This is a genomic window from uncultured Holdemanella sp. (assembly GCF_958348295.1).
Lineage (GTDB): Bacteria > Bacillota_I > Bacilli_A > Erysipelotrichales > Erysipelotrichaceae > Holdemanella.
Map to the genome: position 1 here is coordinate 1 of NZ_CATVYQ010000013.1, position 41321 is coordinate 41321.

Annotated in this window: 45 protein-coding genes; 32 read left to right on the forward strand and 13 right to left on the reverse strand. The window is 33.6% G+C overall.

What is annotated here, in order from left to right; genetic code table 11:
* Nucleotides 1–75 precede the first annotated feature (75 nt).
* Nucleotides 76–552, reverse strand: coding sequence for a small multi-drug export protein (locus Q3907_RS03725; protein ID WP_301897294.1), 477 nt, complete (start codon nt 550–552; stop codon nt 76–78).
* Nucleotides 553–701: 149 nt separating this feature from the next.
* On the opposite strand from Q3907_RS03725, the gene Q3907_RS03730 reads away from it, so the two are divergent.
* Nucleotides 702–1286 (forward strand): HdeD family acid-resistance protein, encoded by a 585-nt coding sequence (locus tag Q3907_RS03730; RefSeq protein WP_295560939.1) that lies wholly within the window; start codon nt 702–704, stop codon nt 1284–1286.
* A gap of 10 nt (nt 1287–1296) precedes the next feature.
* Nucleotides 1297–2487, forward strand: coding sequence for an iron-containing alcohol dehydrogenase (locus Q3907_RS03735; protein WP_301897298.1), 1191 nt, complete (start codon nt 1297–1299; stop codon nt 2485–2487).
* 12 nt (nt 2488–2499) lie between these two features.
* Here Q3907_RS03735 and Q3907_RS03740 read toward each other — a convergent pair whose 3' ends face one another.
* Nucleotides 2500–3432, reverse strand: coding sequence for a DUF1002 domain-containing protein (locus tag Q3907_RS03740; RefSeq protein WP_295642466.1), 933 nt, complete (start codon nt 3430–3432; stop codon nt 2500–2502).
* Nucleotides 3433–3564: 132 nt separating this feature from the next.
* Between Q3907_RS03740 and Q3907_RS03745 the strand changes: the two genes are divergently transcribed.
* Nucleotides 3565–3963, forward strand: coding sequence for a metal-dependent transcriptional regulator (locus Q3907_RS03745; RefSeq protein WP_301897299.1), 399 nt, complete (start codon nt 3565–3567; stop codon nt 3961–3963).
* Between the two features lie 23 nt (nt 3964–3986).
* Here Q3907_RS03745 and Q3907_RS03750 read toward each other — a convergent pair whose 3' ends face one another.
* Complete coding sequence (locus Q3907_RS03750; RefSeq protein WP_301897301.1) at nt 3987–4685, reverse strand: TIGR00266 family protein; 699 nt, start codon at nt 4683–4685, stop codon at nt 3987–3989.
* A gap of 319 nt (nt 4686–5004) precedes the next feature.
* Here Q3907_RS03750 and nrdD point away from each other — a divergent pair, with 319 nt between their 5' ends.
* From nrdD to Q3907_RS03775, 5 genes are all read left to right on the forward strand, one after another.
* Nucleotides 5005–7179, forward strand: coding sequence for an anaerobic ribonucleoside-triphosphate reductase (gene nrdD / locus Q3907_RS03755; protein WP_301897303.1), 2175 nt, complete (start codon nt 5005–5007; stop codon nt 7177–7179).
* Between the two features lie 39 nt (nt 7180–7218).
* Nucleotides 7219–7740, forward strand: a complete 522-nt coding sequence (gene nrdG, locus Q3907_RS03760) for an anaerobic ribonucleoside-triphosphate reductase activating protein (protein WP_301897304.1) — start codon at nt 7219–7221, stop codon at nt 7738–7740.
* A gap of 49 nt (nt 7741–7789) precedes the next feature.
* On the forward strand, nt 7790–8437 hold the full coding sequence (gene ispD / locus Q3907_RS03765; RefSeq protein ID WP_295642479.1) for a 2-C-methyl-D-erythritol 4-phosphate cytidylyltransferase: 648 nt from the start codon (nt 7790–7792) through the stop codon (nt 8435–8437).
* Nucleotides 8438–8445: 8 nt separating this feature from the next.
* Complete coding sequence (locus Q3907_RS03770) at nt 8446–8913, forward strand: hypothetical protein (protein ID WP_295642482.1); 468 nt, start codon at nt 8446–8448, stop codon at nt 8911–8913.
* Nucleotides 8914–8985: 72 nt separating this feature from the next.
* A complete protein-coding gene (locus tag Q3907_RS03775; RefSeq protein WP_301897305.1) occupies nt 8986–11178 on the forward strand; it encodes an HAD-IC family P-type ATPase in 2193 nt (730 codons plus the stop codon).
* 146 nt (nt 11179–11324) lie between these two features.
* On the opposite strand, the gene Q3907_RS03780 is transcribed toward Q3907_RS03775, so the two are convergent.
* The 6 genes from Q3907_RS03780 to Q3907_RS03805 all read right to left on the reverse strand — a co-directional run bounded on the left by Q3907_RS03780 (nt 11325) and on the right by Q3907_RS03805 (nt 16932).
* Complete coding sequence (locus Q3907_RS03780) at nt 11325–12284, reverse strand: 5-methyltetrahydropteroyltriglutamate--homocysteine S-methyltransferase (protein ID WP_301897306.1); 960 nt, start codon at nt 12282–12284, stop codon at nt 11325–11327.
* Between the two features lie 115 nt (nt 12285–12399).
* Complete coding sequence (locus tag Q3907_RS03785) at nt 12400–13515, reverse strand: 5-methyltetrahydropteroyltriglutamate--homocysteine S-methyltransferase (RefSeq protein WP_301897307.1); 1116 nt, start codon at nt 13513–13515, stop codon at nt 12400–12402.
* 112 nt (nt 13516–13627) lie between these two features.
* Nucleotides 13628–14530, reverse strand: a complete 903-nt coding sequence (locus Q3907_RS03790) for a LysR family transcriptional regulator (protein WP_295642492.1) — start codon at nt 14528–14530, stop codon at nt 13628–13630.
* Nucleotides 14530–15015: a peptidylprolyl isomerase gene (locus Q3907_RS03795; RefSeq protein WP_295562353.1), complete on the reverse strand. Its 486-nt coding sequence runs from the start codon at nt 15013–15015 to the stop codon at nt 14530–14532. Before Q3907_RS03795 ends, Q3907_RS03790 begins: the two co-directional genes overlap by 1 nt.
* 3 nt (nt 15016–15018) lie before the next feature.
* On the reverse strand, nt 15019–15864 hold the full coding sequence (locus Q3907_RS03800; protein WP_301897331.1) for a DegV family protein: 846 nt from the start codon (nt 15862–15864) through the stop codon (nt 15019–15021).
* A 9-nt stretch (nt 15865–15873) separates the two neighbouring features.
* Nucleotides 15874–16932 (reverse strand): M42 family metallopeptidase, encoded by a 1059-nt coding sequence (locus Q3907_RS03805; protein ID WP_301897309.1) that lies wholly within the window; start codon nt 16930–16932, stop codon nt 15874–15876.
* A gap of 136 nt (nt 16933–17068) precedes the next feature.
* Here Q3907_RS03805 and Q3907_RS03810 point away from each other — a divergent pair, with 136 nt between their 5' ends.
* Genes Q3907_RS03810 through Q3907_RS03820 form a run of 3 tightly spaced genes read left to right on the forward strand, consistent with a single transcriptional unit; the run spans nt 17069 to nt 20574 of the window.
* Nucleotides 17069–17824: a hypothetical protein gene (locus Q3907_RS03810; protein WP_301897311.1), complete on the forward strand. Its 756-nt coding sequence runs from the start codon at nt 17069–17071 to the stop codon at nt 17822–17824.
* The gene (recG, locus tag Q3907_RS03815) at nt 17814–19787 is read left to right on the forward strand and encodes an ATP-dependent DNA helicase RecG (protein WP_301897312.1); all 1974 of its coding nucleotides are present in this window, start codon (nt 17814–17816) and stop codon (nt 19785–19787) included. The genes Q3907_RS03810 and recG overlap by 11 nt, the downstream gene beginning before the upstream one ends.
* 10 nt (nt 19788–19797) lie before the next feature.
* A complete protein-coding gene (locus Q3907_RS03820; protein ID WP_301897313.1) occupies nt 19798–20574 on the forward strand; it encodes a hypothetical protein in 777 nt (258 codons plus the stop codon).
* Nucleotides 20575–20591: 17 nt separating this feature from the next.
* On the opposite strand, the gene Q3907_RS03825 is transcribed toward Q3907_RS03820, so the two are convergent.
* On the reverse strand, nt 20592–20984 hold the full coding sequence (locus Q3907_RS03825; RefSeq protein WP_295642510.1) for an HIT family protein: 393 nt from the start codon (nt 20982–20984) through the stop codon (nt 20592–20594).
* A gap of 385 nt (nt 20985–21369) precedes the next feature.
* Here Q3907_RS03825 and murF point away from each other — a divergent pair, with 385 nt between their 5' ends.
* From murF to Q3907_RS03915, 18 genes are all read left to right on the forward strand, one after another.
* A complete protein-coding gene (gene murF / locus Q3907_RS03830) occupies nt 21370–22728 on the forward strand; it encodes a UDP-N-acetylmuramoyl-tripeptide--D-alanyl-D-alanine ligase (RefSeq protein ID WP_301897314.1) in 1359 nt (452 codons plus the stop codon).
* Complete coding sequence (locus Q3907_RS03835; RefSeq protein WP_301897315.1) at nt 22721–23776, forward strand: D-alanine--D-alanine ligase family protein; 1056 nt, start codon at nt 22721–22723, stop codon at nt 23774–23776. Before murF ends, Q3907_RS03835 begins: the two co-directional genes overlap by 8 nt.
* Nucleotides 23770–24921, forward strand: coding sequence for an alanine racemase (gene alr / locus Q3907_RS03840; RefSeq protein ID WP_295562336.1), 1152 nt, complete (start codon nt 23770–23772; stop codon nt 24919–24921). The genes Q3907_RS03835 and alr overlap by 7 nt, the downstream gene beginning before the upstream one ends.
* Nucleotides 24918–25931: an acyltransferase gene (locus Q3907_RS03845; protein ID WP_301897317.1), complete on the forward strand. Its 1014-nt coding sequence runs from the start codon at nt 24918–24920 to the stop codon at nt 25929–25931. Before alr ends, Q3907_RS03845 begins: the two co-directional genes overlap by 4 nt.
* 4 nt (nt 25932–25935) lie before the next feature.
* A complete protein-coding gene (locus tag Q3907_RS03850; RefSeq protein ID WP_301897318.1) occupies nt 25936–27507 on the forward strand; it encodes an NAD(P)/FAD-dependent oxidoreductase in 1572 nt (523 codons plus the stop codon).
* A complete protein-coding gene (locus tag Q3907_RS03855) occupies nt 27507–28031 on the forward strand; it encodes a YqeG family HAD IIIA-type phosphatase (RefSeq protein ID WP_301897319.1) in 525 nt (174 codons plus the stop codon). The genes Q3907_RS03850 and Q3907_RS03855 overlap by 1 nt, the downstream gene beginning before the upstream one ends.
* On the forward strand, nt 28024–29103 hold the full coding sequence (locus tag Q3907_RS03860; RefSeq protein ID WP_295562055.1) for a GTPase: 1080 nt from the start codon (nt 28024–28026) through the stop codon (nt 29101–29103). The genes Q3907_RS03855 and Q3907_RS03860 overlap by 8 nt, the downstream gene beginning before the upstream one ends.
* Nucleotides 29103–29393: a YhbY family RNA-binding protein gene (locus Q3907_RS03865; RefSeq protein ID WP_003864424.1), complete on the forward strand. Its 291-nt coding sequence runs from the start codon at nt 29103–29105 to the stop codon at nt 29391–29393. Before Q3907_RS03860 ends, Q3907_RS03865 begins: the two co-directional genes overlap by 1 nt.
* Nucleotides 29390–30406, forward strand: coding sequence for a nicotinate-nucleotide adenylyltransferase (locus tag Q3907_RS03870; RefSeq protein WP_301897320.1), 1017 nt, complete (start codon nt 29390–29392; stop codon nt 30404–30406). The genes Q3907_RS03865 and Q3907_RS03870 overlap by 4 nt, the downstream gene beginning before the upstream one ends.
* 2 nt (nt 30407–30408) lie before the next feature.
* Nucleotides 30409–30747: a ribosome silencing factor gene (gene rsfS / locus Q3907_RS03875; RefSeq protein WP_301897321.1), complete on the forward strand. Its 339-nt coding sequence runs from the start codon at nt 30409–30411 to the stop codon at nt 30745–30747.
* Complete coding sequence (locus tag Q3907_RS03880) at nt 30737–31447, forward strand: class I SAM-dependent methyltransferase (protein WP_301897322.1); 711 nt, start codon at nt 30737–30739, stop codon at nt 31445–31447. Before rsfS ends, Q3907_RS03880 begins: the two co-directional genes overlap by 11 nt.
* Nucleotides 31444–32124 (forward strand): 5'-methylthioadenosine/adenosylhomocysteine nucleosidase, encoded by a 681-nt coding sequence (locus Q3907_RS03885; protein ID WP_295562283.1) that lies wholly within the window; start codon nt 31444–31446, stop codon nt 32122–32124. Before Q3907_RS03880 ends, Q3907_RS03885 begins: the two co-directional genes overlap by 4 nt.
* Before the next feature lie 19 nt (nt 32125–32143).
* Nucleotides 32144–32611: a hypothetical protein gene (locus tag Q3907_RS03890; protein WP_295562282.1), complete on the forward strand. Its 468-nt coding sequence runs from the start codon at nt 32144–32146 to the stop codon at nt 32609–32611.
* Nucleotides 32611–33150 carry a DnaD domain-containing protein gene (locus Q3907_RS03895; protein ID WP_301897324.1) on the forward strand — a complete coding sequence of 180 codons (540 nt, stop codon included), beginning with the start codon at nt 32611–32613 and terminating at the stop codon, nt 33148–33150. The genes Q3907_RS03890 and Q3907_RS03895 overlap by 1 nt, the downstream gene beginning before the upstream one ends.
* Nucleotides 33147–33773, forward strand: coding sequence for an endonuclease III (gene nth, locus Q3907_RS03900; RefSeq protein WP_003864417.1), 627 nt, complete (start codon nt 33147–33149; stop codon nt 33771–33773). The genes Q3907_RS03895 and nth overlap by 4 nt, the downstream gene beginning before the upstream one ends.
* Before the next feature lie 45 nt (nt 33774–33818).
* Nucleotides 33819–34274, forward strand: coding sequence for a hypothetical protein (locus Q3907_RS03905; protein ID WP_301897325.1), 456 nt, complete (start codon nt 33819–33821; stop codon nt 34272–34274).
* Nucleotides 34275–34315: 41 nt separating this feature from the next.
* Complete coding sequence (locus Q3907_RS03910) at nt 34316–34774, forward strand: GNAT family N-acetyltransferase (protein ID WP_301897326.1); 459 nt, start codon at nt 34316–34318, stop codon at nt 34772–34774.
* Nucleotides 34775–34848: 74 nt separating this feature from the next.
* Nucleotides 34849–35199 carry a helix-turn-helix domain-containing protein gene (locus Q3907_RS03915; protein ID WP_217797700.1) on the forward strand — a complete coding sequence of 117 codons (351 nt, stop codon included), beginning with the start codon at nt 34849–34851 and terminating at the stop codon, nt 35197–35199.
* On the opposite strand, the gene Q3907_RS03920 is transcribed toward Q3907_RS03915, so the two are convergent.
* Nucleotides 35192–36067 carry a LysR family transcriptional regulator gene (locus tag Q3907_RS03920; protein WP_301897327.1) on the reverse strand — a complete coding sequence of 292 codons (876 nt, stop codon included), beginning with the start codon at nt 36065–36067 and terminating at the stop codon, nt 35192–35194. The genes Q3907_RS03915 and Q3907_RS03920 overlap by 8 nt on opposite strands.
* Nucleotides 36068–36169: 102 nt before the next feature.
* On the opposite strand from Q3907_RS03920, the gene Q3907_RS03925 reads away from it, so the two are divergent.
* Together Q3907_RS03925 and Q3907_RS03930 are read left to right on the forward strand one after the other, a co-directional pair.
* A complete protein-coding gene (locus Q3907_RS03925; RefSeq protein ID WP_301897328.1) occupies nt 36170–37195 on the forward strand; it encodes a YeiH family protein in 1026 nt (341 codons plus the stop codon).
* 192 nt (nt 37196–37387) lie between these two features.
* Nucleotides 37388–37927 carry an RNA 2'-phosphotransferase gene (locus tag Q3907_RS03930; RefSeq protein WP_301897329.1) on the forward strand — a complete coding sequence of 180 codons (540 nt, stop codon included), beginning with the start codon at nt 37388–37390 and terminating at the stop codon, nt 37925–37927.
* 26 nt (nt 37928–37953) lie between these two features.
* Here the strand turns inward: Q3907_RS03930 and Q3907_RS03935 are convergent, their stop codons facing one another.
* Nucleotides 37954–38754 (reverse strand): LysR family transcriptional regulator, encoded by an 801-nt coding sequence (locus tag Q3907_RS03935; protein ID WP_367881493.1) that lies wholly within the window; start codon nt 38752–38754, stop codon nt 37954–37956.
* 272 nt (nt 38755–39026) lie between these two features.
* Between Q3907_RS03935 and Q3907_RS03940 the strand changes: the two genes are divergently transcribed.
* Entirely contained in the window at nt 39027–39776 is a 750-nt protein-coding gene (locus tag Q3907_RS03940) for a DUF4866 family protein (protein ID WP_295642560.1), read from the forward strand.
* Between the two features lie 11 nt (nt 39777–39787).
* On the opposite strand, the gene Q3907_RS03945 is transcribed toward Q3907_RS03940, so the two are convergent.
* Nucleotides 39788–41098 carry a threonine/serine exporter ThrE family protein gene (locus tag Q3907_RS03945; protein ID WP_301897330.1) on the reverse strand — a complete coding sequence of 437 codons (1311 nt, stop codon included), beginning with the start codon at nt 41096–41098 and terminating at the stop codon, nt 39788–39790.
* Nucleotides 41099–41321: the final 223 nt, after the last annotated feature.

Sequence of the window (41321 nt, forward strand, 5' to 3'; positions counted from 1 at the left end):
GTTGTATGAGTGTTGATTTTAGCTTTATATCCTAATTTATTAAATGTGTCTTTAAATAAAAGAAAAAAGCACTATTTAAAACAGTGCTCCAAGTGCGCCAAATAAGCCCATACTCGCTAAAGCCATAATGATACCTGCAAGAATGACACCTAACATAACGGCTAATATGCTTGATTTGAAATCCATGTCTAAGATACTAGCGGCAAGAGTTCCAGTCCATGCACCTGTGCCTGGTAATGGAATACCTACAAATAATAGTAGGGCAACGAATAATCCTTTACCTGTCGTAGCTTGTAATTTTTTTCCGCCTTTTTCACCTTTTTCTAAACACCAAGTAAAAAAGTTTCCAATAACAGGTTTGCCTGCTCCCCAAATTAATATTTTTCTGGCAAAGAAATAGATAAATGGAACAGGAATCATATTCCCGATAATCGCAATAATATAATATTGTACAAATGGTAATCCCATTCCAGCGGCAATTGGAATAGCTCCACGAAGTTCAATGAGTGGTACCATTGATACAAAAAACACAATCAAGTATTTTTTTAGCATATAAGTCTCCTTTTTTTCGACAAATAAAAGTGTATCATTGATACATTGAATTTACAATATTAGACAGATATCGAAATATGTCTAGCACTATTGTGTTGAAAGTGCTAAAAGTGGTGTTATACTGAAATCAGTTAAAGGAGATGTTTTAAATGAAATGGTTTGATTCAGATTATAATTATATTGATGAATTTACAACACAATGGAATGAAAGGTATAAAAAAGTAAAAAGAACGAGTATAATATTGAGTATAGTATTGATTCTTATTGGCATTCTATGTTTTGCGTTTCCAGAAAAAGTGTTCACTACCATTCAGATGATTGCTGCTATTGGCCTGATAATATGGGGAGCTTATGAAATCTATTCATATATTACTACCACTTTCTTTTTTAAAGACGCTATGTGGTTAGTCAGTGGAATCTTAAACATCTTATTAGGCTGTTTGTTGTATACAATGCCAGTGACCATTACGGTGAGTACTTTAACATTCTTGTTTGCGTTTGTTTTATTGGTGAACGGAATTCAAAAAATGACTTGGGGATCAAAGTTAAGCTTTTTTAGAGTGATAAATACCAATTATTTGAGCTTTACAGGTTTGGTTAATTTGTTGTTGGGTATTATTTTTATGGTAATGCCATTCCAAAGTGCTTTAGTTGTCAACTATGTTATTGCAGCCTATTTGATTGTAGCTGGTATAAGCTTATTGATTGAAGCAATTTCAATGAAAAAGATTTAAAGGAGTATTTATGGAAAATTTTAAGTATTATGCACCAACAAAAGTTTATTTTGGAAAAGATGAGGAAAAAAAGGTTGGAAAGATTTTAAAGGAATTTCATCCGACAAAAGTGCTGATTCATTATGGAGGTCAAAGTGCCATTAAGTCTGGTCTGTTGGATCGTGTAAAAAAGGCATTGAATGAAGAAAATATTGCTTATTGTTTGTGTGGTGGTGTTGTAGCGAATCCTTTACTTTCTAAGGTAAATGAAGGTATTCAAGTTTGTAAAGAAGAAGGTGTTGATTTTATTTTAGCTGTCGGCGGTGGTAGTGTACTCGATTCAAGCAAGGGTATTGCTTATGGTGTCTATAATGAAGGCAATGTTTGGGATTATTATGCCAAAAAGAAAAAAATAAAAGGAGCTTTACCTATGGGATGCATCCTTACACTTGCAGCAACGGGTAGTGAAATGAGTGGTTCAAGCGTTATTACGAATGAAGATGGAAATTTAAAGCGTGGATTAGCTAGTGATTTTGGGTATTTTAAATTTTCGATTTTGAATCCAGAATTAACATATACTGTATCAAAGTATCAAACAATGTGTGGATGTACAGATATAATTATGCATACACTTGAAAGGTATTTTACGCCATTCGAAACATTGGATTTAGTGGATCAAATGGCGGAGAGTTTGATTTGTACTGTCATTAAAAACGCAAAAATTTTATTAGAAGATCCTACTAATGAACAAGCTCGAAGTGAGATTATGTGGGCTGGTAGTGTATCTCATAATGGCATGACAGGAGATAGAACTTTAGGTGACTGGGCTTGTCATGGCTTAGAACATGAATTGAGTGGCATGTTTAATGTGGCTCATGGAGCAGGTCTTGCAGCTATTTGGGATAGTTGGGCAAATCATGTGTATATGGAAAATCCAATGCGTTTTGCAAAACTAGGTCATCGCGTGTTTGGTTTAGATGATGCAGATACGTTATCGTGTGCGTTGGATACAATTGAAAAAATGGAAGAATTCTTTAAATCGATTGGCATGCCTACAAGTATTCAAGAATTGTTGAATCGTAAATGCACGGAGCCTGAATTATATGAATTAACTTATAAATGTAGTTTTGAGCATACGCGTACACTTGGAAAATTTAAAGAATTGGATGAAACAGATATGCTTGATATTTATCGTATGGCAAATGAAAAGGAAGTCGCTTAAGACTTCCTTATTTTAGTTAAATAAACTTTTGATAAAGTTGATGATTTTATCAAACCATCCTTCAGATTGAGCTTTATCTAATAGACCTGATAATTGGTTTTTTAAGCTACCAGATAATTTGTTTAATTGTTTCAATACTTCTTGTGAATCAATGGCAGAAGTATTTTGATATTTTTTCGCGAATTCAATTAATTTATTGATGTCATCTTGTGAGATGATATCGCTTAAATTAAATTTTTTTAATGCATCGGTTACAACTTGTTCAACCTGTTCTGCTGTTGCTGCACTACCTTGATTTTGCTTGATTTCGGCAAGTTCTTTTTTGATTTCAACCATAGCTTGATCTAAGCGTCCTGAATCAAAATTAGAATTATCTGCATTGTTTTCGGCAATTTCATTAGTTGTTTCAAGTTCATCCTGAGCAACTTGTGTACGATCTAAATCTAATGTTTCTCCATTTGATTCTAAAGCTTTATAAACACCAGTTAATGCAGATTCACCAGTTACTTTTGAAACAGAAGCTACATCGATTTCAACATCGCTAACACCGGCAGTAATAGCGGCATTGGCATATTGATTTGAAGTGATTTTTGTGATGTTGTCTTCGGTGATGATTTTAACCTTTACACCTGTTCCAGAATCTTTCTTTTGTACCATAACACTAGAAATTAAACTGGATGTACTACCACCTGCAATACCTAGATAAGTATATAAGTCGTTTGCATCTACGCTTGTTTCATATACATTGTTTGTATCTTTGATATCAAATAAATCACGTGTGCTTTGAATTTGATCATTCGTTAAACCACCACCATATACAACGGTTGGTTTACCCCACTTTTCATCAATGACAGATGTATCGATTGCGAATACATTTGTGGCACAAGCTGAAACACCCATTACAACTGCAAGGGCTGCGCCTAATAATTTATTACATTTAAACATATTTTGTTCTCCTTTTATTTTCTAATACGTTATAAGTGTATATTAACTTTAATTTTTGTGCAAAAGTTTTGAATCTTATGTGAAATTTTGTTATACTTTTATGGTAAGTTTAAGCTAACCGGAGGGATAGAAATGCAACTAACACAATCTCAGGAAGATTATTTAGAAACAATATATGTATTAAAGTCTCAACAAGACAATGTTCGTGCTATTGATGTAGCCGCAGCTTTAGGTTTTTCTAAGCCGAGTGTTTCACATGCTTTAAAAGACTTAAAAGAAAAAGATTTGATATATACAGATAAAACAGGTTATATCTTTTTTACAGAACAAGGACAAATGCAGGCTAGTCAAGTGTATGAAAGACATATTTATTTTAAAAATCAATTGCTTCATGCAGGAGTAGAACCTGTTCTTGCAGAAGAAGAAGCTTGTCGAATGGAACATACAATTAGTGAAGAAAGTTTCAAAAAATTAAAGGGCAATAAATGCGTTCGATCTTGCATTGATTGTAAAGGTGATAGCTGCAAATAAAAAAGCGTGAAAATCACGCTTTTTTAGTCTTTGCTTTGAGGAATGAATGGTAATAATGCATCGGCAAGGGAATGAAGATTACGAGATTGAATGTATACTTTTCCGTTGCCATGGAATACGTTAACTAATCCTTCACCAGTTGTAAATCCAAAGGTTCCGGAAGCAATCTTGATTTCATAATCTAAAGAATCATCCCATGCGACAACATGTTCATTGTCAATTGTGATTGGATGTGCATCATCCACATTGATTTCCATAATATCCCCATACGCATTGATCAAAAGGTCTCCTTGACCAAATGTATGCATGACAAAGAATCCACCTGTTCCACCAAACAATGCTTTTCCTACGCTTTGAGTTTTCATTTCATAGCTCACACTATTATCGCAGGCTAGAAAAGCTCCATTGTTTAAATAGTAGTGATTTTGTGAATTGACTTCTAAACAAATGATTTTTCCTGGAATAGAAGGTGCAATTCCAAGTAATCCATCATAATTGGTTCCTGTGGCTTCTGTGATAAACATGCTTTCACCGCTTGTAAGGCTTCGGCCAATAGCACCTAATACGCCGCCAAGGCCTTTTTTATTGCTGTTCATTTTACCTTCAATTGTAACATTAGACATGTAGGCCATTGAGCCTCTTTCGATTTTTACTGTTTCCTTATTTTGTAAATTGATTTCAACGATAGGACAATCTGAATCCCCTTTGATTTTGTAATCCATAATATAATCTCCTTTTCTTTCTTATATTGTATCAAGTATATGTGAATTTAACATGAAATATCAAAAAAATAAAATTGACATAAATGATGTCTGTATAAGAGGTATCTTATGAATAAAGGAGGGTTGTACAAAATATTTAAAAAAATAAAAAACTTATACAAATTAGTTGAGCTTAAAAAATTAAGAAACCGGTTTGCTTTATGTATCGCTCAAGCATTATTTTGTAGGAAAGTAAAGTCTTGTTTTAGAAAAAAATATAAGTATACTTAAGATAGTCATTAAAAATAGTTGAACCTTCAACTATTTTAGGAGGAATTATATGAAAGTAATTAAAAGAAGTGGAGAAGAAGTCGTTTTTGATCCAGCAAAAATTGAAAATGCAATCAAAAAAGCAAATAAAGCAACTACACATAATCAAATGACAGACGAATTGATTCATACTGTTACGCAAAGTGTTGTCGATAAATGTGAAAATTTAAAGAGAAGCCCAAATGTTGAAGAAATTCAAGATATGGTTGAGGGTGAATTGATGGAGCATCGTTGTTTTGCGGTAGCTCACAACTATATTACATATCGTTATGAGCGTGCTTTAGTTCGTAAGGCAAATTCAACAGATAAGCAAATTATGTCTTTGCTTGAACGTAATAATGAAGAAGTGAAACAGGAAAATTCAAATAAAAACCCATTAGTAAATAGCGTTCAACGTGATTATATGGCTGGTGAAGTTTCAAAGGATATCACAAAGCGCTTCTTATTACCTCAAGATGTTATGGAAGCACACGAACAAGGAATTATTCATTTCCATGATTCCGATTATTTTGCGCAACATATGCACAATTGTTGCTTAGTAAACTTGGATGATATGCTACAAAATGGAACAGTTATCTCTGAAACTATGATTGAAAAACCACATAGTTTTTCTACCGCATGTAATGTAGCTACACAAATTATTGCACAAGTCGCAAGTTCACAATATGGAGGTCAAAGTATTACACTTTCTCATTTAGCTCCTTTTGTGCAGGTTTCAAGAGAAAAGGCGCGTCGTGAAGTAAAAGAAGAATTGGAATCGTTAAATCTAGATTCTTCAGAAGAAACTGTAAATAAAATGGCAGAGATGCGTGTTCGTAAAGAAATCGAAAAAGGTGTACAGATGATTCAATATCAGGTCATCACATTGATGACGACAAATGGACAAGCTCCATTCGTAACTGTATTCATGTATTTGAATGAAGTGCCAGAAGGACAGACTCGTGATGATTTAGCTATTATTATTGAAGAGATGTTGAAACAAAGAATCAAGGGTGTTAAAAATGAAAAGGGTATTTGGATCACACCAGCATTCCCTAAATTGATTTATGTTCTTGAAGAAAATAATATTGAAGAAGGTTCAAAATATTGGTATTTAACAGAATTAGCTGCAAGATGTACAGCTAAGCGTATGGTTCCAGATTATATTTCTGAAAAGAAAATGTTGGAATTGAAAGTGGATGTGAATGGTGAAGGGCATTGTTATCCATGTATGGGATGTCGTTCATTCTTAACTACATATTTAGATGAAAATGGTAAGCCAAAATACTATGGTCGTTTTAACCAGGGTGTTGTGACTTTGAACTTAGTGGATGTAGCTTGTTCAAGTAAGCATGATGAAGAAGCATTCTGGAGAATTATGGACGAAAGATTAGCTTTATGTAAAAAAGCATTGATGTGCCGTCATGAAAGATTACTAGGAACACCAAGTGATGTAGCACCTATTTTATGGCAAAATGGTGCATTGGCTCGTTTGAAAAAAGGGGAACCAATCGATAAATTATTGTTTGGTGGATATTCTACAATTTCATTAGGTTATGCCGGATTATGTGAATGTGTATATTATATGACAGGACATCCTCATACTGAGGAACCAGGAACATCATTTGGATTAAAAGTTATGCAGTATTTAAATGATGCATGTGCTAAATGGAAGGCTGAAGAAAATATTGATTTCTCATTATATGGAACTCCAATGGAATCAACGACATTTAAATTCTCTAAACATCTACAAGAACGTTTTGGAATTATTCCTCATGTAACAGATAAAAACTACATCACAAATAGTTATCATGTTCATGTAACGGAAGAAATTGATGCATTTACAAAATTATCGTTTGAATCACAATTCCAAAAACTTTCTCCAGGTGGAGCTATTAGTTATGTAGAAGTTCCAAATATGGAAAATAATATTGATGCAGTATTGGCAATTATGAAACATATTTATAATCATATTATGTATGCGGAATTAAATACAAAATCAGACTATTGCCAAGTATGTGGATATACGGGTGAAATCAAAATTGTAGAAGATGAGAACCACAAATTAGTTTGGGAATGTCCAAATTGTGGCAATCGTGACCAAGAAAAAATGAATGTGGCTCGTCGTACTTGTGGATATATTGGAACTCAGTTCTGGAACCAAGGAAGAACACAAGAAATCAAAGAAAGAGTACTACACTTATAAGAGCTAGTTTTCTAGCTCTTTTTTAGGAGGTAACCCAAAATGTACTATGGAAATATAAAAAAGAATGATATCGCAAATGGTAAAGGTGTTCGTGTAACACTATTTGTATCAGGGTGTACAAATCATTGTAAGAATTGTTTCCAACCAGAAACATGGAACTTTGATTATGGTAAGCCTTATACAAAGGAAACGGAAAATGAAATTATTGAAGCTTTAAAACCGAGTCATATTGCAGGTTTGACATTACTTGGAGGAGAACCGTTTGAGCCAGAAAACCAAAGAGAACTCGTAAAACTTCTTCGTCGTGTTCATAAAGAGTTGCCAAAAAAGAATATTTGGTCATTTACGGGATTTATTCTTGATCAAGACTTATTGGATGGGGGAAGAAAACATTGTGAAGTAACCGATGAAATGTTATCTTTATTAGATGTTTTAGTAGATGGCCCATTTAAGGAAGAAGAAAAAGATATCACATTGGCATTTCGTGGTTCAAGAAATCAAAGGCTTATTGATATGAAAAAATCTTTGAAGGAACAAGAGGTTATAGAATTGGAAGTTTAATCTTCCAATTTTTTTATCCATTGTTAAGAAAATTTGATATAATGGATGCATGAACTACAGTGTGATTGTTTTAGCTGCTGGAAGAGGCAGTCGTACGAATCTAGATTATAATAAAGTATTTTATACTTTCGAAAATGGACAAACTGTGTTAAATAAGAGTCTGTCTGTTTTTTTATCAGATGATGAATGTAAACAAGTGGTTTTAGTTTGTGCTGATTATGAAAAAGATTATGTGAATGAACATTATACATATGATTCAAGAATCCAAGTTGTAACAGGAGGAAAAACACGGCAAGATAGTGTCTATAATGGCTTACAAGTTGTTGATCAGGATTATGTTATGATTCATGATGGGGCTAGACCTTTTGTTGAAAAGAATTGGATTTTTGATTTGAAACAAACATTAGAAACAGAATCGGCTTGTTTATTAATGGTTCCAAGTGTGGATACCACAAAAATTGTTGTGGATGGATATGTGAAAGAATCATTAGAAAGAAAACTTGTATATCATGCGCAGACACCACAATGCTTTAAAACCGATTTGATTAAAGAGTGTCATAGGCTTGCACGAGATAAACAAGTGCAGGCAACAGATGATGCACAACTTGTTGAATGGTTTTCTGATATAAAAGTAAAGGTTGTTTTATCAAGTTTCACAAATAAAAAAATAACTTTACCTGAAGATTTGAAAGGATAGGTATAAAGATGGAATATTCGGCTTTGGTATTTGATGATTGTAAAGAAGTAGAAGATACTTATGATAAATTATTAGAAACAATTGATTTGTTTGCGAATGATGAAAACTGCACACAAATCGTTGTAAGTTGCAAAAGTGTATGGACACTAAGACTTGCTTCATCACCTAAAAATAAGGTGATGCTTGTGCAAAGACCGGACAAGCCTTATGTGGCTTTATTGAATGGTTTAAAGGCTGTTAAACAAGAAAATGTTGTTGTGACAGGTATTTCTACTAAACATATAAAAAAAGATGTAGATGCATTATTGGATCATCTATCAAGATATCCAGCCATTAATTTCGATAAAGACTTACAGGCATTTGATACAAGACTATTGATGTTCTGTCTACAAAAAGCCATTGAATCCAACTTGGCAATTACATCTTATGCCCAAGCTGTTACGCTTGCAAATACTCCATTAGAATCGATTGAATGATACGGCTATTGTCGTATCATTTTTAATAAAAACTTAATTATTTTGCATGCTTAAAGGTAGTACAATAGGTATATGCACAACTCATCAAATTTATCAAAAAGTTATAAAGATATCATTAAACAACATGTATTTACTTTATTTAACGGAATCAATATAGTACTCGCAATATTCGTATTTTTTACGGGCTCCTATCGCAATATGCTTTTTATGATTACCGTCATTTTAAATATGCTGATTGGACTCTTTCAAGAAATACGATCTAAACGAATGCTAGATAAGCTTTCTTTATTAAATCAGCCAAAGATTCATGTGCTTCGAAATGATATTGAAAGTGAATTAGCTGTTGAAGACATTGAAGTTAATGATCTTGTAGTCTTATATGCAGGGGATGAAATCAGTTTTGATGGTCATATCGTATCTGGAAGTATTGAATGTGATGAATCCATGTTGACGGGAGAAAGTGATGCGATATATAAACAAGAAAGTTCTTCACTACTTAGTGGAAGCTTTGTAGTTTCAGGAAAATGTTTGATGAAAGTAGACAAAGTAGGACAAGATACGTATGCCTATTCGATTTTAAAACATGCCAAACGCTTTAAAAAATATCCAAGTCAACTTCGAGATTCAATTGACACCATTATTAAATGGTGTACATACATTTTAATTCCACTTGGATGTGCCTTGTTTATTAAACAATTGATCAAGACCAATTATACAACAGCTACCTTAAATACAGTGGCAGCCGTTGTAGGCATGATTCCTGAAGGACTTGTCTTTTTGACAAGTGTTGCCTTAGCTATCAGTTCATTTAAACTTGGTAAACAGAGCGTTTTAGTTCAAGAACTCTATTGCATTGAAACACTCGCAAGAACAGATACTCTTTGTTTAGATAAAACAGGCACACTAACACAAGGAAAGCTAAGTGTATGTCATGTAGAAGAAATTAAAAATATTGATGGAATTCTAGGCGATATGATGCAGACTTTACCTGATGAAAATGCGACAGCACTTGCACTAAGAAGTCATTTTAAGACAAGAAATCATAATAAAGTCGTATCTTTTCTGCCATTTTCAAGTCAAAGAAAATATTCAAGTGTGACATTTGAAGATGGAGAATATAAACTAGGTGCCTATTCTTATATTGCCAAAGAAATAGATTCAAAAGTAGAAGAACATATTGAATCTTATACATCTCAAGCTATGCGCGTTATTGTGTTGATGAAAGATGATGTTGTTTTAGCTTATATATGTTTGCGTGATGAATTAAGGCACGATGCCAAAGATACATTGAATTTCTTTAAAAAACAAGGTGTGGACATTAAATTGATTTCGGGAGATGATCCAAAAACAGTTGAAGCTCTAGCTAGAAAAGCAGGCTTTACTTCGAAAAGTATCGATATGTCCACTGTAAAGAATGTGGATTCTGTTGTCGATTCCTATTCAATATTTGGACGTGTGACTCCCGAACAAAAGAAAGAACTTGTTTTGGCATTAAAGAAAAGAAATAAAACTGTCGCAATGACAGGAGATGGCGTTAATGATGTTATGGCATTAAAAGAAGCTGATTGTTCGATTGCGATGGGATCTGGTTCACAAGCTTGTAAAAGTGTGGCAAGTTTAGTTTTATTAAAAGATCAAATGAATGCATTGCCTGCCATTTTGTATCAAGGACGATGTGTCATTAATAATATTCAAAGAACAGCATCTTTGTTTCTAGTTAAAACACTTTTTTCAGTTGGACTATCCTTGTTGACATTGATATGTTTAAAGAACTATCCATTTAAACCCATCCAGTTAACTTTGATTTCTGCCTTGGCAACAGGAATACCTAGCTTTGTATTAACACTAGAACCAAATGGAAATCGAGTGAAAGGTAACTTTCTTCAAAATGTCATCTCAAAAGCATTGCCAGGAGCTATATGCGTTATATGCAGTGTAATTGGAGTGTCGATTCTAGACCATTTTGTAAAAATTTCACCAGGTGAGTATTCAACAATGTGTACAATTCTTGCTGGAGTCAATGCACTAATGGTATTGAGACGCGTATGTGTACCGATGACACTTATGAGAAAAATATTAGTCACGATCATGTGTATGATTTTTATAGGTTCCATGATTTTATGTCAAAACTTTTTCTACATCGTCCATTTAAGATGGTATGAAATTATCTATGTGATTTTAAATATATGTCTCATTCCATATATATTAACGCTTGTAACATTGAATGTAAAAAAATTTATACGAAAAAAAGAAGTCTGGAATTAACCCCAGACTTCTTCTGCTATTTCTTTAACCAATTTAACTTTAGCCCATTGTTCATCTTCTGTCATGATATTTCCTTCTTCAGTTGAAGAAAAACCGCATTGTGGGCTTAGACAAAGTTGTTCTTTTTTTACATATTGTTCAGCTTCTTAAATTCTTTTCTTTATTTCTTCTTTATCTTCGAGTTGCGCAAACTTTGAAGTAATCAATCCAAGAACGACTTTTTGATCTTTAATAAAACGAAGAGGACTAAAATCACCAGATCTTTCTGAATCGTATTCTAGGAAAAATCCATCTACTTTACAATGACCAAATAAAATTTCGGCAACAGGTTCATAACCACCTGATGAAAACCAAGTAGATCTGAAGTTTCCTCTACAAATATGCATTGTGATTGTCATGTCTTCTGGTTTTTCCTCTAAGGCTAGATTGATCATATCTACATAGGATTTAGCAATTTTATCTAAATCAAGACCGCGCTCCTTGTAGGCTTTTCGCTTATTAGCATCACAGAATTCTCCCCAAGAAGTATCATCCAATTGTAAATATCTACACCCAGCATCATAAAATGCACGAATAGCCTTTTGATAAGCAATCGCAATATCGTGATATAACACATCCATATCTTCATAACGTTTGATTGGTGTATATTCTTCACTACGTACGCAACAAATCAAATGAAGCATAGATGGAGATGGAATTGTCATCTTACAAAGCGTTCCTTGTGCAATACTATTTAAGTATTTGAAGTGTTCTAAAAATGGATGGTTATTAAAATCAATTTTATCTGTGATCTTTAATGTGGCTGCTTTAGGCTGATGGCCCTTAAAGTGTACAGACCAATGATCAGCTTTGATTTCTTCAACACCATCTAGATCTGCAAGAAAATCTAAATGCCAATATCTTCTTCTAAATTCTCCATCCGTAACGGCTTGAAGTCCGACTTCTTTTTCTTTTGTGACTAACTCTAGGATGGCTTTATCTTCAACGGCCTTTAATTGATTGGCGTCAATTGTTTTATTCGCAAACTCTTCTCTAGCTTTTTTAAGGTAGTCAGGACGTAAAAAGCTTCCTACTACATCATATTTAAAAGGTGGTTGTACTGTCATAATTAATTCCTCAACTTTCGTGTGAGTTAAGTCTATCACATTTGTAGACTATAGAATAATTGAAAAAATCTTTATGTTGCTATAGGTAAAAACTATAATAAAAAGAAATCTGGAATTAACCCCAGACTTCTTCTGCTATTTCTTTAACCAATTTAACTTTAGCCCATTGTTCATCTTCTGTTAATTTATTTCCAATTTCACATGACGCAAATCCACATTGTGGGCTTAGACACAAGTTTTCTAATGGGACATATTGACTTGCTTCTTTAATACGAGCAATCACCGTTTCTTTGTCTTCTAATTTGGCTGATTTTGTCGTAACTAAACCAAGCACAACTTTTTTATCTGGTGTGACCTCTTTTAATGGCTCAAATCCACCAGAGCGAGCATCATCAAATTCTAAGAAATAGGCATGAACATTTTCTTTCGCAAATAATGTTTTTGCGACGGCATCATAGGCACCACTTGAAGCATAAGTAGAGTGGAAATTACCACGACAAACATGTGTATTGATTGTTAGATCTTCTGGTTTATCTTCAATCGCAAGATTGTTGATGCGCAAGAACAATTCTTGTACCTTTAATAAACCTTCTTGATCCGTTTGGAAAAATAATGGCGCTTTTTCATCTACCAACATACCCCATGAACAATCATCGAATTGAATGCATCGACATCCTGCATCATATAATTGTTTGATTACAACTTTATATCCATTCGCAATATCTTGTACCAATTCTTCTGTATCTTCATAATATTTTCTTGTGTTTTCTAGCGCAAAAGGAAGAATCATTTGTTCTAAGAATTGGGCTGGAGCTGGAATTGTTTGTTTGGCAATGGTATTTTCGTCTTCAAATTGTTTCACAAATTTAAAATGTTCTACAAAAGGATGGATACCACTTACACCCACTTTTCCAGTGATATATGTATCATCAATCATAGCGGCTTCATCATGGAAAGGAAGACCTGTTTTTGTTGGTGTATGCGATACGCCATCAAATCCCCACATAAAATCCAAGTGCCAAGTCGCACGTCTGAACTCACCATCTGTGATGACATGAAGTCCGGCCGCCTTTTCTTTTTGAATTAAATCTGTAATGCATGCATCTTCAACTGACTTCAATTCTGCTTTTGAGATTTTCTTTGCCTCATAATCTTTACGAGCCTGTTTTAGTTTTTCGGGTCTTAAAAAACTTCCTACTACATCATATTTATAGGGTGTTTGAACTGTCATAATTAAATTCCTCAACTTTCGTATGGATTTAGTCTATCACATTTGTAGTCTATAGAATAATCGAAATATTCTTTAGGTTGTTATAGGGAAAAACTATAATAAAAGACCAATTTCACTTGGTCTTTTCAATATATTGAATTAAATGATTTAGATAGTTTTTTGACATATTGGATAAGACTCCATCACTAATATATCCAATTTCCATGACTTCATCACTATCAAGTGGAATAGATACAATGTTGTCTCCATTTAAATCCGTGCTTAAGATACCTGAAGAAATCGTATATCCGTCAAGTCCAATCAATAAGTTGAATAATGTGGCACGATCACAAACCACAATACTCTTTTTAGATGGTTGAGTACTGTGTAATTCTTCTGAAAAATAAAATGAATTATTGATTCCTTGTTCATATGTTAAGCGAGGATAGTTTTCTAAATCTTCCATTTTTACTGTTCTTTTATTGGATAAAGGATTTGTCTTAGATACAAAGACATGCGGTCTAGCCTCAAATAGTTTTGTGAATGTTAAATGTTCTTTCTTTAAAATACTTTGAATAACTTCACGATTGAAATGAGAAAGATAAAGTATACCCAATTGACTACGATGATTTTTTACATCTTCAATAATGTCATACGTTCTTTGTTCTCTTAAAGAAAATTCATATTCACTTTGATTGTACTCTTTAACTAAGGCAACAAATGCATTGACCACAAAGGCATAATGTTGACTTGAAATTGCGAATACAGTCCTTGTTGGAACTGTATTTTTATATTGTTCTTCAAGTAAGTTTGCTTGTTCAATGACTTGTCTAGCGTATCCTAAAAACTTTTCACCTTGTTCAGAAAGTAAAATACCTTTGTTCGTACGAACAAATAAACAGATGGACATTTCTTCTTCTAAATCATGAATGGCTTTTGATAAAGATGGTTGTGAAATAAATAAGGCTTTAGCTGCGGAATTAAAAGATCCAGATTCAACGACCTGGATCACGTAGCGCAATTGTTGCAGCGTCATTAGTCAACAAGTGTGATTGTATCAATCACTTGAGGATTTCTTGGACGGTCATTGAATGTAGTAGGGGTCTTCGCAATTTTATCCACATTTTCCATACCTTCAATCACTTTTCCAAACGCAGCATATTCACCATCTAAATGAGGTGCATCCTGGTGCATAATGAAGAATTGACTTCCAGCACTATTTGGATCCATAGCACGTGCCATAGATAAAACTCCACGAGTGTGTTTTAAATCATTTTTAAATCCATTGGATGCGAACTCACCATGAATTGTATAACCTGGACCACCAGTACCATTTCCAATAGGGCATCCACCTTGAATCATAAATCCTTTGATAACACGGTGGAAAGTAAGTCCATCATAGAATTTCTTTTCAATTAGATTTAAAAAGTTTTGAACTGTTTCAGGAGCAATCTCAGGATATAATTCAGCTTTGATTTGATCTCCATTTTTCATTGTGATTAAAATATTTTTTGTTTCCATGCTTTAGTTTTCCTCTCTTATATATTGTATTGCGATACAACCAAGACCTGTATGTACGGCAATTACAGAACTAATATAGTCTATATGAATATTTTGTTCAGGTACACCTTTTTCGATAAAACATTTTTTAAAATGGTTGGCACCCTCTAGAAAATCCGAATGAATAATATAGATAACTGTATGTTCGATATCAATATCATCAATAACTTTATCGATCGCATAGGCATCGGCTCTTTTTTCTGTACGAACTTTATTTAAAACATCAATTCTACCTTCTGTACTTTTATTTATATGTAAAACAGGATAGATCTTTAATAAACCCGCAAGTGTAGCAGCCATAGGTGTTAATCTTCCACCGCGTTTTAAATGTTGAAGATTTTTGACAAGAATCAATGAGTTGGATTCATCAATAGCAGGTTGAATGATCTTTAAAATCTCTTCTGAAGACTTATTTTCATCCACTAACTTCTTGATCCAGATCGCAATATGTTTTTCAAGTGCGCATGTTGCATACATATCAATGACATGTACATTCATTTCGAGTTCACGTGCAATACTTTGCATGGTCGAAGCATTTGTGGATAATCCATTTGTCAAAGGAACGGCAAACACAGTGTCATATTCTTTTTTTAGTTCTTCAAATAAGTCATAAATTTTTTGATAAGCAGCCATACTTGTTTTTGGCATTTTACCATTCGCTAATTCTTTATATATATCTTGGGTAGAAATTTCTAATGTATCTTGATAGGTTGTTTCATCGATTGTGATCTGTAAAGGGAGTAGATAGATTCCTAATTCTTTTGCCTGCGCAAAAGATAAATTTGAACCTGTATCTGTTACAACGGCGATTTTTCCATTCTAGAATCCTCGAATTGTTTCGGCATCGATATTTTTAATGATTTCAACCGCAAGTTTTACAGCGTTGTCATAATCTTCTTCTGAACAAATGCCAAATGAAGCATGCGCAAAACGAACAGGAATACCAATGATAATGGTTGGAATGTTATAGCGGTGTGTGATACCCGCATTGGTTCCTCCACCTTTTCTTACACTTTCTTGTACAGGAATGTTCTTTTCGTGAGCTAAGTCGATCGCATAGCGCATAAAACGAGGACTTGTGATATAAGAACGGTCAAACCAACGTAACATTGGACCTTTTTTTAAGGCAGATTGAATCATATAGTCTTGTTCAAAAGTATCATCACTTGGACATCCTTCGAAACAAATCGCAATATTTGGATGTAAGTTTTTAATGGCCGTATCCATACCCCTTTCACCCACTTCTTCTTGCGTGGTTAATGTGGCTTCAATGTTGTGATTTACATCTTTTAATTGGTGAAGAACATCCATTACAGCTGCACATCCAATACGACAATCAAAAGCTTTACCTAAGAAGATCTTGTGCGCTTCATCATATTTACAAGTGACGGCAGGACACATGAAGTTACCCACAGAAATATGGAAATCTTCCTTAACTTCTGTAGCACTTGTAGCTCCTACGTCGATGACTAAATCATCAAAATCTACTTTTCCATTACGTTTTGCTTCTGATAAAAAATGAACAGGTTGACTTGCAACAATGCCAGATACTTTTTCACCTCTATCATTTAAAATCCAGACTTCACCAGATACGATGTTTTTTGGATCCCATCCACCTAATGGTAAAAAGCGGATTGTACCATTTGGCTTGATTGCTTGCACAATAAATCCAACTTCATCTGCATGTGCATCCAAAAGAATGGTTGTCTCATGTTCTTTATCTTGTTTAAAATGCATATATGTATTACGCATTGTGTCATCATGAACTTCACAAATGTCTTTGACATCATCCATGGCCAATTTAGATACTTCATCTTCCATGCCACTTGGTCCAAAGGCAGTTGAGAAGTCAAGAATTCGTTTTATTTTTGAATTCATATACATTTCCTCCATAAATTTGTTAATATTATAGCACAGATACATACTTGTGGATGTGATTCTGGTCATTTGAATCAAATTGTATTTGGACAAAGGATTAGAATACATGTATCTTAACCAAAAAGGAGATTTTTGCATGAAAAAATTAATGTCAAAACTACATTTTAGAAGTATATATAAAACAATTGTATTAACTTTGATCTTATGCTTTGTATATAACATTGCCTATTTAATGATGAGTGCTTCCGGTATGAATGTCTATTTAAGACAAAGCCTAGAAGTTGGATTAAGCCTATTATCGAGTTTAGGTTTCTATTTTATTTGTACAAAGATCTGGAAAGTAAAGAATTTTTCGGCTTCTGCGATTTTAAAAGTATTGGTACTACAAGGCATTTATATCTTGATTGTGAGTGGAATTCTTTCAAATCTTGTAAGTGTTTGCGCAAATAATACAGTTTTAATGTTAGTGTTACAGCTTATGAGTGCATTCTGCTTAGTTATGATGGTACCATTCCAGTTGATTTTCTATTATGGATTGATTCATGATAAAAATTTAAAGGAATTTATTCCGGCAGCCATAAAAAAACATCAGAAAACGATGTTGAACTGGTATTGTACATTATTGATCTGTATTGTTGTATTGGATACAATGTCAGGTGGTTTATTTAGTGCAGCCCAAGGTTTTAATGCCCAAAGCATTTTAGTTGGCTCTATGTATATGGGTAATCCTATGATGTCTTGGATGATGTATTTATTTTTAGGTGTAAGCTTTCAATCTAGCCTTGCGTCTATGTTTACCTATTTATTTATGAATTTTTTAGTAGGCTTTTTCTATTGTGTTCTTGAACTTAATTATGTTTCTTATGTGGGAAGTCTTTTAGATGCAGATTAATGAATTGAAAATGACCAGTCGTAGACTGGGGCTTTTAGTAAAGATGAATATCTTAACGGTTGAAGATTTATTGAAATATTATCCTTTGCGTTATGATACTGTGCAAACTTTGCCTTATAACGAGTGGAACGAAAAAGAAAATGTCGTTTTTCAAGGCTTGATTTGTTCAGCCGCAAGAGTGATTCGTTTATCTAAGAATCGTTCGATGACTAAATTTAAAGTGATGTCCTGGAACGAAGAATTAAATATTACTTTATTTAATCGTCCATGGCCAAGTCAGTTTGGTTTTGGCAAGACCATTACGATTTATGGCCAATACCAAGGAAATAATAATGTATTAGCTTCTACTTATAATTTCAAACCTTTAGATCAACAATTGGGTTTACATCCTGTGTATCCCTTGATTGAAGGCTTAAAACAATCGGATATACAATCGATTATGAAAGAAGCGCTTAAACATGTGGATGTTATGCCTCAAAGAGTACCTCAAAGATATATTGAAAAATATAAGTTGTTAGATATCTCCACAGCTTATAAATGGATTCATTTTCCAGAAAATGAAAAGCAGCTGCATGCCGCTATTCGTACTTTAAAGTATGAGGAGTTTTTGTGCTTTCAATGTGTAATGCAGTCGATGCATGAAAAGAAAGAAATCAAAACTAAAAAGAAATTCTCGGTTCGCACTATAAAAAATTGGATATCAAATCTTCCTTTTGAATTGACAAAAGATCAGCTTTCAAGTATTGATGATATTCTATATGATTTAAAAAGTACAAATGTGATGTTTCGACTTGTACAAGGCGATGTTGGATGTGGAAAGACAATCGTGGCCCAAATCAGCATGTATGCTAACCAACTTGCAGGATATCAATCGGCATTATTAGCTCCAACTGAAATCTTGGCAAGACAACATGTTGAAAATATGCATAGATTAGGTTTAGATGCTACTTTATACGTTTCAAGCTTGCCGACTAAAGAAAAAAAAGAAATCTTGGAGAAACTTGAAAAAGGTGAGATTTTTAATGTTGTGGGAACCCATGCTTTATTCCAGGAAAATGTTGTTTTTCATAAACTAGGTCTTGTGATTGCGGATGAGCAACAACGTTTTGGGGTGAAACAAAGGAGGTCTTTGTTAGAAAAAGGAAAGTGTGTTGATTTTTTAATGATGTCAGCCACACCGATTCCTAGAACGTATGCACATTTCTTATATGGAGATATGGATATTAGTTCGATTCATACAATGCCTGAAGGTAGAAGGCCGGTTATCACAAAGTATTTTAAAACTTCGAGTATGGCACCTTGTTTAAAAGATGTTTTAAACTTTATTAAAGAAGGAAGACAATGTTATGTCGTGTGTCCTGCAATTGAAGAAAATGATGAGTATAAGATGCGTAATGTGTTTGAGATTTATGAAGGAATGACTAAAACACTAAAAGGGGTGCGTATTGGTTTGTTGCATGGAAAGATGACAAGTCAAGAAAAAGAGGAAACAATGGAAAAATTCTCGAATCATGAGTTGGATATACTTGTTTCTACAACGGTTATTGAAGTTGGAATCGATGTGGCGAATGCAAGTGTAATGGTTATTTATGATGCCCATCGCTTTGGACTTAGTACACTTCATCAATTAAGAGGACGTGTGGCTCGAGATAAGAATCAGGGCTATTGTTTCTTGTTGTCAGCATCGAATGATCCGCAGGCTATTGAGCGTTTAAAAAAGATGGAAGAATTAAAAGATGGATTTGAAGTATCAAATTATGATTTGCATATGCGCGGTCCAGGTGATATTTTAGGAATAAGACAAAGTGGTATGCCTTGTTTGGTGTTTGGAGATTTTGAAAAAGATCAGGCAATGATGGAAACGTGTATTCATGATGCAAAGGAAATTATACAAGACCAGATCGATGTGGATTTATTATTGTATGTTTCGAATGCGATTGAAAATGCACAATATTTTGATTAGGAGTTTTATGATGGATAAACAAAAGATAGAGAATAAATTCATATATTTTATCAGCCTACTAGGTATGGTAACAATTCTTATTTTGATTGCTTATTTCTTCTTTTTACGTAATGTGGAAGTGGATATTATGGATAATGCGCAATATGCCTATGTTGGAGAAAATGGGAATGCAAGTGTTGTCGTAAGTGCAAAACAGGGGGAATTGAATCAAAGAATGCAGGATTTTTTAAATTCAGTCGAATATGAAGTGAGTCCAAATTCAAATCTTTCAAATGGAGATACAATTCATGTAAGTGCCACATATGATGAGGCTTTGGCCAATCAATATCATTATCAGCCTAAGAGTGTTGAAACAGATATTGTGGTTGAAGGACTTGCCAATCGATATCATTCTTTGCAGGATATTCCAAAAGCTTTGATCAAAGAGGGAAGAAGTGTAGCTTTAGATTATGTAAAAGAAAATCAGGAATCTATTTATAAATTAGATGGAAAAGAAGAAAAGACTCCAGGACTTGAGAAAATGAAAATTGTATATTCTGCGTATCTTAAGTCAAACCAAAAAAATAATAGTGATCGTTTTACGTATATCATATCCATGAATTATTCGTCTGAAATTCTTTATTATATGGTATGTATTCCAAATATTAATGATTCAAATGAAATTGATGTACATAATATATATGGTGAAAAAGCATATTTAACGCAAGATGAATTGAATAATAAAGATTTTAGTGGTTATGTAGATCGTGTCTATTCATCAAAATATCAAATAGAAGAAAATAAATAAAGAAGTCATTGACTTCTTTATTTTAGTTTATTCATTAATTCTTCAAAATCTGGTTTTTCAATTTCATGAAATTCAATCGTAACGCTATCGTGATCTTTATAACGTGGAATTAAATGGACATGGAAATGCTTGACGCTTTGTCCTGCTGCTTCATGTACATTAGTTAAGATGTTGATACCATCACAATGCAAGGCTTGTTCTAATTTGTTGGCAAGTTTATTAGCAACTTCAAAAACATGATTTCTTGTTTCATCAGGACAATCTAGAAAAGAATCGCAATGTTCTTTAGGAACAACAAGTGTATGTCCATAAGAAGTAGGGTTGATGTCTAGAAATGCGATTACACTTTCGTCTTCATAAATTTTATTGCTTGGAATTTCGCCGTTAGCAATCATACAAAAAATACACATAATAATGAATCCTCCTTATTTAAAAATAATACATCGTTTTAGACAAAATGAAAAGCCAGACTAAGGGGGTGTCTGGCTTTTCAATAAGGGGATAGAAAATAGTATGAATACCATTAACTGATTTCATACCGGCAAGGTCTTCAAACTCCTTGCTTGTATAGAAGTATATCATAAGTTGTGTCAAATAAAATGTGAAAATTGTGGGAAAATATGTGATATTACATAAAAGTAGTATTTTTGCCCCACTTTTTTTGCTTTTTTGTCTCATATTATAAAAATGAATGGGCTTGTGAGACTTAAAAATGGGAAAATTTGGATTTTTCATGAAATATAAATATTGATATGTAGTTTTATGCTATAATGTAAACTAAGCGGAGGTTTTGAGATGATTGTAAAAACCATTCAAGAAATAACAAATATGATGCATGCAAGTGTGCATGGTGATATTGATGATACAAAAAAAATTCATGGTGTTGTGATTGATTCGCGACAAGTGACAAAAGATGTTTTATATGTACCAATTATTGGTCAAAGAGTGGATGGACATACATTTGCTAAACAAACAATTGAAGATGGAGCTTTAATTAGTTTGTGGCAAAAGGACCATCTTCCATATCCAGATTTTCCTGTTATTTTAGTGGATGATACACTTCAAGCTATGCAGGATCTATCAAAAGCATATCTGGATGAGTTACATCCTTTAGTTATTGGTGTAACTGGCTCTAATGGAAAGACAAGCTGCAAAGATATGTTATATAGTATTTTCTCACAAGAGAAAAAAACACAAAAAACGCAAGGGAATCGTAATAGTGAAATTGGACTTCCTTTAACGATTTTTGATTTTGATGAAGATATCGAAGTTGCGATTTTAGAAATGGGCATGGAAAATAAAGGTGAAATTACGCAATTAACTTCTATTGCACAGCCTGACATTTCTGTGATTACTTCTGTAGGTTCGGCTCACATGGAAAATTTAGGCGGAAAGCTACAAATTGCACAAGCTAAATGTGAAATTTTAGAAGGTACAAAAGAAAATGGATTGTTCCTTTATAATTGTGAGAGCAAGGAAATTCAAGAAGTACTTCCTTCATTAGATACAGAAAACAAAAAAATTGTTTCATTTGGTCAAGGTGGAGATGTTTCAATTACTAGTGATATTGCATATGATACAGACGGAATTGTATTTAACTGTAATATTTTAGATGAACCAGTTCATTTACGAGCATTTGGTGATTTTCAAGCAATGAACGCATTGCCGTGTATTTTTATCGCAAAGGCTTGGCATTTAAAGAAAGAATCGATTTTGAATGGATTGGCTAATTTAGAGATGACAAAAATGCGTACACAATTGATTCCGGTTGAAAACGCCTATATTCTGGATGATACATATAAATCAAATCCAGAAAGTGCTAAAGCCGCTATTGATACATTAATGGAATTGCCGGCAAATAAACATATTGCGATTTTATCGGATATGCTAGATCTTGGTAGTGAAGAAAAACAACTTCATTATGATGTGGGTGTTTATGCCAAAGAAAAAGGTGTGGACGAGTTATACTGTACAGGTCCTCTTTCAAAAGAAACGGCCGCTGGTTTTTCTGGAAAATGGTATGAAACAAAAGATGAGATATACAAGACTTGTAAACCTTTGTTAGAAGAAGATTGTGTTATTATGATCAAAGGTTCAAGAGCTATGAAAATGGATACATTAGTGGATGCTTTTAGGGGGAAAAATAATGAGTAAATTACGTTTAGGTGTCGTATTTGGGGGACAAAGTAGTGAATATTCAGTTTCATTACATTCTGTTGCTTCCTTTTTACGTCAGATTCATGCAGATAACTATGATATGACTTTAATTGGTATTAATAAAAATGGACATTTCTATTTATATAATGGGGAAGTTGATTCAATTGAACATGATACATGGGAAAATGAAAAATCTTGTGTATCTTGTGCATGGGTAAATGGGGGAATTATGCCATTAGATGGTTCAAACAAAGTGATTAAATTGGATTGTGTATTCCCTGTATTACATGGTAAAAATGGTGAGGATGGATTGATTCAAGGTTTGCTTGAATTGATGAACATTCATTATGTAGGTTGTGATGTAATGTCGAGTGCTATGTCAATGGACAAAGAAATTATGCATATTCTATGTAAAGAAGCCAATATTCCTTGTGCTGACTATATTTGTTTATATGCCAATAGAGAAAATCCAACATTTGAACAAATTCAAGAACAAATCGCATTGCCATGGATTGTTAAACCATGTAATGCAGGAAGTAGCTATGGCGTACATTTTGTTAATAATAAAGAAGAATTTGAAAGTGCATGTAAAGATGCATTCTTCTATGATGGTAGAGGTAAGATTTTAGTAGAAAAAGTGATTAAAGGCTTTGAAATTGGTTGTGCGGTTATGGGAAATGAAGAAATCTTTACTGGGTCTGTTGATGAAATTGAAATCACTGGTGGATTCTTCGATTTTGAAGGAAAATATGAAATGAAAGGAGCCGCTATTTATTGTCCGGCTCGTATTGATGAAAAAACATTTAAAGAAGCTCAAGAATTAGCTCGTAAAACATATATTGCGATGAATTGCTGCGGAATGGCACGTGTAGATATGTTTGTGACAGAAGATAAAGAAGTAATCTTGAATGAATTGAATACAATTCCTGGATTAACAGCGACTTCTCGTTATCCTTCTATGATGAAAGAAGCAGGTGTTGAATTTGCGGATTTAATTGATAAGCTAGTTGAACTAGCTATGCAAAGGACGATTGGAGCATGCTAGAAGCTTATAGTCGTGCTTGGACTGAAATTGATTATGATGCGATCCGTCATAATGTGAATGAGGTTCGAAAGCTTGTAAAAAACACAAAAATCATGGGTATTGTGAAAGCTAACGCGTATGGCTTAGGTGATATCGCATGTGCTAAAGCTCTACAAAAATGTGGAGTGGATTATTTTGGAGTTTCAAGTATTGATGAAGCCTTGAATCTTAGAAATGCGGGAATCCAAGATAACATCTTGATTTTAGGATACACACCAAGCATGCATTTTCATTATCTTCATGAACAAAATATTGTTCAATCTTTAGTATCGATTGAATATGCTAGAGAATTAAATGCATATGCTAAAGAAAACAATGTAAAAATTCGTTGCCATTGTAAAGTGGATACGGGTATGTGCAGAACGGGTATTGTTTATCAAGAACAAGATAAACATATTGAGGATATTTATGAAGAGTATCGCTTAGAAAACTTATGTGTAGAAGGCATTTTTTCACATTTTCCAGTTAGTGATTGTTTAGATGAGGATTGTACAGAATTTACAAAAAAACAAATTCAATTGTTTGATGAAGTGATTGATTTATTAAAATCACAAGGTATAGACCCAGGGATTCGTCATCTTCAAAATAGCTATGGTATTTTGAATTATCCAGAACTTGAATATGAATATTGTAGACCTGGTTTATTATATATGGGTGTTACAAGCGATGATCATATTAAAATCAAGACAAATCCTGATTTTATTCCAATCATGTCTATGTATGCTAATGTAAGTTTAGTGAAATGGATCTATCCAGGACAAAGTGTAAGTTATGGTCGTCATTTTATAGCTGAAAAACCAACAAAAGTTGCGACTATGAGTATTGGTTATGCGGATGGATTGCCTCGTTTATTATCTAACCAAGGATTCGAAGTATTGGTACATGGTCAAAGATGTAAGGTGATTGGAAATTTATGTATGGATCAATGTATGATCGATGTTACAGAAGTAGAAGATGTTAAAGAAGGCGATGAGGTATGCATCGTTGGTCATCAAGGAAATGAAGTGGTTACTGTGGATCAGATTAGTCGTATGACTAATACAATCAACAATGAAACTTTGACTTCTATTTCTTCTCGTGTACCTAGATTAAAGGTGCGCTCATGAAAAGACAGTATGCATCAATAGATATAGCGCGTTATGTTTCAGCATTGTTAGTTGTATGTATTCATACATTTCCATTTTTAGAAATATCAGAAACATTTAACACGTACTTTATTCATACTGTATGTCGTTTGGCTGTTCCATTTTTCTTTATAACAAGCGGGTTTTTCTTCTTTAGAAATTATGACTTGGAAAATGAAGATGTGAATGATGCTCGTTTAAAGAAAGCATTATTTCGTCTTTTTAGAATCTATTTGATATGGACAATTATTTATTTGCCATATACGATTTTTGATTATACACACAATGGCTTTCGCATATCGTATTTATTCACATACGTTAGAGATTTTATCTTTAATGGAAGTTATTATCACTTGTGGTTTTTACCAGCCTTAATGTTGGCGGATGTGATCGTGTATTATTTGTATAAGAAAAAAGGCTTGAATTTTACATTGATTATTACATTCGCATTATATGTTGTGGGTTATTTAATTAATGTGTATACACCAGTATGGGAAAGTTTACCTTATATTTCTTTCTTATTTGGATTCTTTACGAAAGCATTATCAACCGCAAGAAATGGAATTTTCTTTGGCCCTATGTTTATTGCTATGGGTTTATTGCTTTCAAGAACACGTCGTTTACCTAAAAAAGTAAGCTTACTTGCTTTCTTGATTAGTTTTGTATTATTGTTTTGTGAAGTAGCTCTATATCGTCATTTTAATATTTTGCGTGATCTAACAAGTATGTATATTTGTTTAGTTCCAGCTGTATATTTCTTAGTGAATTATTTATTGAAGGTCAATATTCCATATCGTAAAATGTTTACAATTTTACGCCACGATTCATTGATGATTTATACTTCACATATTTTGTTTGCCAAAATCTTCTTAGCTTTGATGCCACATGCACATTTAGTTGTATATTTCTTAACTTTGGCATGTGCACAATGTTTAGCTGGTTTTGTGACTCGTTATCAGGATCAATATCCGATGTTAAAAAAATTACTGTAAGCTTATGATTCGATTATTTCAAGTGAAATGTGCGAGTGAAAATGATATTGAAGCACAGATCTTAAAAAAACTGCGAATCCGTAAAGAAGACCTTTTGCAGTGGCACGTACATAGAAAAAGTGTGGACGCACGCCACCAGAGGGTCTTGTTTTCGTATGTCGTAGATTGTAAAGTAAAAAATGAAAAGAAACTTTTAAAATTAAAAGATGTTTTATTAACACCCGATGAAACATATCATCCAGTAAAGAGTGGTAAACATCCATTATCGGCTAGACCTGTTGTAGTTGGATTTGGTCCAGCCGGCATGTTTGCAGCTTTGATTCTTGCGCAATATGGGTATAAACCTATTATTTTGGAAAGAGGATCTAAAGTGGATGTTCGTAAACAAAAGGTAGAAACTTTCTGGGAAAATGGAATATTAGATGAAGAGTGTAATGTTCAATTTGGCGAAGGTGGAGCTGGTGCCTTTAGTGATGGAAAACTAACGACAAGATCAAAGGATTCTTTGTGTCGTAAAATATTGGAAGAACTGGTATCTTTTGGGGCCAAATCAGATATATTGGTTGATCAACATCCTCATATTGGTACAGATGCCTTCTTGTCCATTATTAAAAATTGTCGTGAAGAAATCAAAAAATTGGGTGGAACTTTCTATTTTGATACAAAGCTAGAAGATATCAAAGTAGAAAATGACACTTTAAAACAAATCTATTTTAATGAACAATGGGTAGATTGTAATGCTTTGATCTTGGCAACTGGACATAGTGCAAGTGATACAATTTTAATGCTTCATCAACATGGCCTTCATATTGAAAATAAACCATTTGCGGTAGGTGTTCGCATTGAACATAAACAAAAATATATCAATGAAGCTATGCTTCATGAGTATAGTCAAGACGAAAGATTGATTCCTGCACGATATCAATTGACATATACAGCTTCCAATTCAAAAGGTGTTTATACATTCTGTATGTGTCCGGGAGGATATGTCATTCCTAGTTCATGCCAAAAAGAACAATTGGTTGTGAATGGTATGTCTTATGCAAGTCGTAGTGGTGAAAATGCCAATAGTGCATTGCTTGTGCAGATCAATGACTCGGATTATGGTAACGAGTTGTTTGCCGGCTTAAAATATCAGGAAGACTTGGAAAAGAAAGCTTTTGATATGGGACATGATTATAAAGCTTGTGTACAGCTGGCCAAGGATTATTTAGAGAATAGAGTGTCTAAACAATTTGAATCGGTATTACCAACGTATTCAATTGGTACAACATTCTGTGATTTGAATGATTTATTCTCAAAAGAAGTCAATTTAGCCTTACATGAAGCTTTAGAACATTTTGAAAAGAAGGTGCCTGGCTTTGTTTCGACTGGTGCTATATTGAGTGCTGTGGAATCAAGAAGCAGCAGTAGTGTGCGTTTAGTACGTGATAAAGAATCTTATATTTCAAATATTCAAGGCATATATCCGAGTGGTGAAGGTAGTGGATATGCAGGTGGTATTATGACAAGTGCTATTGATGGTATTCGTAGTGCTGAGCATCTAATTGAATACTTTGCCAAAGGGGATTTCTAATGAATATTTTTGCACCGAATTATTATGTTCAGAGTTTTAAAACTTTGAATATACAAAGATTACATGATCATGGAATTCAATTATTACTTTGTGATATTGACAATACATTAGCGGCGTATGATGAAGAGTGTCCAAACCAGGATGTGATTGAATTCATTCATAAGTTAAAAAGGAATGGAATTGAAGTTGCGCTTTGTTCAAATTCTCCAAGTTCTAGGGGTAAGAATTTTGGTAAGCATCTTCCGGTTTCAAAAACATATCCATTTTCATGTAAACCATTTCCTTTTTGTTTTAAGAAGGCAATGAAAGATCATGGTTTAAAGGCCAATCAGATTGCGATTTTGGGCGATCAAATGTATACAGATATATTAGGTGGAAATATTTGGGGGTTGTATACAATATTAACAGCTCCAATTGCGATAAAGGATCGAAATATCACAAAGGTGTTTCGTTTCTTTGAAGAATTAATATATGGTTATTTAGAAAAGAAAAAATTATTGAAACGAGGTGAATTTGATGACTAAATATTGTAAGGGTTGTGGTGTTTTACTACAAAATGAAGATGAAAATGCACTAGGCTATGTTCCTACTTTAGATGCTTCTTATTGTCAAAGATGTTATCGTATTCGTCATTATGGTGATGTGACAATCAATATGCAGCAAGGGATTGAGTCCAACGCAACATTAGAAAAAATCAATAAGATTGATGGGGTTGTGTTCTGGGTTGTAGATTTATTTGCGTTTGAGGCTAACTTAATTTCGCGTTTAAATCAGAAACTTCCTGGTAAAGATATTGTCATGGTATTAACGAAGCGTGATGTTTTGCCGACAACTTTAACCGATGAAAAAATCATCAACTTTGTGAAGCATCGTCTTCATGAAGAAAATATTATTGTGAAGGATATTGTGATTTGCGGTTATCTGTTAAAGGAAAATGATAAATCTAGAGAATATTCATCGCGTATTGTGAATGCGATCTTAAAATATCGTAAAAATCGAAACGTGATTTTTATGGGTGTTGCCAATGCTGGTAAATCGACTGTGTTGAATCATTTATTGGCAACAAAAGACCTAACTACTTCTCAAAATCCAGGAACAACATTGGACTTAGTTCCAATTCCTTTTGAGGATTATACGATTTATGATACGCCAGGCATTGAGAATACACATTCTTTATTAACGTATCTTCAACCAAAAGATTTAAAGACGGTGATTCCGACAAAGCCAATTCGACCATTTGTTTCACAAATCTTTGAAGATCAGTCATTTGCGGCTGCAGGTTTGGCAAGACTTGATGTAGTGGTAAGTGGTAAGGCAACAGTAGTTGGATATTTTTCTCGTTCTTTATCGATTCATAGAGGAAAATTAAGTAATGCGGATGCCTTGTGGCAAAAACATTTAAATGGTATGTTAGTGCCATGTGTAGATACTTCCTTACTAACGATGCATACGTTCCATGCACCTAAACTTGAAGGTGAAAAGATGGATGTTTGTATTCATGGTATTGGATGGTTCTGTATTAGTGGACAAGTAAAAGATGTATATGTAAAAGTACATAAGGGAATTCAAGTAACGTTTAGAAAGGCGATGATTTAATGTTAACAAGTCAAAATAAAAAATATTTAAGAAAATTAGGAATGGATTATAAATCATTATTCCAGATTGGAAAAGATGGTTTGAGTGATAATTTAATGGATACTTTATCCGATTCATTAGAGGCACATGAATTAGTAAAATGTAATTTATTAAAGACATGTCCAGTGGATGTGCGTGAGGCAGCTATTGAATGTGCAAGCGCAACAGGTAGTGAAGTGGTTCATATTGTAGGACATACTTTCTTGTTGTATAGAAGAAGTAAAGAAAATAAATTGGGGCTTAAAAAATGAGAATTGCCATTGTAGGAGGGTCTTTTGATCCAATCCATAATGGACATATTCAAATGGCCAATCAGTCTTTACAAGCTTTACAAGTTGATGAAGTGTGGTTTATGCCTACTTCAAGTACGCCCTTAAAAGATCGTGAATTGACATTGGATCAAGAACGTTTGGCTATGATTGATTTGGTGGTTCAGAAAAATCCAAGATTTAAAGTATGTATGCTTGAGCTTGAAAGAGCTGGTAAAAGCTATACGTATGATACGCTTAAAAAATTGATTAAAACCTATCCTGAACATGAATTTTATTGGATTATTGGTAATGATCAATTGGAGCAGTTTGATAAGTGGTATCATGCGGATGAACTTGTAAAGATGGCTCATTTTGTATGTTTTGATAGAGAGGGAAAGCTTTCAGAATCAAAATATGACATTATGTGTATGCGGATGCCTTCGGTCCCAGTTTCAAGTTCAGAAATTCGTTTGGGAAATAAATTGAATTATTTACCTGAAGATGTTTTGCGTTATATCTATCGAAACCGATTGTATGTGAAGGATTTTGTGGCGGCTAGATTAACGGAAAAAAGATATAAACATTCTTTATCGGTTGCCAAACTTTGTGAAGATTTTGCGTTGAACAATGGTTATGATATGCATATTGCGTATTATATTGGTTTGTTTCATGATATAGCTAAATATATGCCAAAGGATGAGATGGTAAAATGGATGAATAGTATTTGTCCTGAAAACATGGAATATCCTGTAGCTGTATGGCATGGCTTTGTAGGGGCTGCTGTCACGAAAGATATTTTTTTGATTGATGATCCAATTATTTATAATGCGATCTATCATCATGTGTTAGGAACGAGTAAAGATCCTTATGCGATGATGGTATTTTGTGCAGATAAATTAGATCCTTTGCGTGGATATGATTCTAGTAAGTTGATTGAAATTTGCAACAAAGATATTAAAGAAGGATTTGATTTGGTGGTTCAACAAAACCGTGAGTATTTAAAGAGAGGTTAGACATGGAGATTTTAGATATTGTAGTTCATGCGATCTGTGAAAAGAAAGCACAAGATGTACGTGTATATGATGTAACGAGTTTGACTCCTTTTATGGATTCAATGATTGTTTGTTCGACTACGAATATTCGTCAGAATAATGCGATTGCACAAAATATTAAGGATCGTTTAAGAGAAGCTGGATATATGGGAGATATGCATATCGAGGGTGACTCGGGTTCAAAATGGCTTTTAATTGATTTAAAAGAAGTGATAGTCCATTTATTTGTGAATGAGGAAAGGCAGGTTTATAATCTGGACCGTTTATATTCGGATGTTCCAGTAAAAACATATGATTTATAATACATTGGCACATTATTATGATGCTTTAGTAAAAGATGAAGAGGCATCTAGAGAATGGGTTTCTTGGATTGAGAGTGAGCTTGCACCTTGTGATTGTTTAGAACTTGCGTGTGGTAGTGGAGAAATCACAGAGATGCTTGCACAAAAAGGATATACGATGACAGCTCTTGATTTGAGTGAGGAAATGGTCAAGCAGGCAAAAAGTAAAAACTTAGAGGGTTCGATTGAGTTTTTATGTCAGGATATGCGTAATTTAAGTAATTTAAACTCATATTCTGGTATTTTCTGTTTGTGTGATAGTTTTAACTATATTTTAGAAAAAGAAGAAATTGATGCGTTCTTTCATGAAGTCAGTCAACATTTAAAATCAAATGGACTTTTCTTCTTTGATACACATTCTTTGGATCGTTTAGAAGAGTTTGATTCTGAATATAATGAGACAGGTGCTTTTGAAGATGGTTGTCAATACCAATGGTCAATCATGGCTGAGGATGATTATGTATATCAAGATTTTGCGTTTTATATGAAAGATAGAGTAGTTCAGGAGCATCATATTCAAAGGGTATATGATCCACAATGGTTGGCTAAGACTTTATCAAAGTATTTTGATATTTTAAAAGTCACAACTGACTTTGATATTGAGGGTATTGCGCCTGGTGAAAAGTATTTTTATGTATGTAGAAAGAAGGTACAAGAATGATTGGTATTGTAGCGGCAATGGATGCTGAAATTCTTGAATTTGAAAAGCGTATGGATGTAGTAGATCATACAAAGACAATTGCAGGATGTACATTAACTTATGGAAAATGGCAAGGTAAAGATGTAGTTTTATGCAAGAGTGGTGTAGGTAAGGCTTATGCGGCTATGTCTTGTACTATTTTGTGTATGCAAGAAAATGTGGATAGTATTATCAATGTAGGTACAGCTGGTGGATTAACACAGGATGAACAAGTGTTGGATATTGTGATTAGTGATAAGGTTATTCAAGCCGATTATGATACAAGTCCATTAGATGGTCCTTCAGGTGTTGGATTGGTGTATAATAGTCATGAAAAATTGAGCCAAAGTTGTATTGAAGCGGCAAAGGCTATGCAGATTCGTTATCATGTAGGTACGATTGCTTCTCAAGACTTATTTATGTCTAGAGATGAAGATTTTGAAAAGCTGATGAACAATTTCCCAGATTCAATTTGTTCGGAAATGGAGGCAGGAGCAATTGGTGCTGTTGCCACAAAATTTAATATTCCATTTGTGATTGTGCGTTGTTTAAGTGATGTTGTGCATCATAATGAAAATCCAATGGAATTCTCTACATATGTTTCTAAGGCAAGTGCACAATCGGCTAAATTAATTGAAAACTGGTTGATGCGTATATAGTAAAAAAGGAGGGATAAGGATGAAACTAAGACGTAGACATAAAAAACAACATGGAACAAAAACGACACTTGGATTAGTTATCATTCTTGTTCTTATATTACTTGTGCTTTGGTCGGAGTTTATTAGTGGACCTAATCGTGTCAAGGAACAGATTTATGCGCAAAGAGTTGAGAAAATAGAAAAACAAAACAAACATATAAAAGGAATTAGTGAGCATGTCTTTGATTACACAACGTATCAGGGGTATGATGATACGACTTTATATTGGTATAATGCAAAGTCTAAATTGATTACTTCAAGAGATATCGAGACTTTGAATTATAAAAAGGCAAAGCGTATTGCGAAAAAGAATTATAAGATCAAATGTGAATCAATTGTACTTGGGTATGGCTACAACAATCCGGTATATGAAGTTCGTGGATCAAATAAAATGATTCTTTTAGATTATGATAGTTTTGAACGTGTTTATGAAAGGAAGATACAATAATGGCTGATTTTGATTTTAATGCACCTTATGTAGATCGTAGAACTTGGATCATTGATCATCTACAAGATCTTGTTCTAGAACCAAAAGAAATATTAGTCGTATTGTTGATTGATTTTTTCAACCAGCAGCATATTTCAATTGATCATGAATTGATTAGTGAAAAGTTAAAGATTAGTGTGGATGAAGTAGAAGATATTTTTACGGAATTATCAGATAAAGGCTATTTAACTTTAGATTATGCGAATGGATCTTTGATTTTTAATATTGAAGGAATCTTTGAACTTTCAAATACAAATAACACTGCCATCGATCGTTCTTTATTAGAACAGTTTGAGATGGAGTTTGCGCGTCCACTATCTTCATCGGAAATGCAAAGAATTATTGATATGGCAAGTATGTATGATGAACGTCGTGTGATTTGCGCATTAAATGAAGCTGTTTGTAATGAGGCTTGTGATTTAAATTATATTGAAAGAATTCTACAGAATTGGCAACAAAAAGGTTTGTCAACTGAGGATATAGAGAATGGTAAACGATGAATGCGAATGAAATTTTGGATGAAATGGAAAAGATTTTTCCGAATGCCAAGTGTGAATTGTATCATGAATCTGCATTTCAATTGATTGTTGCGGTGGTACTTAGTGCACAAACAACGGATGCGATGGTGAATAAAGTAACGCCTGCATTATTCAAGGCGTATCCTACGGCAGAAAAGATGGCAGAGGCTACAGTTTCTGAATTAGAGCCATACATTAAAAGAATTGGTTTGTATCGTAATAAGGCTCGCTCCATTTCAAATCTAAGTAAAGATTTAGTTGAAAGATATCATGGACAAGTACCTTACACATATAAGGATTTAATGTCTTTAGCAGGTGTTGGAAGAAAGACAGCGAATGTCGTTCGTAGTGTAGCTTTCGATATTCCTAGCTTTGCGGTAGATACCCATGTCAATCGTGTCAGTAAGCGTTTGGGTTTAGCCAAATATAATGATTCGGTTGAAAAGGTTGAGGAAAAACTAAAACGAAAAATCGATCGTTCAAGATGGAATCAAGGTCATCATGACTTTATATTTTTTGGTCGCTATCTTTGTCATTCAAGAAATCCAGAATGTGAAAGATGTCCTTTTAAAAGCTTTTGTAAGAAAGATAAATATGAGAAATAATAGCACTACACTTGTAGTGTTTTTCTATATGAAGGAGAATAGAGTATGATTATAAATACCGAAATCGTGGATGTTTATTTAAATGGGGAAGATATTAGTAAATACTCATCTTTATTCATTTATAGGCAGGCCGATAGAAATATATTTCAAGAGCCTGAAAAAGATAAAGCAGAAATCGTTTCTAAGATAAAAGATGAAATCATACATCATGTGAAGGATTTTGTTCTTACAAACAAAAGGATTTGGGATACTTTGTTTAAGGATTGGCCCAATGAATTAGATGATATTGTTTTGGATTTAGTTGTAGGTTGCAAAGAACCCAATGATGCGTTTGTACTTAAAGATTTGAATGGAAGACACCATATGATTTTTGATTTGTTGTGTTGGGAAAAGTATGTTGGAAAGATCTACTTAGCTAAAGAGTGGATATTAGGTGGATATACAAGACTAAAGGAATTGTTTGATCAAGGTTATCATGGCTTTGCGAGAAAGTGTATATAAACTAGATTTAATTTTTAGCCAATAGTAAAGGAAGTATGAATATGAAGATTATTAAAGTTATAAATGATAAAGAAAAAAAGAAAATTACAAGAGCTATTTTAGAAGCATTGCCTGAGTGGTTTGGAATTGTAGAAGCAAGAGAAGAATATATTCTTGATAGTGTAGGAAAAGATTTCTTTTGTGCTATGGAAAAAGATAAGGTTGTTGGATTTTTGTATCTTAAACAAACGGGTAAAGATACAATTGAACTTGCTGTAATGGGTGTGTTAAAAGAATATCATCGTAAAGGAATTGGAAGAGCACTATTTGAATACGCAAAGGAAAGTGTAAAGGAAAGTGGGTATTCGTTTATTCAGGTAAAAACGGTGAAGATGGGAATGTATGAAGATTATGATTGTACAAATCGATTTTATATTTCACTTGGATTTAAAGAATTTGAAGTCCTGAATTCGTTGTGGGATGAAAATAATCCTTGTCAAATCTATGTGATGGCAGTGTAAAGTTGACAAATAGTTGGTAGAGCAACCGCAATGAATTACCGTATAATGATGGTGAAAAGGAGAAAATATGTATTATGAAGGCAACTGTATTTATAGCTTATATTTTTTTGTTGATGTATTTTGTAGTTGGTGTCGCATTTATATACTTATTTGTGTTGGTTGTTAGGGCGTTAAAGAAATATATTAAATCTGAACCTGTTAGAAAAGAGAAAGCAGAGAGTGCAAAGTCACTTGGAGAAGTGATTAAAAGATATCGTACGCAACGCAAAATGACTCAAGAATTTGTGGCAGAGTCTTTAGGTGTTTCAAGACAGGCTGTATCAAAATGGGAAAGTGGTGCATCGGATCCAAGTACAACGAATCTAATGGCTTTAGCTAAGCTATTTGGAGTCACTGCTGAAGAAATTTTAAAGGAAGTTAAATAAATTCTTCACTGATTGATAGATATTTATTGGCATAGATACTTTCTTTTTGCCAGATGATGTCAAAGTCATGTTGTAGTTTAAAATCGCCTAAACTAATTTCTTTGAGTTCTTTTGATTTTAATTCTTTTTCTACAGCTATCTTATATAGGAAAGAAATTCCACAATCTTTTTTCAATAGATTCATGATGGTATGCATATTTTCAACTTGTGTATAATGTGTGAAATTTGAAATATGTAGACCATGGGCAATTAGGCTTTGTTCAAGAATATTTCTTGTTCCAGAACCTTTTTCACGCACTAAAAGATGTTCAGATATTAGATCATGAATGGTATGAGGTTCTTTATTAAATTGATGGGATGTAGCACAGACGGCAATATAGTCTTCTGTGCTATATTTTATGTGAGAATAGTTTTCTTTTGGATAATTTCCTTCGACAATAGCCATACTGATTTGACCTTGATCAAGTAATTCGAGCAGTTTAGATGTGTTGCCATAATGAAGGTGAATATTGATTTCTGGGTGATGAATAATAAAGTTTGCCAATTTATCAATAATCGCATATTCACCAATGGTCATAGTTACACCAATGGAGAGAGTTTCAATGTAGGATGTGATATTGTTGATTTCATTCATTATGGCTTGTTCATTATTTTTCATGGCTAATAGATGCTTATATAGTATTTTACCAGAAGGAGTTAGTGATAACTCTTTATTTTTGTATGCAAATAATGTGGTATTGTATTGTTTTTCTAAGAAATGGATGTGTTGCGATACGGCAGGTTGTGTGATATTTAATTGTTTGGCGGCTGTTGTAAAATTTAAAGTCTTACATACAGTAAGAAATGTCTTTGTTCGATAATCTAGCATAGGTACCTCTATTGATAAGAAATAATTATTGTTCAATAGAATTATATAATTTTACCTTATTGTTGTATAGTGATACAATTCTTCGCATGGAGGGAATTTTAAATGAATTTTGTAAATAAATATGGAAAAGGCATTTTGGTTTGTCTTTTAATTGCGATTCCATCATGGATCATTGGAAAGATGTTTCCAGTCATTGGTGGGGCTGTCATTGCGATTCTTGCAGGAATGATTATCGCGATGTTTTGGAATGATAAAGGAAAAGCAGAAGCTGGTATTAAATGGACTTCTAAGATAGTTTTACAGACGGCTGTTGTATTACTTGGATTTGGAATGAATTTAGGTGTTATTTTTGAAACGGGTAAACAATCTTTACCAATTATTCTTTGTACAATTACTACATCCTTAGTGCTTGCGTGGATCATGAAGAAAGTTTTGAAAGTGCCTTCAAATACGTCGATTCTTGTTGGTGTTGGTTCTTCGATTTGTGGGGGTTCTGCCATTGCGGCAACGGCACCTGTGATTGATGCGGATGATGATGAGATTGCCCAATCTATCGCAGTTATCTTTTTCTTTAATGTATTAGCCGCTATTTTCTTTCCAATGTTAGGAAAAGCACTTGGCTTTGATACAATGCATGGCGATGCCTTTGGTATTTTTGCAGGAACAGCCATTAATGATACATCAAGTGTAACGGCTGCAGCTTCTACTTGGGATAGTATGTGGGGTCTTGGTAGTGCCACATTAAATAAGGCAGTAACAGTAAAGTTGACTCGTACTCTTGCGATTATTCCAATTACACTTGGACTATCTTTTGTTCGTGCAAAAAAAGAAAGACAAGCATCAAACTTTAGTTTGAAACGTGCCTTTCCAATGTTTATACTTTATTTTATTTTGGCAGCAATCTTTACAACCGTATGTGTAAATTTAGGAGTAGACTCTAGTGTATTTGCACCACTTAAAGAATTATCTAAGTTTTTGATCATTATGGCTATGGCAGCCATTGGACTTAACAGCAATGTAATTCAGTTGATCAAAACGGGTGGAAAGCCAATTGCGGTTGGTGCAACATGTTGGTGTGGAATCACGATTGTAAGTTTAGTGATGCAGCATGTGATGCATATTTGGTAAATTTTGAATTATAAAGAAAGAGTATTAATTAATATTTGTGTGGTAATATTGGTTGCTCGACTTGCATCCTGGACAAGAAGAATTTCTCGTTCAGGATTTTTAATATTTATGTGAATTTCAAAAATATCAGAATTTTTTGGATAGAATCCAATGCCGAGGTTGTGTTAGACTAAGGGAAGATGGAGTAATTGTATGAAAAATAAAACTGAAATTAGTAAATATATAGCGTTAATATTGAGGCATAAACCTGAAACAATTGGAATTGAATTGGATGAACATGGTTGGGCTAATGTTGAAAAACTTATAAAAGGAATTAACGTGCAATATAGTTTCTCTAAAGATGATTTGGAAGAAATTGTTTCTACTGATAATAAACAAAGATATTCGTTTAATGATGATAAAACATTAATTAGGGCAAATCAGGGGCATTCGATTTCAGTAGATGTAGAACTAAAAAAAGTCACTCCACCTGATATTCTTTGGCATGGAACTGCAGAAAAGTATGTGAATTCTATTGAACAGGAGGGTTTGCTTCCAATGTCTAGATTATATGTTCATTTATCAAACGATATGGATACTGCAAAAATAGTTGGTGCAAGGCATGGAAAAGTAGTGATTTTTCAGATTAACTCAAAACAAATGCATGAGGATGGGTATGAGTTTTATAGATCTGTAAATGGAGTCTGGTTAACAAAAAAAGTCCCCCTGAATTATTTGCATAAATTAAAATAATGAGTAGGACTTTAGTAAACTTTGAATTATAAAGAAAGCGTATCAATGAATTTTTGTGTGGCAATATTGGTTGCTCGACTTGCATCCTGGACAAGAAGAATTTCTCGTTCAGGATTTTTAATATTTGTTTGAATTTCAAAAATATCAGAATCTTTTGAAATCAATTCTTTTGGATAGAATCCAATGCCTAGGTTATGCTTGACTAATGGAAATATTTGATCGGCAGTAGCCACTTCTAAATCGGTATGAAAAGGGATTTTTTGATTTAAGAACAAGTTTGAATAATAGGTATATGTACTTGTGTTTTTGCCTAAGGTAATAAATGGATAATGCGAGATTTGTTGGATGTCTAGAATTTCATTGCTTAAGCTTTCATATTCTTTTCCACCAATTAATATTTCTTCAAAGCAGTAGAGTGAAGTAGTATGTAATGGCTTTTTGATGTTTATCGGACTTGTGACTACGGCAATATCGACAATTCCTTTTTCTAAGGCGTCAACAGCTTGAATAGAGGAGTGGTTGGATAATTTGATTTTAACGTGGGGATAGGCTTTGTGGAAATGTTCAAGCTTGGATAATAAAAAGATATTTAGAGCCGTTTCACTAACGCCAATTGAGATGTGTCCATGTTCTAAGGTTTTATTTGAAAGAATTTCACTTTCTCCTTGATAAAGTTGTTCAATCGCTATCGCAACATGTTCATAGAGTTGTTCACCTTCAGGTGTTAGAGTAATTCCTGAATGGGAGCGTACTAAAAGCTTACATCCAAATTCACTTTCTATGTTGTTCATGGTTCTTGAAATGTTAGGCTGGTTGTTGTGTAGGATTTTAGCAGCTTTTGAAAAGCTTTTATATTTAGCTACATAATTTTATATTTAGCTACATAATAAAAGATGCGGTAATAGTCTAGTGTCATTGTATAACCTCCATATAATTTTTATATAATGCATATTTAAAATATACATTTCACATATTTTATAGGTGTTAGTATAATACTTTTAGTCTGAGTAGGCAAGCCATCAAAACAGATACAAAAGGTGTGTTAAAGGAAGACTTCTTGTATCTGTTTGCCCAAAGGACTAGAAAAGAAGTGATAAGTATGCCAACAATTTTTCCAAGGGAAGAAAAGGCAGAGGCTTTATTTGATAAGATTGCCAAGGATCCTAGAGCTTGTAAACGATTAATGGATGCCTTTTATGAAGGTGTTGCCTGTGATGAGGATTCAGGTGTAGAAGAAGAGAGGGTACTTGTAGATAAACAAGTATTTACTAATGCACTATTTACTGCATATAAAAACAAAGATCTATCGGCATTTTTAATGGCTGTATGTGGCAATAGTATGTTTGACTTATTAAGAAACGCATTTTTAATTCCATTACGATTTAATGATAAAGGAAAAGAGAATCCAATTCTTTTAAGTGATGAAAATGGAAATATTATAGAAAGTGATATTCATATTCCAGATTTAAAGAAGCATATGTTTAAAAAGCTTGTAGAAAAAAATCGATACTTAGCGTATGGTTTTTTAGAACAGCATAGTTTTAAAGAGGATATGTCGATTAAAACAATTAAAAATGAATCACATTTAGGTATTCTAGTTGTTCAAGAAATGCCTGAAGAGGTTCATGAAAAGTTAAGTGATGCACAGATCTATTCAAACTTGTGGGATTCTATGATGAAGCTAGAAGATTTGTTGTATAATGCATTCTTCTATTGTGGGGATTTTAAAGGAAAGTATTGTGTAGGTGTATTTTTACCATTTACACATTTTGAACATAATTTAGAGAAGAATATTGAAGTTTCAAATAGTATCTTATATGAATGTATACAAAAAATGCTGAACGATTAAGTTCAGCATTTTTATGTGCAATATCGAAATGAGGGATCGGTTAAGATACGGGCAAATATAAGTCCCATTGGAAGGGCCAAAACGATCAATAAAGATTGAATGAACCAGTTAGCTCCAATTGACATGGTAGATGCAAGCTCGAGATTATAGATAGCTCGATACATGTATAAACCTGGGACCATAATCACAATGGATGGTACGGTTATGGCAATTCTAGGATATCCTGTATTTCCTTTAATCATAGAGGCAAGTAGTCCGGCTGTTAATGCGCCAATAAAGGCTGCAGCTGCAGCGGGTAAAGATAAATCGACAAGTGTTAGTCGTAATGTGTTTGCGATGGCTCCAATGCATCCGGCACTTGCGGCTATTTTTTTAGAGCTGTTAAACATGATGGAGAATCCGAATACGCCTCCAAAACTTGTTAATAATCTTAATAGTAATTTGGTGGATGTTGAAATGTGTAGTTTCACAAAGTCTACAGGTTGAAGATGTAAGACTAAAGCACAGATCCATGCGGTTAGTGTTGCAGCTAAAATAATGATGATGGCATAGGCAAGTCTTTCAAGACCAGAACGAAGATCTAATTTAGCTAAGTCAATACCGCTTGTAATGAAAGGAAAGCCTGGAATGATGAAAAGCATAGAACAGATGTATCCAGCTTCATGTTGTGTGGCTATGCCAAAACAAGTTTCTAAAAAATTAAATAATAAGGCATAGGCAAGGCAGGCTAAGGAAACACTGGCAGCAACATTTAAAAATAGGGTGTAGTTGTGTTTGATCAGTTTCATTCGAAGTGTATTGCCAAGTCCTGCACCAACAAAGGCACAAAGCATTTCAATGGGGCCTCCTCCAAGTAGAAAGGTAAAACAGCTACAGGCAAGAGCTGCAGCTAATCCTAGAATAATGGGGGAGTAGCTAGAGTGAATGCTTTCGATTTGGTCTAATTGATTGTGAATCTCATTGCATGTACATGTTTTACATTCGTCTTTAAAGTGATAGACAAAGTCTTCCATACGAGCAAGTTTAGATGTATTGACACTTGTATTATGTAAAGACAAGGATTGGGCATGGGACTTAATTCCATCAATGCATGTGTAGGAAATATTTGTCAGTCCAATGTCGGCAATACATGTAATATTTAGTTCACTGGCAATGGTGTTCATTGAACTTCTAACGCGCCAGGCACCTGTACCACAGGCTAGAAGCATCAATCCAATTCTTCCTATAACGGATGATTTTTCTGTAAGACTTGCATTTTCAATCTTAACTTTTGAATCTTTATTCGTATATTCATGCCATGGAATGTCCATATGGTTGTTCATAAGATCATCTCCTATATCATTTATATATAATACACATAGTATAAATATATATTCGATATTTAATTCCATGAATAGTATAGTCAAGAAAAAAAAAAAGTCAATTTCTTAATCAACTTCTAGTGATTACGCATGAAATAATCTTCAAAATTTCGTGATTTAAGATTATTTCCTTAACTTTGTAAAAAATGTATAACTACAATTGAATTTTTAAATGAATAGTTGA

Coding starts and splice junctions, on each gene's coding strand:
- Q3907_RS03865 (WP_003864424.1), top strand. CDS start 29,103: ATGTTAACAAGTCAAAATAAAAAATATTTAAGAAAATTAGGAATGGAT.
- Q3907_RS03870 (WP_301897320.1), top strand. CDS start 29,390: ATGAGAATTGCCATTGTAGGAGGGTCTTTTGATCCAATCCATAATGGA.
- ispD (WP_295642479.1), top strand. CDS start 7,790: ATGAACTACAGTGTGATTGTTTTAGCTGCTGGAAGAGGCAGTCGTACG.
- Q3907_RS03820 (WP_301897313.1), top strand. CDS start 19,798: ATGGATAAACAAAAGATAGAGAATAAATTCATATATTTTATCAGCCTA.
- Q3907_RS03905 (WP_301897325.1), top strand. CDS start 33,819: ATGATTATAAATACCGAAATCGTGGATGTTTATTTAAATGGGGAAGAT.
- Q3907_RS03940 (WP_295642560.1), top strand. CDS start 39,027: ATGCCAACAATTTTTCCAAGGGAAGAAAAGGCAGAGGCTTTATTTGAT.
- Q3907_RS03925 (WP_301897328.1), top strand. CDS start 36,170: ATGAATTTTGTAAATAAATATGGAAAAGGCATTTTGGTTTGTCTTTTA.
- Q3907_RS03860 (WP_295562055.1), top strand. CDS start 28,024: ATGACTAAATATTGTAAGGGTTGTGGTGTTTTACTACAAAATGAAGAT.
- Q3907_RS03835 (WP_301897315.1), top strand. CDS start 22,721: ATGAGTAAATTACGTTTAGGTGTCGTATTTGGGGGACAAAGTAGTGAA.
- Q3907_RS03845 (WP_301897317.1), top strand. CDS start 24,918: ATGAAAAGACAGTATGCATCAATAGATATAGCGCGTTATGTTTCAGCA.
- Q3907_RS03805 (WP_301897309.1), bottom strand. CDS start 16,932: ATGAATTCAAAAATAAAACGAATTCTTGACTTCTCAACTGCCTTTGGA.
- nrdD (WP_301897303.1), top strand. CDS start 5,005: ATGAAAGTAATTAAAAGAAGTGGAGAAGAAGTCGTTTTTGATCCAGCA.
- nth (WP_003864417.1), top strand. CDS start 33,147: ATGAATGCGAATGAAATTTTGGATGAAATGGAAAAGATTTTTCCGAAT.
- nrdG (WP_301897304.1), top strand. CDS start 7,219: ATGTACTATGGAAATATAAAAAAGAATGATATCGCAAATGGTAAAGGT.
- Q3907_RS03825 (WP_295642510.1), bottom strand. CDS start 20,984: ATGTGTATTTTTTGTATGATTGCTAACGGCGAAATTCCAAGCAATAAA.
- Q3907_RS03895 (WP_301897324.1), top strand. CDS start 32,611: ATGGCTGATTTTGATTTTAATGCACCTTATGTAGATCGTAGAACTTGG.
- Q3907_RS03880 (WP_301897322.1), top strand. CDS start 30,737: ATGATTTATAATACATTGGCACATTATTATGATGCTTTAGTAAAAGAT.
- Q3907_RS03750 (WP_301897301.1), bottom strand. CDS start 4,685: ATGGATTACAAAATCAAAGGGGATTCAGATTGTCCTATCGTTGAAATC.
- Q3907_RS03885 (WP_295562283.1), top strand. CDS start 31,444: ATGATTGGTATTGTAGCGGCAATGGATGCTGAAATTCTTGAATTTGAA.
- rsfS (WP_301897321.1), top strand. CDS start 30,409: ATGGAGATTTTAGATATTGTAGTTCATGCGATCTGTGAAAAGAAAGCA.
- Q3907_RS03775 (WP_301897305.1), top strand. CDS start 8,986: ATGCACAACTCATCAAATTTATCAAAAAGTTATAAAGATATCATTAAA.
- Q3907_RS03920 (WP_301897327.1), bottom strand. CDS start 36,067: ATGCTAGATTATCGAACAAAGACATTTCTTACTGTATGTAAGACTTTA.
- Q3907_RS03780 (WP_301897306.1), bottom strand. CDS start 12,284: ATGACAGTACAACCACCTTTTAAATATGATGTAGTAGGAAGCTTTTTA.
- alr (WP_295562336.1), top strand. CDS start 23,770: ATGCTAGAAGCTTATAGTCGTGCTTGGACTGAAATTGATTATGATGCG.
- Q3907_RS03795 (WP_295562353.1), bottom strand. CDS start 15,015: ATGGAAACAAAAAATATTTTAATCACAATGAAAAATGGAGATCAAATC.
- recG (WP_301897312.1), top strand. CDS start 17,814: ATGCAGATTAATGAATTGAAAATGACCAGTCGTAGACTGGGGCTTTTA.
- Q3907_RS03855 (WP_301897319.1), top strand. CDS start 27,507: ATGAATATTTTTGCACCGAATTATTATGTTCAGAGTTTTAAAACTTTG.
- Q3907_RS03745 (WP_301897299.1), top strand. CDS start 3,565: ATGCAACTAACACAATCTCAGGAAGATTATTTAGAAACAATATATGTA.
- Q3907_RS03945 (WP_301897330.1), bottom strand. CDS start 41,098: ATGAACAACCATATGGACATTCCATGGCATGAATATACGAATAAAGAT.
- murF (WP_301897314.1), top strand. CDS start 21,370: ATGATTGTAAAAACCATTCAAGAAATAACAAATATGATGCATGCAAGT.
- Q3907_RS03725 (WP_301897294.1), bottom strand. CDS start 552: ATGCTAAAAAAATACTTGATTGTGTTTTTTGTATCAATGGTACCACTC.
- Q3907_RS03810 (WP_301897311.1), top strand. CDS start 17,069: ATGAAAAAATTAATGTCAAAACTACATTTTAGAAGTATATATAAAACA.
- Q3907_RS03910 (WP_301897326.1), top strand. CDS start 34,316: ATGAAGATTATTAAAGTTATAAATGATAAAGAAAAAAAGAAAATTACA.
- Q3907_RS03785 (WP_301897307.1), bottom strand. CDS start 13,515: ATGACAGTTCAAACACCCTATAAATATGATGTAGTAGGAAGTTTTTTA.
- Q3907_RS03740 (WP_295642466.1), bottom strand. CDS start 3,432: ATGTTTAAATGTAATAAATTATTAGGCGCAGCCCTTGCAGTTGTAATG.
- Q3907_RS03890 (WP_295562282.1), top strand. CDS start 32,144: ATGAAACTAAGACGTAGACATAAAAAACAACATGGAACAAAAACGACA.
- Q3907_RS03770 (WP_295642482.1), top strand. CDS start 8,446: ATGGAATATTCGGCTTTGGTATTTGATGATTGTAAAGAAGTAGAAGAT.
- Q3907_RS03790 (WP_295642492.1), bottom strand. CDS start 14,530: ATGACGCTGCAACAATTGCGCTACGTGATCCAGGTCGTTGAATCTGGA.
- Q3907_RS03730 (WP_295560939.1), top strand. CDS start 702: ATGAAATGGTTTGATTCAGATTATAATTATATTGATGAATTTACAACA.
- Q3907_RS03735 (WP_301897298.1), top strand. CDS start 1,297: ATGGAAAATTTTAAGTATTATGCACCAACAAAAGTTTATTTTGGAAAA.
- Q3907_RS03915 (WP_217797700.1), top strand. CDS start 34,849: ATGAAGGCAACTGTATTTATAGCTTATATTTTTTTGTTGATGTATTTT.
- Q3907_RS03850 (WP_301897318.1), top strand. CDS start 25,936: ATGATTCGATTATTTCAAGTGAAATGTGCGAGTGAAAATGATATTGAA.
- Q3907_RS03930 (WP_301897329.1), top strand. CDS start 37,388: ATGAAAAATAAAACTGAAATTAGTAAATATATAGCGTTAATATTGAGG.